The 49861-nt window shown below is 69.7% G+C and carries 54 protein-coding genes, 1 tRNA gene and 1 pseudogene (1 of these 56 running past the window's edge); 22 read left to right on the forward strand and 34 right to left on the reverse strand.

The genetic code is table 11. The features are described from left to right. Window positions 1–985, reverse strand: partial view of a BTAD domain-containing putative transcriptional regulator gene (locus F9C41_RS16820; RefSeq protein ID WP_155387744.1) — the start only. 2150 nt of this gene lie to the left of the window's left edge; the window shows 985 of its 3135 coding nt (coding positions 1–985); the start codon lies at window positions 983–985; its stop codon lies beyond the left edge, outside the window. A 237-nt stretch (window positions 986–1222) separates the two neighbouring features. On the opposite strand from F9C41_RS16820, the gene F9C41_RS16825 reads away from it, so the two are divergent. After that, a complete protein-coding gene (locus F9C41_RS16825; RefSeq protein ID WP_155387745.1) occupies window positions 1223–1627 on the forward strand; it encodes a hypothetical protein in 405 nt (134 codons plus the stop codon). Window positions 1628–1741: 114 nt separating this feature from the next. Here the strand turns inward: F9C41_RS16825 and F9C41_RS16830 are convergent, their stop codons facing one another. The 3 genes from F9C41_RS16830 to F9C41_RS16840 form a co-directional block, all read right to left on the reverse strand. Next, complete coding sequence (locus F9C41_RS16830; protein WP_155387746.1) at window positions 1742–2953, reverse strand: FAD-dependent oxidoreductase; 1212 nt, start codon at window positions 2951–2953, stop codon at window positions 1742–1744. Between the two features lie 34 nt (window positions 2954–2987). Then, the gene (locus tag F9C41_RS16835; protein ID WP_155387747.1) at window positions 2988–3812 is read right to left on the reverse strand and encodes an alpha/beta fold hydrolase; all 825 of its coding nucleotides are present in this window, start codon (window positions 3810–3812) and stop codon (window positions 2988–2990) included. A 315-nt stretch (window positions 3813–4127) separates the two neighbouring features. Then, window positions 4128–4907, reverse strand: coding sequence for an SDR family oxidoreductase (locus F9C41_RS16840; protein WP_155387748.1), 780 nt, complete (start codon window positions 4905–4907; stop codon window positions 4128–4130). Window positions 4908–4963: 56 nt separating this feature from the next. Here F9C41_RS16840 and F9C41_RS16845 point away from each other — a divergent pair, with 56 nt between their 5' ends. Further along, complete coding sequence (locus tag F9C41_RS16845) at window positions 4964–5548, forward strand: TetR/AcrR family transcriptional regulator (RefSeq protein WP_155387749.1); 585 nt, start codon at window positions 4964–4966, stop codon at window positions 5546–5548. A gap of 317 nt (window positions 5549–5865) precedes the next feature. On the opposite strand, the gene F9C41_RS41300 is transcribed toward F9C41_RS16845, so the two are convergent. The 8 genes and pseudogenes from F9C41_RS41300 to F9C41_RS16880 form a co-directional block, all read right to left on the reverse strand. Then, window positions 5866–6066 carry a hypothetical protein gene (locus F9C41_RS41300; RefSeq protein WP_230689712.1) on the reverse strand — a complete coding sequence of 67 codons (201 nt, stop codon included), beginning with the start codon at window positions 6064–6066 and terminating at the stop codon, window positions 5866–5868. A 2-nt stretch (window positions 6067–6068) separates the two neighbouring features. Continuing rightward, a pseudogene (locus F9C41_RS41305) lies at window positions 6069–6350 on the reverse strand (IS1096 element passenger TnpR family protein); the annotation flags it as partial. 201 nt (window positions 6351–6551) lie between these two features. Beyond that, window positions 6552–7130 carry a hypothetical protein gene (locus tag F9C41_RS16855; protein ID WP_155387750.1) on the reverse strand — a complete coding sequence of 193 codons (579 nt, stop codon included), beginning with the start codon at window positions 7128–7130 and terminating at the stop codon, window positions 6552–6554. A gap of 308 nt (window positions 7131–7438) precedes the next feature. Beyond that, complete coding sequence (locus F9C41_RS16860; RefSeq protein WP_230689710.1) at window positions 7439–8314, reverse strand: phosphotransferase enzyme family protein; 876 nt, start codon at window positions 8312–8314, stop codon at window positions 7439–7441. 301 nt (window positions 8315–8615) lie between these two features. Then, a complete protein-coding gene (locus F9C41_RS16865; RefSeq protein ID WP_155387752.1) occupies window positions 8616–9635 on the reverse strand; it encodes a HEAT repeat domain-containing protein in 1020 nt (339 codons plus the stop codon). Window positions 9636–9641: 6 nt separating this feature from the next. Next, window positions 9642–10310 (reverse strand): HEAT repeat domain-containing protein, encoded by a 669-nt coding sequence (locus F9C41_RS16870; RefSeq protein ID WP_155387753.1) that lies wholly within the window; start codon window positions 10308–10310, stop codon window positions 9642–9644. A 409-nt stretch (window positions 10311–10719) separates the two neighbouring features. Beyond that, the gene (locus F9C41_RS16875; RefSeq protein ID WP_155387754.1) at window positions 10720–11052 is read right to left on the reverse strand and encodes a YciI family protein; all 333 of its coding nucleotides are present in this window, start codon (window positions 11050–11052) and stop codon (window positions 10720–10722) included. Between the two features lie 183 nt (window positions 11053–11235). Next, window positions 11236–11589 carry a gamma-glutamylcyclotransferase family protein gene (locus tag F9C41_RS16880; protein WP_155387755.1) on the reverse strand — a complete coding sequence of 118 codons (354 nt, stop codon included), beginning with the start codon at window positions 11587–11589 and terminating at the stop codon, window positions 11236–11238. 172 nt (window positions 11590–11761) lie between these two features. Between F9C41_RS16880 and F9C41_RS41790 the strand changes: the two genes are divergently transcribed. Next, window positions 11762–11896: a hypothetical protein gene (locus F9C41_RS41790; RefSeq protein ID WP_269058925.1), complete on the forward strand. Its 135-nt coding sequence runs from the start codon at window positions 11762–11764 to the stop codon at window positions 11894–11896. A gap of 365 nt (window positions 11897–12261) precedes the next feature. Next, on the forward strand, window positions 12262–12483 hold the full coding sequence (locus F9C41_RS16885) for a hypothetical protein (RefSeq protein ID WP_144127914.1): 222 nt from the start codon (window positions 12262–12264) through the stop codon (window positions 12481–12483). Window positions 12484–12708: 225 nt separating this feature from the next. Here the strand turns inward: F9C41_RS16885 and F9C41_RS16890 are convergent, their stop codons facing one another. Both F9C41_RS16890 and F9C41_RS16895 read right to left on the reverse strand, forming a co-directional pair. Beyond that, window positions 12709–13293, reverse strand: a complete 585-nt coding sequence (locus F9C41_RS16890; RefSeq protein WP_155387756.1) for a hypothetical protein — start codon at window positions 13291–13293, stop codon at window positions 12709–12711. A 159-nt stretch (window positions 13294–13452) separates the two neighbouring features. Then, entirely contained in the window at window positions 13453–13593 is a 141-nt protein-coding gene (locus tag F9C41_RS16895; RefSeq protein WP_230689674.1) for a GyrI-like domain-containing protein, read from the reverse strand. Window positions 13594–13849: 256 nt separating this feature from the next. Here F9C41_RS16895 and F9C41_RS16900 point away from each other — a divergent pair, with 256 nt between their 5' ends. Further along, complete coding sequence (locus tag F9C41_RS16900) at window positions 13850–14539, forward strand: GGDEF domain-containing protein (protein WP_155387757.1); 690 nt, start codon at window positions 13850–13852, stop codon at window positions 14537–14539. A 61-nt stretch (window positions 14540–14600) separates the two neighbouring features. Here the strand turns inward: F9C41_RS16900 and F9C41_RS16905 are convergent, their stop codons facing one another. The 3 genes from F9C41_RS16905 to F9C41_RS16915 form a co-directional block, all read right to left on the reverse strand. Continuing rightward, the gene (locus F9C41_RS16905; protein WP_155387758.1) at window positions 14601–14984 is read right to left on the reverse strand and encodes a VOC family protein; all 384 of its coding nucleotides are present in this window, start codon (window positions 14982–14984) and stop codon (window positions 14601–14603) included. A 310-nt stretch (window positions 14985–15294) separates the two neighbouring features. After that, a complete protein-coding gene (locus F9C41_RS16910; RefSeq protein ID WP_155387759.1) occupies window positions 15295–16257 on the reverse strand; it encodes a hypothetical protein in 963 nt (320 codons plus the stop codon). A gap of 1 nt (window position 16258) precedes the next feature. Continuing rightward, entirely contained in the window at window positions 16259–16603 is a 345-nt protein-coding gene (locus F9C41_RS16915; protein ID WP_155387760.1) for a PadR family transcriptional regulator, read from the reverse strand. A gap of 264 nt (window positions 16604–16867) precedes the next feature. Here F9C41_RS16915 and F9C41_RS16920 point away from each other — a divergent pair, with 264 nt between their 5' ends. Next, window positions 16868–17740, forward strand: a complete 873-nt coding sequence (locus F9C41_RS16920) for an alpha/beta fold hydrolase (protein ID WP_155387761.1) — start codon at window positions 16868–16870, stop codon at window positions 17738–17740. 10 nt (window positions 17741–17750) lie between these two features. Here F9C41_RS16920 and F9C41_RS16925 read toward each other — a convergent pair whose 3' ends face one another. Further along, window positions 17751–18383, reverse strand: coding sequence for a pyridoxamine 5'-phosphate oxidase family protein (locus F9C41_RS16925; RefSeq protein ID WP_155387762.1), 633 nt, complete (start codon window positions 18381–18383; stop codon window positions 17751–17753). An 86-nt stretch (window positions 18384–18469) separates the two neighbouring features. Between F9C41_RS16925 and F9C41_RS16930 the strand changes: the two genes are divergently transcribed. Next, window positions 18470–18760, forward strand: a complete 291-nt coding sequence (locus tag F9C41_RS16930; protein ID WP_155387763.1) for a helix-turn-helix transcriptional regulator — start codon at window positions 18470–18472, stop codon at window positions 18758–18760. A gap of 56 nt (window positions 18761–18816) precedes the next feature. On the opposite strand, the gene F9C41_RS16935 is transcribed toward F9C41_RS16930, so the two are convergent. Then, window positions 18817–19698, reverse strand: coding sequence for a LysR family transcriptional regulator (locus F9C41_RS16935; RefSeq protein ID WP_155387764.1), 882 nt, complete (start codon window positions 19696–19698; stop codon window positions 18817–18819). A gap of 81 nt (window positions 19699–19779) precedes the next feature. On the opposite strand from F9C41_RS16935, the gene F9C41_RS16940 reads away from it, so the two are divergent. The 3 genes from F9C41_RS16940 to F9C41_RS16950 all read left to right on the forward strand — a co-directional run bounded on the left by F9C41_RS16940 (window position 19780) and on the right by F9C41_RS16950 (window position 22665). Further along, complete coding sequence (locus F9C41_RS16940; protein ID WP_155387765.1) at window positions 19780–20976, forward strand: MFS transporter; 1197 nt, start codon at window positions 19780–19782, stop codon at window positions 20974–20976. 131 nt (window positions 20977–21107) lie between these two features. Continuing rightward, window positions 21108–21503, forward strand: coding sequence for a nuclear transport factor 2 family protein (locus F9C41_RS16945; protein WP_155387766.1), 396 nt, complete (start codon window positions 21108–21110; stop codon window positions 21501–21503). Window positions 21504–21675: 172 nt separating this feature from the next. Beyond that, entirely contained in the window at window positions 21676–22665 is a 990-nt protein-coding gene (locus tag F9C41_RS16950; RefSeq protein ID WP_196279809.1) for an SLAC1 family transporter, read from the forward strand. 148 nt (window positions 22666–22813) lie between these two features. Here F9C41_RS16950 and F9C41_RS16955 read toward each other — a convergent pair whose 3' ends face one another. The 4 genes from F9C41_RS16955 to F9C41_RS16970 all read right to left on the reverse strand — a co-directional run bounded on the left by F9C41_RS16955 (window position 22814) and on the right by F9C41_RS16970 (window position 27235). Then, on the reverse strand, window positions 22814–23818 hold the full coding sequence (locus F9C41_RS16955; protein WP_155387768.1) for a DUF4331 family protein: 1005 nt from the start codon (window positions 23816–23818) through the stop codon (window positions 22814–22816). Between the two features lie 300 nt (window positions 23819–24118). After that, window positions 24119–24982, reverse strand: a complete 864-nt coding sequence (locus F9C41_RS16960) for a carbohydrate ABC transporter permease (protein WP_155387769.1) — start codon at window positions 24980–24982, stop codon at window positions 24119–24121. 4 nt (window positions 24983–24986) lie between these two features. Next, on the reverse strand, window positions 24987–25865 hold the full coding sequence (locus tag F9C41_RS16965) for a carbohydrate ABC transporter permease (protein ID WP_196279810.1): 879 nt from the start codon (window positions 25863–25865) through the stop codon (window positions 24987–24989). A 59-nt stretch (window positions 25866–25924) separates the two neighbouring features. After that, a complete protein-coding gene (locus F9C41_RS16970) occupies window positions 25925–27235 on the reverse strand; it encodes an ABC transporter substrate-binding protein (RefSeq protein ID WP_196279811.1) in 1311 nt (436 codons plus the stop codon). Between the two features lie 249 nt (window positions 27236–27484). Here F9C41_RS16970 and F9C41_RS16975 point away from each other — a divergent pair, with 249 nt between their 5' ends. After that, window positions 27485–28099 carry a TetR/AcrR family transcriptional regulator gene (locus tag F9C41_RS16975; RefSeq protein ID WP_155387772.1) on the forward strand — a complete coding sequence of 205 codons (615 nt, stop codon included), beginning with the start codon at window positions 27485–27487 and terminating at the stop codon, window positions 28097–28099. 12 nt (window positions 28100–28111) lie between these two features. Here the strand turns inward: F9C41_RS16975 and F9C41_RS16980 are convergent, their stop codons facing one another. Further along, on the reverse strand, window positions 28112–29140 hold the full coding sequence (locus F9C41_RS16980) for an aldo/keto reductase (RefSeq protein WP_155387773.1): 1029 nt from the start codon (window positions 29138–29140) through the stop codon (window positions 28112–28114). A gap of 116 nt (window positions 29141–29256) precedes the next feature. Between F9C41_RS16980 and F9C41_RS16985 the strand changes: the two genes are divergently transcribed. From F9C41_RS16985 to F9C41_RS16995, 3 genes are read left to right on the forward strand one after another with little or no spacing between them, the layout of a single operon-like run. Further along, a complete protein-coding gene (locus F9C41_RS16985) occupies window positions 29257–29895 on the forward strand; it encodes a TetR/AcrR family transcriptional regulator (RefSeq protein ID WP_155387774.1) in 639 nt (212 codons plus the stop codon). Window positions 29896–29937: 42 nt separating this feature from the next. Beyond that, entirely contained in the window at window positions 29938–30270 is a 333-nt protein-coding gene (locus tag F9C41_RS16990) for an ArsR/SmtB family transcription factor (RefSeq protein WP_155387775.1), read from the forward strand. Beyond that, the gene (locus F9C41_RS16995) at window positions 30267–30749 is read left to right on the forward strand and encodes an SRPBCC family protein (RefSeq protein WP_155387776.1); all 483 of its coding nucleotides are present in this window, start codon (window positions 30267–30269) and stop codon (window positions 30747–30749) included. The genes F9C41_RS16990 and F9C41_RS16995 overlap by 4 nt, the downstream gene beginning before the upstream one ends. Before the next feature lie 155 nt (window positions 30750–30904). On the opposite strand, the gene F9C41_RS17000 is transcribed toward F9C41_RS16995, so the two are convergent. After that, complete coding sequence (locus F9C41_RS17000; protein WP_155387777.1) at window positions 30905–31441, reverse strand: GNAT family N-acetyltransferase; 537 nt, start codon at window positions 31439–31441, stop codon at window positions 30905–30907. Window positions 31442–31525: 84 nt separating this feature from the next. Beyond that, a complete protein-coding gene (locus F9C41_RS17005) occupies window positions 31526–32983 on the reverse strand; it encodes an MDR family MFS transporter (RefSeq protein WP_230689675.1) in 1458 nt (485 codons plus the stop codon). 270 nt (window positions 32984–33253) lie between these two features. On the opposite strand from F9C41_RS17005, the gene F9C41_RS17010 reads away from it, so the two are divergent. The 3 genes from F9C41_RS17010 to F9C41_RS17020 all read left to right on the forward strand — a co-directional run bounded on the left by F9C41_RS17010 (window position 33254) and on the right by F9C41_RS17020 (window position 36048). Next, entirely contained in the window at window positions 33254–34081 is an 828-nt protein-coding gene (locus F9C41_RS17010; protein WP_155387778.1) for a spermidine synthase, read from the forward strand. Between the two features lie 218 nt (window positions 34082–34299). Beyond that, a complete protein-coding gene (locus F9C41_RS17015; RefSeq protein ID WP_155387779.1) occupies window positions 34300–35343 on the forward strand; it encodes a zinc-dependent alcohol dehydrogenase family protein in 1044 nt (347 codons plus the stop codon). A gap of 108 nt (window positions 35344–35451) precedes the next feature. Then, a complete protein-coding gene (locus tag F9C41_RS17020) occupies window positions 35452–36048 on the forward strand; it encodes a GNAT family N-acetyltransferase (protein ID WP_155387780.1) in 597 nt (198 codons plus the stop codon). A 37-nt stretch (window positions 36049–36085) separates the two neighbouring features. Here F9C41_RS17020 and F9C41_RS17025 read toward each other — a convergent pair whose 3' ends face one another. The 7 genes from F9C41_RS17025 to F9C41_RS17055 all read right to left on the reverse strand — a co-directional run bounded on the left by F9C41_RS17025 (window position 36086) and on the right by F9C41_RS17055 (window position 43853). After that, on the reverse strand, window positions 36086–36511 hold the full coding sequence (locus tag F9C41_RS17025) for a tautomerase family protein (protein WP_155387781.1): 426 nt from the start codon (window positions 36509–36511) through the stop codon (window positions 36086–36088). A gap of 128 nt (window positions 36512–36639) precedes the next feature. Further along, a complete protein-coding gene (locus F9C41_RS41795; protein ID WP_155387782.1) occupies window positions 36640–36900 on the reverse strand; it encodes a winged helix-turn-helix transcriptional regulator in 261 nt (86 codons plus the stop codon). Between the two features lie 52 nt (window positions 36901–36952). Then, complete coding sequence (locus tag F9C41_RS17035) at window positions 36953–38977, reverse strand: sensor domain-containing diguanylate cyclase (protein ID WP_155387783.1); 2025 nt, start codon at window positions 38975–38977, stop codon at window positions 36953–36955. Window positions 38978–39136: 159 nt separating this feature from the next. After that, entirely contained in the window at window positions 39137–40186 is a 1050-nt protein-coding gene (gene pstS, locus F9C41_RS17040) for a phosphate ABC transporter substrate-binding protein PstS (RefSeq protein ID WP_155387784.1), read from the reverse strand. 16 nt (window positions 40187–40202) lie between these two features. Further along, window positions 40203–41075 carry an enoyl-CoA hydratase/isomerase family protein gene (locus F9C41_RS17045; RefSeq protein ID WP_155387785.1) on the reverse strand — a complete coding sequence of 291 codons (873 nt, stop codon included), beginning with the start codon at window positions 41073–41075 and terminating at the stop codon, window positions 40203–40205. 181 nt (window positions 41076–41256) lie between these two features. Beyond that, window positions 41257–43110, reverse strand: a complete 1854-nt coding sequence (locus F9C41_RS17050) for a hypothetical protein (protein ID WP_155387786.1) — start codon at window positions 43108–43110, stop codon at window positions 41257–41259. Beyond that, complete coding sequence (locus F9C41_RS17055; protein ID WP_230689676.1) at window positions 43095–43853, reverse strand: ABC transporter ATP-binding protein; 759 nt, start codon at window positions 43851–43853, stop codon at window positions 43095–43097. Before F9C41_RS17055 ends, F9C41_RS17050 begins: the two co-directional genes overlap by 16 nt. 348 nt (window positions 43854–44201) lie before the next feature. Here F9C41_RS17055 and F9C41_RS17060 point away from each other — a divergent pair, with 348 nt between their 5' ends. Beyond that, complete coding sequence (locus tag F9C41_RS17060; protein WP_155387788.1) at window positions 44202–45065, forward strand: hypothetical protein; 864 nt, start codon at window positions 44202–44204, stop codon at window positions 45063–45065. Window positions 45066–45090: 25 nt separating this feature from the next. Here F9C41_RS17060 and F9C41_RS17065 read toward each other — a convergent pair whose 3' ends face one another. Continuing rightward, window positions 45091–45783: a DUF429 domain-containing protein gene (locus F9C41_RS17065; RefSeq protein ID WP_155387789.1), complete on the reverse strand. Its 693-nt coding sequence runs from the start codon at window positions 45781–45783 to the stop codon at window positions 45091–45093. Window positions 45784–45865: 82 nt separating this feature from the next. Here F9C41_RS17065 and F9C41_RS17070 point away from each other — a divergent pair. The 4 genes from F9C41_RS17070 to F9C41_RS17085 all read left to right on the forward strand — a co-directional run bounded on the left by F9C41_RS17070 (window position 45866) and on the right by F9C41_RS17085 (window position 49746). Further along, window positions 45866–45993, forward strand: a tRNA-OTHER gene (locus F9C41_RS17070). Between the two features lie 57 nt (window positions 45994–46050). Beyond that, window positions 46051–48210, forward strand: a complete 2160-nt coding sequence (locus tag F9C41_RS17075) for a TerD family protein (RefSeq protein WP_155387989.1) — start codon at window positions 46051–46053, stop codon at window positions 48208–48210. A 148-nt stretch (window positions 48211–48358) separates the two neighbouring features. Beyond that, a complete protein-coding gene (locus tag F9C41_RS17080) occupies window positions 48359–48814 on the forward strand; it encodes a hypothetical protein (RefSeq protein ID WP_155387790.1) in 456 nt (151 codons plus the stop codon). 77 nt (window positions 48815–48891) lie between these two features. Continuing rightward, window positions 48892–49746 (forward strand): oxidoreductase, encoded by an 855-nt coding sequence (locus F9C41_RS17085; RefSeq protein WP_155387791.1) that lies wholly within the window; start codon window positions 48892–48894, stop codon window positions 49744–49746. The last annotated feature ends 115 nt before the right edge of the window (window positions 49747–49861 follow it).

A 49861-nucleotide genomic window follows, 5' to 3' on the forward strand; every position in this document is an offset into this window, starting at 1 on the left:
CAAGCGTGGGCTGAGCCGCGTCGCGGCCGGCACCGACGGCGGCGAGCTCCACCAGCCAGACCCCATCGGGCAGGTCACCGAGCAGGTTACGCCCGGCCTCCGTGGCCAGCCTCGTCTTGCCCGACCCGCCCGGCCCGATCAGAGTGGTGAGCCGGTGCCCGGCGACGAGGCCGGCGACCGCAGCCACATCGGCGTCCTTACCGATGTAGCTGGTCAGTTCCGCGCGCAAGTTGGTGTTGCGATGCTGCTCCCGCGGCCGAGACTCCCCGCGCAGCAGCGCCACGTGCAGCGCGGACAGCTCTGGTGAGGGGTCGACGCCCAGCTCGTCGGCCAGCGCTTCTCTCGTGTGCTGGTACACCTGCAGGGCCTCGGTGTCGCGGCCGGCCGCGGTCAGGGCCCGCATGAGCGCGGCGGCGAGCCGCTCTCGCAGCGGGTGCGCGGCCACCAGGTCGGTCAGGTCCGTGGTCAGGTCCGCGCCGTGGCCGAGGCTGATCTCCGCGTCGAACCGGTCCTCCATCGCGGTCAGGCGCAGCCTCTCCAGCCGGGTGACCGCGGCGTCGAACGCACCGCTGTCGGGCAGGGCGACGTCTTGCATGGCCGCTCCGCGCCAGAGGGCCAGGGCCTCGCGCAACCGCCGTACCCGCTGCGGGCCGTCGTCGTCGCGCGCCCGGCCCAGCAGCCGTTCGAAGCGCACGGCGTCGACGGCGTCGGGATCGACTGCCAGCCGGTAGCCGTCCGTCAGCCCTTCGATCCATCCGTCCGGCAGCGCCTTGCGCAACCGGGAGACCAGCCGGTGCAGGGCGTTGGTCGCGTCGGCGGGCGGATGTTCACCCCAGATCCAGTCCAGCAGCGTCGCCTTCGGCACCACCCGACCCGGTTCGAGGGCCAGCGCGGTCAACAGCCCGCGCAGCCGCGCGCCCGGCACGTCAGCGACCACGCCGTCGTCCGTGCGGACCTCGAACGGTCCGAGCATACCGATCTGCACCCGACCGATCTTGCCACGGATGGTGATCAGCGATTAATCGACCGACGCCTGCGCCACCCGTACTCCCGCAACCTGCTTGAGCGCCGTGTCAGCTTTCGTGTCAGGGCCGTGGCAGGCCCGCGTCAGGCGTGGCGGGAACGGTAGGTGCAGCACAGAACGCGGCGGGTCGTCTGACCAGGCACCAGTGGCGCCGCGTTTGCTCAAGCAAGGTCCACACGAGCACAAGGAGCGCACACCATGTCCCTCACCCTTTCCGACCCGGACAAGACCACACTGCGGATCGCGGCGTACGGTGCCGTCACGCTGCTTTCGGCCGCAGGTGCCGCCAGCGGCTCGCCCCACAAGATCGCCACCAACGGCAGCATCGCGCTGGGCTCGGCCACCGGCTTGGTGGGGCACGTGCTCGCCAAATACCCCAAGCACAGGGACCTCAACGGCAAGTCCGTGGCCGAAATCGCCGATCGCGTGCTGCCGGCCCTGACAGAGGCCATGAGCCTGCTCAAGCAGCAGGCTCCGGAGGAGGCCGACAACTTCCGCAGCACCGTCATCACCGCGATCGAGTCCGCCACCCACCACGGCGAGCCGAGCCCGACCGTGACCGCCATGATCAACAAGATCACGAAGGCGCTCGACGCCGCCTGATCGATGCCGGCCCCGCCCACACCGATGCCACAAGGTCCCTTTCCGATCCCGTGGCACCGGTGTGGGGCGCCCCCGGCACTCATAACCCGCCGGCCGGAAACGGCGGCAGTCCCGTCATGCGTTGATCGACACGCTTCGCGTCATGCCGCGTCGCTGCAGGTGCTGGCGCGCGTGGATCAGCGCGGTGATCCCCTCGCCGACCGCAGCGCCGAGCTGTTTGGTCGACCCGGCCCGCACATCCCCGGCAGCGTAGACGCCGAGCATGCTCGTAGCGAGCGTGTCGTCGGTGGTGACGAACCCCCACTGGTCCAGCTGCAACGACTGCCGCAGGAAGCCGGTGTTGGGGTCCATGCCGATGTAGATGAACGCGGCATCCGGACGCCACGTCAGCAGTTCCCCGGTGGCACCGTCGCGGGCGCTCACCTCGTGCAGCTTCCCGGCTTTCGCGATCAACGCCGTGATCTCCGTGTTGGTGTGCACGGTGAACTCGGGATGTTCGGCGATCTTGTGCTGCACCAGCGGGGAACCCTTCAACGTCGGCGACTGCTCGACGATGCGGACCCGGTCGGCGAACTGCGAAAGGAACAGGGCCTCCTCCAGGCCGGAGTTGCCGCCACCGACGACCAGCAGCTCGCCGGCCCCGTGGTAGAACGGCCCGTCGCAGGTCGCGCAGTAGTGCACCCCGGCGCCGATCAGCTCCTCCTCACCGGGCAGCCCGAGCCGGCGGTAGGAGGAACCCGTGGCCACGATCGCCGCACCGGCACACAACTGCTGGCCGCTGCTCAAGGAGACCGTCACGTCCTGGCCGTCGAGCGCCAGCCGCCCCACTTCGACGGCCGACAGCAGCTCGACACCGTAGCGGCGGCCCTGCGCAACGAACCGGGCGGCAAGGTCCGCGCCGCCCACTCCCTCCGGGAAGCCGGGGTAGTTGTCGATCTGCTGGGTGGCTCCGGCCTGACCACCCAGGGCCCCTTTGTCGACTACGACGGCGTCGATGCCCTCGCGGGCGGCATAGATAGCCGCGGCCAGGCCCGCCGGCCCGCCGCCGATGATCGCCAGGTCGTAGACGTCGCGCTCGGCGTGGAGGTTCAAGCCCAGCTTTGCCGCAATCGTGCTGTTTGACGGATTCACCATCATCGCGCCGTCGTCGAACACGACCGTGGGGATGGTCTGTCCGCCGTTCTGCAGCCGCTGCACTTCGGCTCGGGCTTGGGTGTCCTGGTCGATGGCAACCCAGTCATAGCGGGCACGATGCTCGGTGAGGAACTTCTTGACGCGCCGGCAGTCCGGACACCAAGGAGCCCCGTACACCTTGATCTTGGCCACCGCACCCTCCACCAGAGCGTTTGCCGCGTTGCGGTCAGGATTTCAGGAAAGCCAGCAGGTCGGCGTTGATGGTGTCGGCGTGGGTGGTCGGCATGCCGTGCGGGAAGCCCGGATAGGTCTTCAAGGTGCCGTTGCGCAGGAGTTCGGCCGACAGCGGCGCGGAATCGGCGTAGGGGACGATCTGGTCGTCGTCGCCGTGCATCACCAGCACCGGAACCGTGATCTTCTTCAGGTCCTCGGTGAAGTCGGTCTGGGAGAACGCAACGATGCCGTCGTAGTGCGCTTTGGCGCCGCCCATCATGCCCTGACGCCACCAGTTATCGATGATCGCCTCGGAAGCCTGCACGCCGGGGCGGTTGAAGCCGTAGAACGGGCCCGACGGCAGAGCACGGTAGAACTCGGACCGGTTCGCCGCCAGCTGCGCCTGCAGGTCGTCGAACACGCTCTTGGGCAGTCCCCCGGGGTTGGCTTCGGTCTGCACCATCAGCGGCGGGACCGCGGACATGATCGCCGCCTTCTGCACACGGCTCACGCCATGCTTACCGAGGTAGCGCACGACCTCACCGCCACCGGTGGAGTGGCCCACGTGTACCGCGTTTCGCAGGTCAAGGTGGGCGGTCACCGCAGCCAGGTCGTCAGCGTAGTGATCCATGTCGTGGCCATCGCTGGTCTGCGTGGAACGCCCGTGCCCCCGGCGATCATGTGCGATGACACGGTAGCCGTGGTTGAGGAAGAACAGCATCTGGTTGTCCCAGTCGTCTGCCGACAGGGGCCAGCCGTGACTGAACACGATCGGCTGACCAGTGCCCCAGTCCTTGAAGAAGATCTCCGTGCCGTCGTTCGTCGTGACCGTTCCCACCCGATGCCCCCGCAACTAAAAGAACATGATTCGCTACTCAGCGTAGTCATCGGTGGGCTGCCATGTGCCGATTAGGTGCGCAGCGTGCACCAGTCGAGCAGCGCGGCCAGCACTGAGGCGCGCTTACCCACATCACGGCATGCATCGCGACATGCCTGACGATCATCGGCATCCGCCCCACATCGCCTGGACGCTGAGCACCGACGAGCCCAACCCAGGTCAGTCAGCTGCTCGACCTGACACCCGGCGGCGTGGGACAGCTCACGCGCCGCCGGGGTCCCTGTGGGCCGCACAAGAGGCTGACCGAACCGGGAACTAGACGACCGGCAGTTCACCGCCGTCGACTGTCAGGCTTACTCCGGTGACCCACTGAGCCCGGTCCGATGCGAGGTAGGCGACGGCCTCGGCGATGTCGCGCGGATCTCCGGGACGACCCAGAGGGACGCCCGCTGTGGTGGCGGCAAGCGGGACGTCCATCGCGTCGGCGAAGTTCTGGCGGATCGCGTCGGCGCCCAGGGTGAGCACGTTGCCGGGGATGATCGTGGTGACGCGGATTCCGGCAGGCGCGAGCTCGGAAGCGAGCGCTTTGCTGTAGGTGTTCAGGGCGGCCTTGGCGGCACCGTAGTGAGCCAATGGCGGCGCCGGCGTGAGGGCCGCTCCCGATGAGATGTTGACGATCACGGCGCCCGGCCCGGCTTCGCGTAGCGCCGGTAGCAGCGCGTTGTTGACCCTCACGGCGGACAGGTAGTTGAGGTTGAGTGCGTCGATCCATTCCTCATCGGGGATGGATGAGATGCCCCCGATGTGGGCGCGTGCCGCTGCCGCGTTATTGACCACGATGTCGACGCCGCCGAGTTCGTCGAGCGCTGCCTCAGTGAATGCCTGCACGCCTGCGAGCGTGCTGATGTCGCCCTGAATGAAGGTGGCGGCCTTGGGCGTCTCGTCGGTGGGGTTACGCGCCGTGGTGACGACGGTCGCGCCGCCGTCGAGCAGCCGCTGCACGATGGCCGCGCCGATCCCGCGAGAGCCTCCCGTGACGATCGCGCGCTTTCCTGCGAACTCAGTGGTGTCGGGTGAAGTGCTGGTTCTGAACATACGGCCAACCATAACAGGTTCTGGACCGATCGTTCAGAACTCCGTACCATGGAGGCATGGGGCGACCACGGAAGTTCAGCGAGCAAGACGTCCTGGCCACTGCGCGCCGGCAGTTCAATGAAACCGGCTACCACGGCACCTCGGTCGACGATCTCTCCCGCGCGACGGGGCTCAGCAAGGGAAGCCTCTACGCCGCGTTCGGCGACAAGGAGGCCCTGTTCCAGCGAGTGTTCGAGGAGTACTGCGCAAACTCCGAGGAGGGCGCCGCCGCCCTGCTCGAAGGGCCGGAGGACCAGGCGCTCGACCGCCTCCGCAGATGGCTCACGGTGCCGGACAACCACACCGGTCGGCATGGCTGTCTGCTGGCCAAGGCCACGGCCGAACTGGCGTCGGAGAACGATGCCATCGCGACCAGGTCACTCGCGGCGTACGAAACGCTGCTCGACAGCTGCCGCCAGCTTGTCGAGCAGGCACAGCGCGCCGGGCACCTGGATCCGGCCGCCGACGCCGAGGTGCTCGGCGGACTGATCCTCACCACGCATCGCGGGCTCGAAGCGCTCGCCAAGGCAGGGGTCGACGCGAAGACCAGGAACCGAATCGCCGACGCCGCGATCGACAGCATCGCACTGCGAGTTTCTTGACCCTGGAGCCGGCAGTTCCCGTCTGCGGCGCGGCAGACCTTGGTGCTCAGTCCTCTGCGGGAGCGGCCGGTGGCCACCGTGGTTCCCGCCGATTCCTTGCTGCTGTCACCTCGGCCGCCAAGGCCCGAATAGGCTGGCGGCTCGGCCCGGCTGGAGGCTTCTACGACTTCGTGCAGGAGGTGGCGGGATGGTGCCGGTCTGGAGTCCGCGCATCGTCCTGAGCCGGTGAGCTGGCTGTGGTCGGCCTCGATCGGGTTGTTCACATAGCGTTCGACGTGGTGCCACGCCTGCGGGACCAGTTCATCCAGCACAGCGGGTTACACCGCTGAGGCATCGGTCACGACCTCGGCCGGCGTGACCTTCAACGTCGACAGTCCCCGGCGGAAGAACCTGCGGGCCGCAGCGGCATCGCAGCGGGCGGACACGGGCAGGTCGCCCCAGCCCCAGTACGCGGTCGGCACGGCGGACTTGATCCCGACGGTGTCGAGCGGGTCGATCTCTGTTCGTCGACGGTGCACAGGTGCGCCCAGTCGTCGCCGAAGTCGAAGACGTAAGCGAACTGATCCCCCGGCGCGAGGCGGTTCAGCTTCGTGGCCGAGCTGTCGAGACTGCCGTCGGGGGCGTCGCCGTCCCACTGTTCCAGAGCGGTGACGGCGGTGCCGTCGGCCAGGGTGAACATGTGCATGTGGGCCAGGTCCCAGCGCGCGAACGCCGCGTCGATGGCGTGGGCCAGCTGGGCGAAGGTGTGCGACGGCGCGGCGGCGAAGCCCCGGCCAGTAGTCGTCGCCTCGGCCCGACACAACTATGGCCGAGTGCCGGCGACGGCGTTGCCGTACGTCGCTGCTGCACGGCAACGGCGGGATCAAACCCCCAGCGAGCACCGCGATGCTGGCGAAGTTCAGGGCGCGTTCCAACGCGGGACTTACGCCGGTCATCAGCGTACGCAATCGGTTGATGGTGCGGACCCGGTCCTCGCGCACCGGCCGCGGTTGATGACCTCCGGCTAGACGTAGTCGCCCCAGAACCGCACGGTGGCCGGGGTGTCGCGGAACTCCCTGCCGACGTACTCGGCCAGGTCTGGGCCGTAGACGATGATGTCGGTCAACCGGTGGATGGATAGCACCGGGTTCCCGCTCGACCCGTGTCCTGCGGGTAGGTATCGGTGGGCGTAGACCGGCACCATTCGGGGCACCTGGGCGAGGCGACCGCGGGCCTTGTCCAGGACAGCGGCCGGATCGGCGGGGCGCCTGCCCCAACCCTCGGGCCAGTGGCCGGCACCGATTTCTTCCAACGCGCTTTCGGTCGGCCAGGAGACCTGTTCGCGCAGCGTTTCGGACTGAAGTTCACGCCAGTTGGGCCAGCCCCAGGAAACGCGGTCCGGGTGATCGCAGTGGCCCCGCGCCCAGAGGGGCAGCCCTGCGGTGAGGAAGGCACGATGGTCGTCGGCGAACACGAACCCGAACTCGGCCTCGGCAGCGGCGAACTCGGCGTCGGAAAGTCCTGGACCGAACTCCACCGATCCCAGTTGGCGTAGGCGGCGTGCCGCCTCGCTTCCCAGTGCCGTGCCGGCTGCATCAACCATCCGAGCAGCGTAGATCGCTCCGCCGCGAGGGGCGAGGAGGTTTCGGCCGCTCAGCCCACGGCCTACCTCCACGCCACCAGGCGCGGCCCCAGCTCCATCAGCCCTCGTACAGTGAAAGCGGCCGCCGCGACGGCCGGGTCAGAAACCTAGGCCGTCCGTCGCACGACAGCTGGTATCGAAACGTCGCACATCTGGTGGCTAGGCACCGACGGCATGAGGGTGTGTGCTGTCCCGGTAGATGCTTGACAGTGATCGCGTTCAAGCAGGTAGTCGCGCTTCGCGGCATGTGCGGGCGTTGCGAGGGGGACTTACGCGGGGTCAAAGCCGAGCGCGGCAAGGCGCTGGCGGGCATCGTTGAGGCCCTTGTCGTTCTCGGCCGGGTCGATTCCGCCAGTGAGGTCGTTGGTGGCCAATCGCCCGGCGAAGTACGCGCCTTGAATGGCTTCCCGAAAGCGCCGGAAGGCATCCAGGTACCGCATCTCCTGGGCGGCGAGCGGTCCCCGTGACTGGTAGGTGGACAGGAACGCCGATGCATGGCCAGGTCCGCCCAGGTACATCACGGCAGACGCGACGTCGTAAAGCACTGGACCCCGCCGTGCCCCGGCCCAATCGATCAGCCCGGTCACGCCCGTCTTGTCATCGTGGATGAACGCTCCGGGCACGGGATCGGTGTGCAACACCGACCAGGTGACGGTCAGTGGGTCGGTCTCGTCTCGTACTGCCTTGATGGCAGCCACGAGCCAGGGATGAGCCTCGACTCCTGGCATCTGCGGAGAGAGCCGGTCCAGTGCGAACGTGGCGGTGCTCGGCCCCATGGCCGGGTTGCCAGCGGCGTGGACACCGGCCAGCGTGCTGGCAATCCACTCCTGCTCCTCGTCGGTTTCGCCGTCCAGTTCGCGGCCGGGCACATGCTTGAGGAGAGCCAGACCATGCTCGGCCAGGACGATCCGGCCATCACGAGTGGGGACAGGGGGGCCGGTGACGAACCCGGCCTCAGCGAGCGCGGTGGCGGCCTCGGCCCCCGCCACCAGATCCGCAACCGCCGTCGACGAAACCGACTTGGCAACGAAGGTGGATCCTTTGTGCTCGACCAACCACGTCTCTGAGTTGATGCCGCCGCCCAGCGGCCTCACTTGAGCCGCCTCCATGTCCCAATGCCTTGCCAGGATCTCCGTCGGGTCCATCACGAGTGGCAACCTCTCATGCGGCTGTCGGCCAGTCCAGTCATCGGCATGTGCGGACGGGTGGACCCTGTTCAGCGGAGGTCGGCTGGCAGAGCCCGCCGGGCAGGCCCGGCAAACCATGATCGCGAGTGTGCTGTCTCGGTAGATGCTTGACAGTGGCGTCCCCGTTGCTGCTTGACATGATCGTAGGGTCGGCTCAGGTGTCGATGCTCGGAGGTGACGGCTGGCTGAACCGGCGCAGCGGTCCGATTCGAAGGTTCCACCTCCGGTCAGTGCTGCCGCGGAACTGCCCCGCCTCGGATCAGCGTCCACCACTGTCACCAGCGTCGCGTAGCCGGATGATGTACGCCGCAGTCAGCGCAACGCCCCGATCCTCGTCCTGCGTCAGCTCCGCGAGGGTGCGGAAGGCGGTGCTGCCCGGGATGCCCGCGAGCGCCTGGGTCAGCCGTCGGCGCGCGGACGAGTCGGCGGCACCGGAGTCGAGGTGAGCGATGAGCCCGGTGGCGATTCGGTCGGCCAAGGCGGGGTCGCCGGCCAAGGCGCTCAGGGCGTCGGCCGCGTCGACGTCGTTGACCTCTGCGACGACCATGTCGATGAGTGTCGGGATGGTGTCTGTCACGCCGTGCGGGCCGAGCGCCAGGGCTGCGTACCTGCGGACCACGATGTCGGCGTTGGTGAGTGCGTCGTGCAGCAGTGTGTTCGCCGCATCGTTGCCGATCGCGGCGATGGCTTGCACGGCACGTTTGCGTACCTCGGCCTCTGGCGCTGCGAGGCCCTGCGCGAGCAGCGCCAGCCCGTCGTCGCCCGAACGTGCCAGTGCCCAGCGCAGGGCTCCGGCTACGTTCGGGTCGGTCTCGCTCAGCGCCGCTTCGACCAGTGCCTCGACCGGCGTGCGGTCCCCGGCTGCCGAGGCCAGTGCCGCGCGTTGGCGCTTGCCGGCGCTGTCCGACCCCAGCGCCTGCAGCAATGCGACGATCTGCAGTACGTCTTCCCAGCCGGTGGGCTCTGCGGCGCCGATCCGGCGCAGCCGGGTGAGCAGTTCCGTTTCGTCCGCGATGCGGTCAAGCGTCTGCTGGATGAGGTCGTCGACGAGGCTTGAGGGTGTGAAGTCGGGATCGTCGAGGGCGCGCCCGACTTCGCGCAGCGACAGTCCCAGTGACCGCAGGCTCTCGATGTGGAAGATCCGCCGGATGTCCTCACCGGAGTACTCCCGGTAGCCGGTGCCGCTGCGCCCCGTCGGCCGTACCAGGCCGAGGGAGTCGTAGTGGCGGAGCATGCGGGCGCTGACCCCGGACCGCCGGGCCACCTCACCGATCAACACGTCCGATCATCCTTCCTTACCCGCCGCGCCCAGGGCCGCGACACGTTTTGCCTGCTCGACAGCGAGCTGGAAGCCTGCCTCCGGGTCGAGCCACAACTGTTGCGTGGCGAGCGCGTGCCGGCGCACGCCAGGGTCACGGTCCGTGGTCGCGGCGTGCACGATCGGCATGATCACCTCACCGAGCGCGATCAGCGCACGGCTGAGGCTCAACTGCGTCTCGCGCCCGCCGCGCCCGAGTTGCGTCGCCAGGACTGCTGCCAACTCGGATTGTCCCCCTTCGGGCACCAGCACCACGGCCGCTCGCCAGGCGCTCTGCGCGACCGTGTCGTCGGTGTCGGTCAGCAGCGCCTGGGTGATCGCCGGCCACGCCTGCCGGTCCCCGATCTTCGACAGCGTGTGCAGGGCCTGGCTGCGCGCCTGCGCTTGCTCCGAGTGGAGCTCATCGATGACTTTGGGGACCGTGATCGACGGCGGCTGGCGGGTGAGTGCCCAGGTGAGCATCTCGCGTACGTAGAACTCGGGTTCGATGGCGCACCGCTCGATGAGCTTGGCGACCGATCCCGGGTCGGGCGTCGTGCCGACCGCCAGGGCCGCCCGCAGCCTGACCGACGGGTCGCGGTGCTCCAGGCCCCGGAGGGCTTGCATCATGTTCTTGTCCTGCTCCTGCGTGGTCATCGCCACCTCCTCCGCCACAGTGAAGACCTTGTCACTGTGTCAAGGTCAAGCCTGGCGCAGGCTGGCACAGCCCGGCCGGGTCCCGGCCTTCCGGCGGCGCACTGCGAGCCAGTACGCGGCGACGCGGCGTAATCCACTGTCACGCTGTCGCCCCGCCGGGCCTGACTGTGCGGCGCTTCGTCACCAGCCGGCGCGAGCTGCCGGCGCTGGCGGCCGAACGGACCCGCCGACGACCCTGGACTCGCCTCGGCCGGATCCTGCTCGAAGGCTGCGGTGGGCGACGCACCGAGTCCTGCGAACTCGTCGTGTACTCATGGCCAGGAGCACCACGCTCGACGCCGTCGCCAGGCCCGGTCCAAGGTACGGGGTCGCAGCTCGTGCGTTGTCGTCGGCGACGCCGTGGGGCGAGCTACGCCGACTCGTGCAGCGGCCACACCTCGACGACTCCGTGCGCGATCGCGCACGGAGTCGCGGACACGGCTTCGATCGCCTCGTCGAGCGAGGCCGCCTCGATGAGGGCGAACCCGGCAACCGGAAGCGCAGCCGACATGAACGGCCCCTTCTCGACGACCACCCCGGTGGCGTCATGATTTCTCACCTGTACGGGCGAGCCGGCGATTCCCGACTCGGCGCCGGCCTCTTGCAGCCGCGCATCATGGGCGTGCGCCTGATCGCGCAGCTCAGCGGCGGTGCGGTCGTATCCGGCCTGGTCGCCGTATCCGATCGTCAGGAATTTCGCCATGACGGGGTCCTTCCGCGGCAGGGGGTCACCGAGCCTGGCCCGGCCGGTGACGGTGACATCTACCGACTCACCGATCGGGCGGGCGATGAAACCTCCGAAGCATGCCTGCGGGTTCGGCGGGCCCCGCCGAGCTGCTGGCATCCTGCCCGGCCGAAGCGGCATCCTCGCTGGCGGGCTTTCGCGTCAGGCTTGCACTGCCTTCAACACGTAGATGCACGCCTCGACCGGGCCGTGCGGTGTGTGCACCTCGGCGACGACTCGCTCGTACTGCGGACCTTCGAATTCGTCGAGCCGCGGCCAGTGGGCGGGCAGGTCGCCGGATTCGAAGACTTCGACGCTTACGCCCTCGCCGCCGGGGTCGAGGGCCAGCCCGGGGAACCCGAGGGCGCTCCCCCAGCCTTCGTCGATGAGCCGGCCGTGCACGTGTCCGGGGAACCAGCGGCCGGCAAGATCGCTCAGGTGATGATGGTTCGGCTTGCCCGGCGCAAGACTGCCGTAGGTCGCCAGGCGGTGAGTCGGGCCGAGATCATCACGCACCGGACAAGATTAACGCTGTCGCTCCCGCAGGCGGCGGACGAGGCCGGTGACCCCCGACACGGACACCGGCTTGGAGGCGTGACCGCGCCGGTGACCTGCGCCCGCCGTGCGCGGGTGCATGAAAAGGGCACGTCATGGGTACTTCTGCCGTTGCCTGACCGAGGAGGCCGCGATGAGCCAGACACCTGAGGAGCCGGAAATCGTCCGTGAGGACGACGAAGACGAGATTCGCAAGCAGCGGGGACGCACCCCGCACCCCATCGAGCCCGCGGAAGGGCCCGACGATCCGGAGTACACCGGCGGCTGAACACGCCGGCGCCCCTACGCACGACATCCGACGCTACCGATGCGGCCTGACCAGGCGAAACGAAGCGATCACGGTCGATCATAAGCCCGGGTTGTCCAGTTTCCGACGAGCCCACGGCGGCGTACACGCGAAACAGCAGGTCGCCGGGCGGGCGTATCGCTGCGCCGCGATTCGGCAGACGCAACTGCGACAAGCGGATCACCTCCTTTGTCGACCGTCTGTGACAGAGAGTCGCGATGACGTCGCACCCTGCCGTGCCAACGAGTCCAGCGGGCCGGGGTCACCCAGATCGACCCATCTCGAAAGTGAAAGGATTCGGGCGCAAGTCCGGCGCCACGCCGGACCACGACCCCGAAGGAGTGGCCATGCCGGTTTCCGCTGACCTCGCCAAGCTGCTGGACAAGGACTACCAGGACAAGAGCCTTGAGGAGCTCGCCAACGCGCCCGTCGCCGCGCTCGCCGGTGTGAGCGAGCGTGCCGCCGAGCACCTCAAGGACGCCCTGGGCATCAAGACGATCGGCGAGCTGGGCCGCAGCCCGTACTTCCGCGCCGCGCGCGCCATCGCCGACCTGGCCGACGCCAAGTAGTTCGATTCGCGGGCCGGCTGCCGTAGCAGCCGGCCCGCTGCGGTCGCTGTAGCCCGGCCGCGCGGCCCGATCGGCGGGTCTGCGGCGCTCGACACCGTGGTCTGCACGCGGAAGGTGCGGTTCCTGCTGCGGTTGCGGACCATCGACAGGTCCTACCGCTCCAGCTCGAAGGCACATTCGCCTCCATGTTCCACTGTGCCGCGACGCCTTCACTCCAGAGCGATGCTAGGCGCCGCAGGCCGTGTCGAAGTCGGCCTCACTGGCGCGATGCAGTTCGAAGCGGACCGTTACGGTGTCCGACGTGGTCCTGCCCGTCCTGGTGTCGGTCGAGGTCGTCGAGCGGACCACGCCGTCCGGATCGACCCGGATCAGTGCGGTGGAGATGGTGAGGCCGTCGCCGCCGTCCCACTCGCCGTCAAGCTGGCCCAGGTAGAGGCCGGCCGCGTCGCCGGCACGTCTGGCGTGCAGCGAGTAGCGGGTGCCCCGATAGTTCAGCGTGTCGCCGTAGATCTCGTACGTCGCCACCTGCCCGGCGGCGCAGACCTTGGCGCTGCCGTCGATCTCCGGCCCTCCGTCACCGCTGCCGACCTGGTCGGTCAGCCGCAGGACCATCGTGCGGCCGTCGCCGGCACCGTAGGTGACCTCGCCCTGCCAGTAGCCGACCAGGCCGGGTCTGCCTGGCATGGCCCACGGACTCAACAGCCAATGCGACCCGTAGATGAGGCCGAACCCGGCCGTGATCACGCCGCAGACCAGAACGAGACGCCATCCGTTCTTCAGCAGCCGCTGCGAGCGCTGCCCGATAGCCATCGCCCCTCCTCCAAGTCGCCTCACGCTATCCGTACGCCGAAAGCGCGATGATGAACTTCCGGGCGGGATTGCGAGAAGTGACGGTGCAACTTCCGTGTTGATCTGGTGTGGACCGTTCACCGCCGGCAGCCTGACCAGCCGGATTGGGCGTTTGACCGCTCATCCGAGACGGCCGTAGGTGACGTCGATGTCGTCGTGCGGCCCATGGTGGACGGTTGTCGCGAGCTCTACCGCGGGCAGGTCGACGACCCCGATCCGGCCGGCCGTGCGCGGCTCGCGGACCGGGCGGAAGACGGTCACGGCGCCGGCGCCGTCGGTGAAGAACTCGTTGGCGTAGTGCCCACCGGGTGGACCGGTTCGCTCGCCCGGTCGGACCGGTTGTCCTGATTCACTCGTTCAGATACAGCCGCCGACAGCCGCCACGCAGTGCAGGCATCGACCGTTGTACGTGTGTGGCACCCCGGGTGGCCCCTCGCCACCACCACCGACCGGCCCGGACGCCGCGGCTTGCCGACCTGCCGCTGCCGACGCCGCCGAGAAGGAGGCGCACTCCTCGATGTCGAACACGCTGACCACGCTGACGTTGGTGACGCTGGCCGTAGGAACCGCGCTGATCATCTGTCGGCTCACCGGCTCACGCCTGCGACGGCGGTTGATGGCCCGACTGTGGCACGCGGTGCACGTCGACGCGCTCACCGGCCTGCCGAACCGGGCCGGTGCACTGGAGGAACTGGGCCGCTGGCATGCAGACCACCGGCCGCTGAGCTTGGGCTTCGCCGACCTCGACCAGTTCAAGGCACTCAACGACACCCACGGCCACGAGGTCGGCGACCGGGCGCTGCAGCACATCGCGCTCGTGCTGCGCACGCACCTGCCGGACACGTTCGCCGCCCGTATCCACGGCGACGAGTTCGTGTTCGCCTGGCACGCACTACTGACCGACGCCCTGGCCCACGCCTGGCATGTACGGCACCTGATCAGCGCACACCCGCTGCGCCTGCCCGACGGCGAGCTGATCGAACTGCGCATGTCCATCGGCGTCGCCGAGCGCAGCCTGACCAGCGACCTGCGGCTGCTGATGCATCACGCCGACCTGGCCATGCACGACGCGAAGACCAGCGGCAGCGGCTGCGCCCCCTACAACCCGCAACATCGCGCCACCGCGGTGACACCCCGGCCGGCGTTGCGCGCTCGCGAACGCCGCCACACCCCCGCCCCGGCCCCCGGCAGCTCGCCGAACCTGTAGGCAGGGCGGATACCTCTGCCGCAGAGGTATTCTGGTCCACACCGCATCCTCGTAGACGGCATCAGGCGACGCAGAACTCGTTACCCTCGGGATCCTGCATGACAACGTGTCCCAGGGCGTCGTCGTACCGCTCCTCGCGGATCACCATCGCGCCGGCGGCCACCAGCTCGGGCACCCTCTGCCGGATCAGTCGTGCGCGCTCAGCCATGTCCCAAGGACCTGAACCCGCCACCCGGACGTCGATATGCATCCGATTCTTGGCGGACTTGCCCTCGGGCACTTTCAGGAAACCAATGGCCGGTCCCCTGCCATCCGGGTCGACGATGGACGCGTTGTCGGGCTCGTCGAAACCGGGCTCCCTGACATATCCCAGGGCAAGCGCCCAGAAGGCAGCGAGCCGCTGGGGATCGTCGGCATCGCACCCCAAAGTCCACAAAGTCGCCATGACGCCAACGTACGCGGGCTAGAACGCGCTGTCAGGGGCTATATCCGGACCCGCTGGCACTCGTCGGTGACGAACCCGAGCGAGCGGTCACCGACAGTAACTGCCGCCTGCCGCGCGACCGGCATGGCCGGGGCCACCACTCGTTCCCGATCGGAGCCGTCAGTGATCGGCATGTGGGGCCGGGATCCCAGGTGGAGCCGTAACTCGCCCCCCTCGAAGCCAGCCGAGGTTCGCGCGACACGACGGTCGGCCAGGTCGGCCGTCTGTGCGTAAACCTGCGGTGTGCCGGCGGGCGGGTCATGGCGCAGGGTCATGCCTGCAGCAGGGGCGGTCGTATCGAAGCTGAGGTGCGGCGCAGGGTGACGACGAAGTCGATGATGACGAGCGGGACGACCAGCAGCAGGCCGAATTTGGCTGCCTCGTCGGCGGCGTCGGTGGTGAAGATTCGGCCGGTGAGCCACCAGGTCAGCAGCGCGAGCCACGCCAGGTCGAGGGCCAGGCTGATGATGCGGGTGCGCCTGTCCCAGCGTCCGGTGAGCAGCACGGCCGCGTGGACGGCGAAGCCGGCGGCCCACAGCGGCACCGCCCAGACTGCCCTGGCGTGAAGGAACCGGGGATCGATGGCGAATGCGTCCAGCAGCGGCTGTGGCAGGCCGGGGGCCCAGACGGCGAGCCAGGGCAACGCGATCATGATGGTGGCGCCGGCCGCGCCGAAGGCCAGCCCGGCCACGGTCGCCGGCCGGTTGACGTGGTCACGGTCCACGGTGCGGCGTGGCGTCCAGGGCTTTGCCTCGCCGTGGCAGCGGCCGAGCGCGGCGCTGATCAGGGTGAGGGTGATCAGGAACCCGGGCCACCAGAACGAGCCCAGCCCCCAGCTCAGCCACCAGGTGGTCAGTCGCCCCCACCAGCTGTCGGCGTAGATCCATCCGTCGGCTTGTGCCGGGCTGGTGAAGGCGGCGGGCAAGGTGATCGCCCACTGCAGGGCCAGGCCGCCCAGCGCGAGCCGGGCGAACCGTGGGGCGTCCGCGGGGCGGATGACGGTGAAGCCGGCCGGCCGGTAGCGGTCGGCGACCTCTTGCGGACGGCCGAAGGCGGTCAGCAGTTCCAGGGCCATGGCCGCGTCGGCGGGCCGGCCGCTGTCGGCGGCGCGCCCGTCGAGATCCTCGTTGAGCAGCGATCTGAGTTCGAAGCCGACATCGTGGCGTTGGCGGCGTGGCAGGCGGCTTATGACGTCGCTGACGTAGGTCTCGATGATGGCCCTGGGGTTGTCCATCTCAGCCTTCCTCATGTACTAGGCGGTCCATCACCGAGGTCAGCGACCGCCAGGCCCCGGTCAGTTCGCGGTAGGTCTGGGCGCCGTGAGCACTCAGCGTGTAGTAGCGGCGCGGCGGGCCGTCGTCGACCTGCCATTCGGAGGCGAGAAGCCCCTGGCTTTCCAGGCGCCGCAGTAGCGGGTAGAGAGTGCCCTCCTCGATCGGCATGCCGCGCTCGGCGAGTGCCTGGCGTAGCGAGTAGCCGTACTGCTGGGTTCTGAGCTGTGACAGCACCGCGAGGACCAGCACGCCTTTGCGCAGGTCCTGCTCCAGCTTCAGCGACTGCCCGACAGGGCTATCTACCATGCGGGCTACACTACATAGCGCCGCACAGTATGGCAATGACGCAGTGCAGGACCGCGCGCCGACCGCGTGCCGCTGTGGTCTTGCACCCGTTTCACCGGTCAGGGCCTGGAGCGACGTCGGGTACGCAGGCCGGCTCGTTGATACGCTGGTGTGGCGAATCTGCACTTTTCAGACATCGACAGAGGCGTTGCAGAGCTGGCCGGCGGCCAGGTGTCGTTAGCGGCCACGGGTTCGCCCACCTCGATGAGCCATCTGGAGGGAATCATGGTTCCCGTACGCCACCTGACCGCGACCATCGACGGTCAGCAGCTCTTCTACCGCGAGGCCGGCCCGGCCGACGCACCGACGCTGGTGCTCCTGCACGGATTCCCGACCAGCTCGCACATGTTCCGCAATCTGATTCCCGCACTCGCGGACCGCTACCACGTCATCGCACCCGACCACCTCGGCTACGGCCAGTCCGCACAGCCCTCGGTCACCGAGTTCGACTACACCTTCGACGCCCTCGGCAGCCTCACCGCCGGCCTGCTCGACCACATCGGCGTCGACACGTTCGCCATATACGTGCACGACTACGGCGCGCCCATCGGCTGGCGCCTGGCGATGCGCACACCCGACAAGGTGACCGCGATCATCACCCAGAGCGGCAACGCCTACATGGAAGGGTTCGTCGAGCCCTTCTGGAAAGACCTGTTCGCCTACGCCACGAAGCCCAGCGCCGAAACCGAGCCGGGCGCGCGCAAAGTGCTGACCCTGGACGCCACCCGCTGGCAATACCTCAACGGAGCAGCCGACCCCAGCCTCGTCAGCCCCGACAACTGGCTGCACGACCAGACGCTACTCGACCGCCCCGGCAACGACCTGATCCAGCTCAAGCTCTTCCACGACTACCCGACCAACATCGACGGATACCCGAAGCTGCAGGAATACTTCCGCACCAGCCAAGTGCCCCTGCTGGCCGTCTGGGGCGCGGGCGACGAGATCTTCGGCCCCGACGGAGCCCGCGCGTTCCAGCGCGACCTGCCCCACGCCGACATCCACCTGCTCGACGCCGGACACTTCGCACTCGAGACCCACCTCGACGCCATCACCGGCTACATCCGCGGCTTCCTCGGCACGCTGCCGGCCAAGGGCTGAGAACTCTTCGTCAGGCCGCTGCGCCGCCGCGGACCTGGGACCGCAGACGCTCCAGCTCCTCCTGCATCGGCGCCAGGACCTCCCGCAGTTCCTCAGCCGAGTACCGAGGAGTGATGTGCTGCTGGCAGTTCCAGTCGAACGCCACCACCGTGACTATCACCGCCCGTTCCACCTTCGCCCGGTAGCCGGCGACCGTCAGGGTTGGCGCCACCGACGGGTCCTCACGAACGTCGACGACGCTCGCGCGGCCGAACACCTTCAACCGCAGCTGCCGCGGATAGTCCATGAAGAACACGCTCACCCGATCGTCACCGGCGATGTTGCCTGCGCTGATGTACTGACGGTTGCCGCGGAAGTCCGCCCAACCGAAGGTGTGCTCGTCGAGGACCTTGACGAACCCCGGCGGCCCGCCCCGGAACTGCACATAGGGCCAGCCGGTGTCCGACGTGCTCGCCAGGTAGAAACCGTCGCGCAGCCCGATGAACTCCGCCTCGAAATCAGTGAGCGGATCCCGGGGCTCGGCACCACCGGGCAGCCCCGGTGCATCGGTGCCGAGCCGTTCGACAGCCGCCCGGCTGCCGTAGCGTTCCTGCGCGTCACGAACATGCCGCGTGAACGCGATCGAGGAGTAACTCTCGCTCATTCCTCACTGTGACATGCGATGGGCGGGCCGCTTGTCCAGATTCAGCCGAGCACCGTGGCCTGCTCGCCGCACTGCGGGCGTTTGGCGTGCGGACGAATACCTCCGCAAGATCCAGCTGGAGAGCATGGCCATCGCGTTCGCGGTGGTCCTCGTGGCACTGCAGCCGGCTACGCGAACTGCGAGCAGCCCGCCGGTGGAGCCAGGCCGACCTCGCCGACCGGTGCCAGGTCTCCCGACAGGCCATCAACGCCATCGAGACCGAGCGGTACGACCCCAGCCTGCCCCTGGCGTTCACCATCGCCGACATCTTCGACCTGACCATCGAAGAGATCTTCCTGCCCGACCGGGACACGACGAACGACCCGGGACGACCCTGAGTGGGCGGTGCGACAAATGGGGTCCGTTCGTCGAGGCCGCGCCGTCAAAGCCCTGCTCAGAGTCCGCGGTGCAGGGCCATCTGGAGAAAGCGTCGGGCGACGGGGCTGAGCGGCCGCTCGGCGGCGGCCAGTGCGATCTCGTAGGTCGGCTTGTTCCGCCGTACCGGAAGGAACCGCAGGTCGGCGGAGTCGTCGGCGAGTGAGTTCGGGACGAAGGCGACCCCGAGCCCGAGCCGGACGAGGTCCAGGATCGTGGACAGGTCGTTCATCTGCACGGTGATCCGTCGGCGCAGGCCCGCCGCCTTGAACGCGTGGTCCACGGCCCAGCGCATGCCCCAGCCGGGCGGGAAGTCGATGAAGGGCTCCTCGGTGAGTTCGGCCAGGTCGACGCCGTCCCGGTCGGCCAGGGCATGATCGGGGGTGCAGGCCAGCACCACCTCGTCGGTGGCCAGCACGTGGCGCTGGATCCCGGGCTCCGTATCGGCGATCACGACGGCCAGTTCCAGCGAGCCGTCGTGCAGCCGCGCGAGGTGGTCGAGGGAACCGCCCGTTCCTGGTGCGGTCAGCACGAGTTCGACCAGCGGATGCTCGGCGTGGAAGGCGGCCAGCGCCGCTCGCAGCGGGGCGGGCGTGAGGTCGCCGTACAGGATGCCCAGGCGCAGGCTGCCGCGCAGGCCCTGCTCGGCCTGGGTGACCACGGTCCGGGCTGATGCGACGGCCGCGAGGATGCGTGCCGCCTCGGGCAGCAGCGCGCGTCCGGACTCGGTCAGCTCGACCCGCTGGGTGGTCCGGTCCAGCAGCGTCGCGCCGAGGTCGCGTTCCAGGGCGCGGACGGCGGTGGAGACTCCGGACTGCGCCAGGCGCAGCCGCTCGGCGGCCCTCGTGAAGCTGCGCTCGGTGGCAACGGTCACGAAGACTTCGAGTTTGCGGAGGTCCATCCAGGCATTATCGCAAGATCTGATAACGCTATCCAAGTTTGATGTTGGACACGGATAAAGCGTGCGTACAGACTGCCCGTCATGCCCCGAACCACCCACCGGACCGGGTTCGCCCTGGTCGCGCTCGCGTACGCCGCCACCACCACAGCCGGTTCCGTGCCGACACCGCTCTACGTCCTGTTCCAACACCGAGATCATTTCGGTACGGCGATGGTCAGCGTCGTCTTCGCCGTCTACGTCATCGGCGTCATCGCCGGCCTGCTCGTCGCCGCAGCCCACGCCGACCGCCTCGGCCGCCGCCCGGCGCTCACCGCCGCGATAGCCGTCCAACTGCTGGCCTGCGCCGTCTTCGTGGCCTGGCCCGCGCTGCCCGGCCTGCTGCTCGGCCGGGTGCTGTCCGGCCTGTCGGTCGGGCTGATCTCCGGCCCGGCCACCACCTACCTGCTCGAACTGCACCGCCACGCCCGCCCCGACGCAGACCGCGGGCACGCCGAGGTCGTCAGCACCGCCGCCAACCTCGGCGGCATCGCACTCGGCCCGCTGCTGTCGGGCGTGCTCGCCGAGTGGGCCCCGGCACCACTGCGACTGCCGTTCCTGGCAACCGGAGCCGTGCTGGTGGCCGGCGTACTACTGCTCGGCCTCGCCCCGGAGACCGCGACCGCCACCGACCGACCGTCGCGGGCACCCGCCCCGGCACCCGAGCACCGGCGGACCTTCGCCGCCTCCTACCTCGGCGCCCTCGTCGCCTTCGCGATCTTCGGGCTGTTCGCCGCGCTCAGCCCGTCGTTCCTCGCCGACACGCTCGGATACCACTCGCACGCCCTCGCCGGCGTCGTCGCGTGCGTGGGGCTCGGCGCGGCAGCCGGCGGACAGCTCGGCCTACGGCGGCTCCCGCCACGTCGAGCGCTGGCGACCGCCGCCATCACGATGCCGTTCGGCCTCGCCCTCGTGGTCGCCGGCGTGTCGACGAGCAGCCTGGGCCTGTTCGTCCTCGGCGGCGCGCTGGCCGGAGCCGCCGCCGGCCTGCTGCTGCGCGCATCGCTGACCACAGTCGTCCAGCTCAGCCCCGTGAACCAGCGCGCCCGTACGCTGGCGGCCCTGTTCATCACCGGATACAGCGGCCTGGCCATCCCGGTCATCGGGCTGGGCGCCGCCACCCAGCTCGCCGGCCCAGACGGCGCCCTCACCGGCTTCGCGACCCTGATCGTGGCCGCTCTCGCGGCGATCACCGCCGTGCGCCTGCGCCACGACCCACGCCCGTACACCATGGCGATGTAGCCGGGCCGTACCCGAATGCGCAGGCCACCGCCACTGCCACGGCCTACGCTCATGATGACCGCCGTCCCGGGGCAGCGGTCGCGGCACTTCCGCCCTCGGGACACCGTGGTGTCGGTGGAGGGGACGATGCGATGGATACCGACGTTCGGATCAGGGGCGCCATCGAGGAACACTGGCGGGCCTCAGAGTCCGGTGAGGCCGAGCCGGAGCACGCCATCTACGCCGAAGACGCGATCCTCCACTATCCCCAGTCGGGAGAACGATTCCGAGGCCGTGCCACGATCCAGGCACAACGCGGCGGGCACCCCGCTGATCGGCACTTCACCGTTGTCCGGATAACCGGCAGCCGGAATCTATGGGTGAGCGAATGCGTCATCACCTACGACGGCTCGCCCACCTACTCGGTGAGCATCATGGAATTCGACGGCGAGCGCGTGGTGCGCGAAACACAGTATTTCGCAGATCCCTTCGCAGCTCCTGCTTGGCGCGCAGCGCTCGCAGAGCCGGAGCCGGAGCCGGGCCGGTGACGGTGCCGGCCACGCTCTGCCGCGAGCAACGCAAGCGACAGAACAGGCCGCCCGCTCAGGAGCACCACGGCAGATACACGACGCACCTGATGACTCCTGATCCTGCCGGCGACACGACACCGCCGTCATCACCGGGCCTGCATCACCATCGGCCCGGACGGGCGCGTACCGCGTGGGGCTGAACCGCACGCCACCGAGCTTCTTCGCCGCGCCCTTCGGCATCACCGGGCTGGCCCGCACCTGGCAGGCACTCACCGACACCGCCAACGCGCCACGGGCGGTGTCCGTCGTGCTGTACCTGATCGCGGCAGTACTGTGGACGGTGCTGATGGTCGGCTACCTGGCCCGCGCCATCACCACCCGCGGCCGACTGTCCGCCGACCTGCAAGACCCCGTACTCAACCCATTCGTCAGCCTCATCGCGATCGTCGCGATGCAACTCGGCGTCGGCCTGCACCCCCACGCCCCACAGACGGCGACGATAATCGTCGACATCGCACTCGCCGCGGTCATCGGACTCGGCTGCTGGCTCACCGGGCAATGGATGACGGGTCGCCTCGACCAGGACAAGTTCCACCCCGGCTACCTGCTTCCGACCGGCGCCGGCGGCCTGCTCGCCTCGACCGACGCGACCACGGTCGGCCAACCCGGCCTGGGCATGGTGTGCTTCGGCATCGGGCTCGTGTGCTCGCTCATGATCAGCACGCTGCTGCTGCAGCGGCTGTCCTTCCGCCCTCCGTTACCGGCCCCGCTCATCCCGACCCTGGCCATCCTGGTCGCACCCGGCCCGGTCGCCGGCCTGGCCTGGTTCGCACTCACCCCGACGCCCGACACCCTTGCCTACATCCTCGCCGGGTACGCCATCCTGATGACACTGGCGCAGATCCCCCTGCTCCGCTTCTACCTTCGCATCCCGTTCTCACCGACCTTCTGGTCGTTCACGTTCTCCGCCGCGGCAGTGGCCACCCTGTCGATACGCTGGCTGGCAAGCCAGGGGCCCTCCGCACAGCACGCACTGAGCTGGCTGATCACGCTCCTGGTGAGCGCGTTCATCGGCGCCATCGCCGTCAGGTCCATCATTTCGCTCTCGCGTGGCCAGTACTTCCCTCCGGCGTCCACAGCGACGCCAACACGAGATGGCCGTCGTCCGGGGTCGCGGTGAAACCAGACGCCCGGACGTGGCGATGACAACCCCTCCGGGCTACGCCGCGACCGACACGCATTCGAATAGCCCATCTCGGAGTTGGGTCCGAGCACCACGGCCCCCCAGTTTCCGGACCGCGCTGACCCTCGCATGGGAAATCGCCGCCTCAGACCGCAGGAGGCAACTCGGGGTCGGGCGGGCCGAGGTAGGGGAATTGCCACGTCAGGTCGTTGTGAGGATGGAGACCGGTCGGGGGGACCTTGCCGTAGGTCAACCATGCGAAGCGGTAGCTGTAGACGTCGTCGATGAGTTTGCGGCCGTTGGGGTAGGAGACCGGCTTGGTGCGGTCGTAGCGGAGGATGTCGGGCAGGCACTGCAGGGCGGCCCGTCTGGCCTCCTCGGGCGGGTAGCCTGCCTTTTCCAGCACCTGCGACCAGGGACCAAGGTAGTTGGCCACATCGTCGGCGGGCTGCCGAGAGTTGTAGGGGTTCTGCTCGGCGCTGGGATTGATGAATGCGTTGAGGGTCGGATGCCCGCCGCGGTCCAGCTGCTCGAGCACGCCGTTGCTGCGCCGGCTGACCGTGGCCCACACTCCGATCACCGGGCCGGGGCCGAGCAGGTCGCTGGGCACCTCCAGCACGATGGCGTCGACGTTGTTGTCGGCGAAGTCGTCGTGCCCGGTCCATTTCAACCCGTGCAGGGCGCCCTCGGCGTCGGAGAAGAACGGGTCGCTGCGCAGCCCGGCGAACAGGCGGATCTCCCCCGGCTCGGCGACCATGACTGGCTGGGTCGCGCTCCCGAAGCTGACCGGGATGGTCTCGGTGAGAAGCATGCCGACCGGTTCGGTCTGGCGGGCGTCGGCTCCGGTGGCGTAGCGGGCGGTGCCGGTCTGGCTGCCGTTCTCGTACTCGGAGAACGTGAACGCGAACGCGATGTCGGCGAGCGCGTCGCCGTCGGTGTCGACGTTGATCCGGTAGACCGCGCCGGGGTAGAACTCCGGGCCGGTGGTGGGGGCCGGTATCGGCGGCGGTGCGCAGGTCGGATTCGAGGTGATGATCAGCGTCGTCTTGCCGGGATCCTGCGGTGAGGGGAACACGTACAGGTCGGTGAGATCGAGGCGGCGGTCGTCGCCGGGGAAACCGAAGTTCTCGGCGCTGAAATGGTTCGACATAGTGGCTCCCTGAAGGTCCAACGCCATGGGCGCGCGTCGGCGGGCACCGCAGCGGTCACTCTCCACAAGGTCCTCCGCAGGCCAACGCTGGCACAATGTCATGGATGGTGCTGGGCCGAAGGGTGTGATCACCCGGTCGGACGGTTGCCGTCAAAAAGTCCACCAACAGGTCGACAGCGTGGTAGCCAGCCCGGAGGCGCACGCCTCAGGTGGGCCATGGGACGGCGGACGATGCACTTGCGGCGGCGCAGCGCACTGGCCCACGACGCGGAGGACGGCACGTCGGCAACGGTGCAGCCGTCAGCCCTTCACCGCGCCGAGGGTCTGGCCGCGGACCAGGTAGCGCTGGGCGAGCACGAACACGATGAGCACGGGCAGGGTCGTCACCAGGGTGGCCAGTGCCAGGTGCGGCGCGTACAGGCGTACGTCGAGCCCGGCCGCGTTCGTCGGGTCGAACAGCGGGCTGGAGGACACGAGCTGTTGCAGCCCTACCGAGACGGTCGTGCTGTTCGACAGGGGCAGCAGCACCAGCGGGAGGAAGTAGTTGGTCCAGTTCGCCACGAAGCTGAAGAAGCCGACCAGCGCCACGGCCTGCTTGGAGATCGGCAGTGCGATCTTGAAGAAGGTCTGGACGTCGGTCAGCCCGTCCAGGCGGGCGGACTCGACGATCTGGTTGGGCAGCGTCGTCTTGAAGTGGATGTAGGCGAGGTAGACCCCGAACGGGAAGAAGCCCATCAGCAGTCCGACGACCCACAGGTTGTTGACCGCGCCGACGGCGCTCACCTCGAGGTAGATCGGGATCACCAGCACGGTGTTCGGGATGACCATGGTGAGCAGGGTCAGGAAGCGCAGCAGGCGCCGGCCACGGAAACGCAGCCGGGCCAGGGCGTAGCCGGCGGGCAGGGCAGCGACCACCGCGATGAGAGACCCGGTTGACGCCACGATGATCGAGTTGGTGAGCCAGCTCAGGAAGACGCCGTCGTTGAAGGCGAGCACCGACTGCCAGTTGTCGGCGGCGTTGTCCAGTGTCGGCCCGGTCGAGGCGAGGCCGTCGTCGTGGCGGAAGGCGACGGCGAGGAACGCCAGCAGCGGGTACGCGAAGGCGGCGGCGACGAGCAGCAGGGTGGTGATCCGGCCGATCCGGCCGAGGCGGGGGCTCAACATGGCATCAACGCTCGTCCTGGAAGAGGCGGCTGCGGTGGACTACCAGCAGGCCGAGGCCAAGGGTGACCAGCAGCAGGATCACCGACATCGCGGCGGCGGCCGGGGTGTCGAGGATCTGGTATGCGTAGGTGAAGCTCAGCTGGTTGGGTGTCCACTGCGGGGAGATCAGGCCGTGGGTGACCTGTCCGAGCACCTGCGGTTCGAGGAACAGCTGGAAGCCGTAGGCGAGGTTGAGCAGGGTCATGTACCCGAGCCAGGGCCGGATCATCGGGAGTTTCACGCTCCACACGACGCCCCAGGCCGTGGCGCCGTCCATCTTCGCCGCTTCGAGCAGCTCGTCCGGGATGCCGTTGAGGCCGCCGCACAGCACGACGACCCAGGTCCCGGTGCCCTGGAAGAACAGCATCGCGGCGATGATGAACGGCAGGTTGCCCGGCTGCGCGACCTCGTTGAGGCTGGTGTAGCCGAAGCCGTGCCAGAGGAAGTCGACGGGGCTCTGGCCGGGGTTGAGCAGGAACAGCCAGAGCATGAAGTTGGCGATGCCGGCGAAGGCGCCGGGCAGGTAGTAGACGAAGCGCATCGAGGCGCCGAACCTGCGCGGGCTGGCGTCGACCAGCAGCGCCAACACCACCGCGGCGGTGAGCAGCAGGGGCATCCATACGCACAGGACCAGTGCGACGTTGGCGAACGTCTCGACGAATCGGAAGTCTCCGGCGACGCGCTGGTAGCTGCTCAGCCCGCCGAAGCCGGTCTCGGCTTCGTTCTGCAGGCTCTTGACGACCGCGTATCCGGTGGGGATGAGCCCTCCCACGAGCAGGAGCAGCACGTACGGCGCGACGAGCACCGCGGCGGCGTGCCCTTTGCGGGCACGGACGCGCCGCACCGCCGGCGCCGAGGACGCGCGCGTTCGGCTTCGATGCCGGACGAGGACCTGCTGCGTCATCACGACTCCACGGTGTAGCCGAAGGAACGCGCCTCGCGGGTCAGCCGGTCGCTGAACGTGCGCCAAGCGGTGCTGAAGGACTTGCCCGAGGTCAGCGCCGGGGTGATGGTGTGGGTCCAGACCGTGCCGGTGTTGTAGCGGGTGTAGTCGCGATCTGATCGCACGATCGTGGTCGCGTACACGAACGCCTCCGCGGCGTGTTCGAAGTCGGCCAGGTAGCGGGCTTCGCGCTGTTTGGCCAGCCACGGCTTCTGCAGCGGCTTGTAGCCCGGCAGCCCGACCGACAGGTCGACCTGCCACCGCGGGTCCGAGGCGACGAACCGCGCGAACGTCAGGGTGTTCTCCAGCTGGGTGCCTTTGATGTGCCTCGAGAAGCCCCACAGTCCGCCGCCTTCGGAGCTGGTCATGGGCGTCAGGTCCGAGGTCCAGCGCAGCGGCTTGGCGGCGGTGATCCGTCCCGCGGGGACCTTCCACGTGTCGCGGAACAGGAAGTTGCCCCACCACACCGCGCCCGGGCTCATCACCAGGCGGCGGCCGAGTTCGGCGGCGTCCGGGGAGAAGATCCCGGTCGAGGACAGCACGCCGGCCGCCAGCAGTCGGTCGAGCAGCTGCCGCACCCGTACGCACCGCTCGTCGGCGAGATTGATGCGGACCTGCTTCTCGCTGGACGTGTCGTTGGTGGGGCAGCCCGAGGCCCACAGGTAGCGGTCGGGGGCGTAGGCGTCCCCGACGAAACCGGTGATGTGACCGGGATGCTCGGCGGCGATGCGCAGGCTGAGGCTCTCGTACTGCTCCCAGGTCGTGGGCGGCTCGTATCCCCACTCGGCGAGCAGGACCTGGTCGTACCAGAACACGTCGGGTGCGGCGTCGTTGCGCAGGCAGCGGAACTGCCCCTCGATCTTGCACTGCTCGATGACACCTGCCGGGTAGCCGGCGAGGATGTCGCCCAGATCGGGGCTCAGATCGCGCGCGTAGTTGATCTTCGAGCTGGACGCCCAGGCGATGTCGTCGTTGGACGGGAAGAAGATCGCATCCGGCCAGCCCTTCTCCGCCTGGTTGAACAGCACGAACTTCTGCTGCAGCTCGGTGCTGCCGACGTTGCCGTTGATGGTGTTCACCTCGACCGGGATGTCGGGGTACGCCTTCTGGAACGCGTTGACCGCGGGCACGCGCGGCGGGTCGACCCACACCGTGATGCGTCCGCCGGAGTCCGTCGCGTCCTGCGCGGTGCCTGTGCCCTCGGCCGTCTTGCAGCTGCCAGCAACCAGGCAGATGGTCACCAGCGCGACTGCCATCCTGAACCGGCTCATGCCGCCCTTCCCGTGGAGCGTGCCTCGACTCATAGGATGTATTGCTGCGCGGTTACCGCTCGTCGCCTTGTGGGCGGGCTCCAGGAACCGTGCGTGGAATTAGACATCCGATGACTGGCCCTGTCAATCCACCTTGGACTCGGTATCGAAGCCCCGAACGAAGCGCGGCATGCCCGCACCGGTCGGTGCGATCGGTCGCTTCGGGCATCGATATCCGGCACTTCACCCACGGGCGCATCAAGCTGGCCGATGCGACCATCGCTGGCCGCCGCATCCGACGCGTTCTCCCTCGAAGGGCTCGACGCGTCGCTGGAGGCCATCGCCCGGCAGGCCGGGCTCGCCATCGGCACGCTCTACCGCCACTTCCCCACCCGGTTCGACCTGGTGCAGCAGGCGTACGGCGGGAAGTTGCAGGCCTGGCTCGACGCGGCCGAGGCCAGCGCGGCCGAACCAGACGCCTGGCAACTCTTCGGCGGCTACCTGGAGACCCTGTGTGAACTACAGGCCGACGACAGCGGCATGAACGACCTGGCCTCGATGCACCTGCCGCTGCCGGACTTCGTCGCCGGAAAACTGCGCCGCATCCGCGACCTCACCCAGGCCATCGTGGACAACGCCCACGAGCAGGGCACGCTGCGCACCGACGTCACCCGGCAGGATCTCGCCTTCGCGATCTGGGCGCACAGCCGGATCGCCGCGGCGACCCGCGACGTGGCGCCCGAGGCCTGGCGCCGCCACCTGCACCTCATGCTCGACGCCTTCCGGGCCGGGCACACCACCGCCCTGCCGGTGCCGGCGATGACCCAGGCCCAGGTCGACCAAGCGATGATCAACCTGGGCAGCGCGAACTCCGCCGGCGACTGACCCGGGCCGCCCTCAGGCGGGCTGACGTGCCCCGGCGAACATCTGCTGGATCCAGCCCGGATACAGCGCCGCCGGAGCCGACACCGCGTCCAGCTCGGCCAGATCCCGCTCGCTCAGCACCAGACCGCTGGCCGCGACGTTGTCGGCGAGCTGCTCGACCCGTCGCGCGCCCACGATGACACTGGTCACCGCCGGTTGCGCCAGCAGCCACGCCAGCGCCACCCGGGGCACGCTGACGCCGTGCCGGGCTGCCACTGCCCGCAGCACGTCCAGCACGTCGTGGCCGCGCTCGCGGTCCACCGGCGGGAAGTCCGGGTAGTCCGCCGTGGCACGCCTGCTGCCGGGCTCGGCCGTGCCGTCACGATGCAGCTTGCCGCTGAGGAAACCACCCGCCAGCGGGCTCCACACGGTAAGCCCCACCCCTTCGGCCTGGGCCATCGGCACCAGCTCGTGCTCGGCGTCGCGGCCGACCAGCGAGTAGTAGGCCTGCACCGCGGCGAACGCGGGCAGCCCGTGCCGGGCCGACACACCCAGCGCCCGGCTGACCTGCCAGGCCGTGAGGTTCGCGCACCCGATGTAGCGGACCTTGCCCTGGCGTACGGCGTCGCCGAGCGCCGCCAGCACCTCCTCGAACGGGGTCAGCGGGTCGAAGTTGTGCAGCTGGTAGAGGTCGATGTGGTCGGTGCCCAGGCGGCGCAGGCTGGCCTCCAGCGCCCGCATCACGTGCAGGCGCGACCAGCCCGCGTCGTTGGGGCCGGGCCCGGTCGGCGCGTGCACCTTCGTGGCCAGCACGACCTCGTCGCGCCGCGCGCCCAACACCTGCCCGAGCAGCTGCTCGCTCTCGCCGTCGGCGTAGACGTCGGCGGTGTCGATGAAGTTGATCCCCGCGTCGAGCGCGGTGCCCACGATCCGGTCGACCTCGGCCCGCCCCAGCCCGCCGAGCGGGCCGTAGACGGGGTGGTCCGCACCACCGAAGGTCATCGTGCCCAGAGAGATCTCCGAGACCCATACTCCGGTGCGGCCCAGCAGGCGGTATTTCACGGCGTTCCTTTCCTGATCGCGATGGGGTGCGATCGCGAGACACTTCGTCGGACACTCTGTCCGACAATCAGCGTAGCGCGGTCGGCGCCGCCCGCCACTGCGCCTAAGATCCAGCTATGCCGTCCATCACCAGGCGCCGCTCCGACGCGGCCGACCGCCGCGGCGGGGTCGAGACCCAGATCCTCGACACGGTCGCGCGCCTGCTCGCCGAGGGCGCCGGATTCACCGAGCTCGGCGTGCAGCGCATCGCCGCGGAGTCCGGGGTGGCGCGCTCGACGTTCTACCTCTACTTCGCCGACAAGACCCAGCTGCTGCTGCGGCTGGCCGCCTCGATGAGCCAGACCTCGTTCGGCATCACCGCCGCCTGGCGGCCCGAAGCCGGTGTCGAAGCCCTCACCGCGACGTTCGCCGAGGTCATCGCCACCTATCGGGCCAATGCCGCGCTGCTGACCGCGGTGCAGGAGACGTCGGCGTACGACCCGGCCGTGCGCGACTTCTGGAACGGCAGGCTCGAGGCGTTCCGGGACAACACCCGGCAGGTCATCGCCGCCGAGCAGCAGGCCGGTCGCACCCCGGCCGACATCGATCCGGCGGTCGCCACCCATCTCATGATCGACGGCGGCGACCGCTTCCTGCTGCGCCATGTCACCACCGACGACGGCAGCGGCGACGCCGCGGCCGCCCGGGAGCTGGCCGCCACCTGGTGGTACGGCATCTTCCGCCGCCCTGCCACGGACGAGCGCCGACGCCGGTGACCCGCTTGCGCCGCGACGTCGGTAAGTTTAGGCTTACCGTTCGTGGGATCTTACGGAGAGACCGGCCTCGGACTCCTCGGTGACCCGACCCGGCGCGCGATCTTCGAACTGCTGGCCCGCCAGCCCCGCTCAGTAGGCGAACTGGCCGACCTCCTGCCGATCAGCCGGCCTGCGGTGTCGCAACACCTGCGGGCACTCAAAGACGGCGGCCTCGTCGTCAGCCGCGCCGAAGGCACCCGACGCGTCTACCAACTCGACCCCGACGGCGTGACCGCGCTGCGCGCCTACCTCGACCGGGTCTGGGAAGACGCACTCACCGCCTTCCAGAAGGCCGCCGAAGCAGCCTCCGCCGAACCCGAACAGGAGACGCCATGACCACCGCTCCCCCCGTCCCGCCCCTGCACGCGAAGGTCACCGTCGCCCTGCCCGCCACGCGGGCGTTCGACTTCTTCACCACCTCGTTCAGCACCTGGTGGCCCACCGACTACCACATCGGCCAGGCCGACCTGGCCGAAGCCGTCGTCGAACCCCGCGAAGGCGGCCGCTGGTACGAACGCGGCGTCGACGGCAGCGAGTGCGACTGGGGCCGGGTCCTCGTCTGGGAGCCGCCGCACCGCCTCGTCGTCACCTGGCAGATCAACGGCAGCTGGCAGTACGACCCCGACCCGGCGCACGCCAGCGAGATCGAGGTCCGGTTCACCGAAGACGGACCCGACCAGACCACCGTCGAGATCGAACACCGCCACCTCGACCGTCTCGTCGCCGGCCAGGCACTGCGCGACGGACTCGTGGAAGGCGGCGACTGGCGTGCCGTCCTGGAACTGTTCGCCAAGGCCGCAACCAGCCAGCAGTGAGCGCACCGCCGACTCGAGCACCGACCGGCGGCTACCCGTCGCGGGCCGTCCACCGACGACCCGCGACGGCATCATCACACCGTGTGGGCTTGGCGCAGTAGCAAGGACGCTCGGTCCGCCTCAGCTGGAGCGGGTCATGATCCAGACCTGCTGCGTCAGAGCCGTATCGTGGTGAACAGGGTGGTCCCGTGGACCGCGTGCACTTCCTGCCGCTCGGTCTCGGTGAACCCGACCTTGGCCAATACACGGCGGGAAGCGGTGTTCCAATCCCAGACCGTGGCCCACAGGCGTTCGTACCCCGACGATCTCGCCCAGTCCAGCACGGCCCACGACGCCTCGGTCGCGTATCCCTGGCCCCAGACTCGGCGCAGCAGCTCGAACGCGAGTTCCGGCTCCCCCTCCGGCCCTCGTCCGCTGTCGACCAGCCCGCAGTAGCCGATGACGTCACCGGCGCCCCTGCGCTCGATCGCCAGCAGCCCGGTTGACCACAGCCGGTTGGTTCGGATCGAATCCTCGAGCTCCGCGACCGTGGGATGTCCGGCCGCGTCGATGCGCCGGTGCGGCGGCACTCGCGGATCACGTTCGGTCCACAGCTCGCGCTGGACGACGGCCTCGGCCACCCGCCAAGGTCTGAGCAGCAGACGATCCGTCTCGAGGACGACCTCGCGGCCCGGAGTCGTGGCAGCTGACATGACAGCCAGCCTCTCACGGGCGACAGCACTGGCGTGCTCCGGGCCGCGGGGTCGATCTTGTCGACTATCGCCGGACGAGCCGGTCTAGTGACCGTGTCCCACGCTCTGCGCGTTGCTGTCCGCCCTGGCCGGCAGGAGCAGAGCAGTGATGATCACGGCGACGGACAGGACCACCCCGACGATGAACGCCAGCCGCATGCCGTCGAGGCTGGCGGCCGTGGCGGCGACACCCTCCGCCTTCAACGCATCGGCTCGCGCGCCCATCACCGTGACCACGAGCGCGGTGCCGAAGGCCGCCGCCACCTGCTGCAGGGTGCCCAGGATGGAGCTGCCGTGGGCGTACAGCGGCGGCGGAACCGCGCCGAGCCCCAGCGTGAAGACCGGGGTGAAGGTCGCGGCCAGACCCACCATCAGCAGCGCGTGCAGGGCGAGCAGCTGCCAGTACGGCATGGTCATCGAGACCTGGGTGAAGCCGGCGAGCGCGACGGTGATCGCGATCGCGCCGGGGATGACCAGCACCCGGCCGCCGAACCTGTCGAACAGGCGGCCCACGGTCGGTCCGAGCAGACCCATGGCGACACTGCCGGGCATCACGAGCAGTCCGGCCTGCAGGGCGCTGAGCCCGCGGACGTTCTGCAGGTAGAGCGGCAGCAGGATCATCGAACCGAGCATCGCCATGAAGGCGACCGACATCAGGATCAGCGCGATCGTGTACGTGCGGTGCTTGAGCGTTCGCAGGTCCATGAGCGGCGAGCCGAGCTTCTGCAGCGACACCTGTCGGAACACGAACACGGCGATGGCGGCCAGCCCGGCCGCGACGATCGCCGCGGCGAGGCCGATGTTGGCGCCCTGGAACTGGCTGAGCCCGTAGACGAGACCGCCGAAGCCGAGAGCGGCCAGCACCACGCTGAACCAGTCGATGGTGCTGACCTCGGGCTCGCCGACGTTCTGGAGCTGCTTCATGCCGCCCCAGGTGATCAGGCCGGCGATGGGCAGCACCACCGCGAACAGCAGTCGCCAGGACCCGAAGTTGAGGATCACTCCGGACAGCGCCGGGCCCATCGCGGGCGCGACCGAGATGGCCAGGGAGACGTTGCCCATCACCCTGCCCCGGTCGTGTTCGGGCACCACATGCATCAGGGTGGTCATCAGCAGCGGCATCATCACGGCGGTGCCTGATGCCTGGATGATGCGGGCGCCCAGGAGCACTTCGAAGCTCGGCGAGACGATGGCCAGCGTGGTGCCGAGCAGGAACAGACCCATGGCCGTGGTGTACGCGCCGCGGGTGGACACCCGCTGCAGGAACCACCCGGTGATCGGGATCACCACCGCCATGGTCAGCATGAAGGCGGTCGAAAGCCATTGCGCGGTCTGTTCGGTGATCGTCAACGCGTCCATCAGGCTCGGGATCGCGTTGATCATGATTGTCTCGTTGAGGATGACGATGAACGTGGCCAGCACCAGCAGCCGGATCACGGGCGGTGTGCGACCTGGGATCGTGGTCGCGGACTTGGCGGGCGATTCGAGCAGTTGGCTGGGCACGGAACCTCGATCGGAATGTGTGGGGGCGGTCTTACCGGCAGTGGCTGTCACACCAACACTGACCGACGCCACCGACAAAACTCATCGGCGACGACCCAGCTTGCGCGAAGTTCCACCAGACATCACCCGGTTTTCACCGGCCGGTCCCGCGAACAGACCAGCCGAAAAGCAGCTGCAGCTCGGTCCCCCGGTGCGGTGTTTCCGCAGCTCATCAGCCCGGGTCCCGGCAACGCCGGACCGTCGGGCAGAACCACCGCTACCGTAAGGATCATGGCGCTGATCACCCGGCCGGGTGAACCGATCGTGGCGCAGGTCGACACGGGCACCGCAGCGCTGGTGCCCGATGCGGACCGCCGGGACGGGTGGACGCTGTTCGTCGACAACACCGCCCAGTCCTACGTCCACCTCGCCGATCCGACCCACTTGGAGTTCCGGTACGTGCGGCGCATCGCGGCGATCATCGACGCGGCCGCACCGGCCGGGGCACCACTGCGTGTCCTGCACCTGGGCGGCGGCGCGCTGACGCTGCCGCGCTACGTCGAGGCCACCCGGCCGGGCTCGACCCAACGGGTGATCGAGAACGACCGCAAGCTCTATGCCCTGGTCCGGCGGGTCCTCCCCCTACCGCCGGGCGACCTGCGGGTACGTATCGCCGACGCCTGCCACGCCGTGGCCGCGCTCAAGCCGGACACCTTCGACCTGATCATCACGGACGTCTACCAGGGCGACCGGATGCCACCCGGCGCGACCACCGCCGCCTTCTCCGTGCACGTGGCGCGCGCGTTGCGGCCCGGCGGGCTGTACGCGGCGAACCTGCTCGACACGCCCGCCTACACCTTCACCGACACGCAGACGCTGGCGGCGCGTGCCGAGTTCGCCGACGTCTGCCTGATCGCCGACGACGACTTCGACCGCCGTGCCGGGCAGCACAACGTCGTCCTCGCCGCCGTCACCGCCCCCGGGCCGCTGCCCATGGACGGTCTGGCACGCGGACTGAACGGGTCGCCCAAAAGCCGCCTCATGCACGGCGCTGACCTGGCAGGCCCCATCGGCAAAGCCCGCCCGCGAGCAGGCGCTCCCGGCAAGCCGCGCCGCTGATCGCCGCCAGGGCCGTGCAGGCCAGGGGCCCAGCGGCGTCGTCCACGTTGCCGCCGAGACTCGCCCAAGCCAGTCCGAAAAGCCACTAGAATTGCACAAATCACACCAACCGAAAGGACCGGAACTCGGGCGCCCACGAGAGTGCCGCCGTTCTCGTCAAACCCACGCCTGCATCGTCGGCCGTGCGACGAAAGGAATGGTCGGTCATGCCTCAAACCATGCGCGCGCTCGTGGCCGCAAAGGTCGGCGAGCCTTCCGACGTCCTTCGGCTGGAATCCCGGCCTGTGCCCACGCCAGAAGCCGGTCAGGCGCTGATCCGCGTGAAGGCGACGCCGATTCATGCCAGTGATCTACATGTGCTGCGTGGCCGCTACGGTTTCACCCCCGAGTTTCCCGCCGTAGGGGGAAACATGGAATGCGTGGGCCGGGTCGAGGCCCTGGGCCCGGACGCCGAGGGACTGCACATCGGCGAGCGCGTGGTGGTCGTAGCGGTCCCGGCAGTGCCCGGACCCCAGGTCGCCGGCACCTGGCAGGAATACCTCGTCGCCGACACCCGACGGCTCGTGCCGATCCCCGATGGCCTGAGCGACTCCAGCGCCTGCCAACTCGCGGTCAACCCGCTGACCGCGCTGCTGCTCGTGACGCGCGAACTCGACGTACAACCGGGTGAATGGCTGCTGCAGACGGCCGCGGGCTCCACCGTCGGCCGGCTGATCATTGCGCTGTCCAGGCATCTGGGTATCCGCACGATCAACGTCGTGCGGCGGCGCGACGCCGTCGACGAGATCAAAGCGCTCGGTGGTGACGAGGTCATCTGCACGCAGGACGAGGACCTGTCACAGCGCGTGGCCGAGATTGCCGGACCGGCCGGCGTACGCAAGGCCGTCGACTGTGTCGCAGGCGTCGTGGGCGCCCAGGTATCCCAGGCGCTGGCTCCGGGCGGAGAGGTCGCGGTCTACGGCGCGCTGTCCACCCATCGACAGACCGACCCGGCGGCGCTGACGATCCCGCTACAGGCACGATCGCTCATCTACGAGACCAAAGCAGTCCGCGGCTTCTGGCTGAACCGCTGGTTCGGCACCGCCTCACCTGAGGAAGTGCTACGCGCGCTGTCCGAGGTTCGCAGTCTCGTCGCCGACGACGTGCTGGTCATCCCCGAAGGCCAACCGTTCCCGCTCGAACGTTTCGCCGAAGCCATCGCGCTCGCCGAGGCACCCGCACACGGCACCAAACCACTCTTCGCCTTCGACGACGTCCGGTAGGTTCGCCACCGGTCTGCCGCCACGAGCAGGCCGGACTATCGTTGCGCGCGTCATCGCGCCGCACCGCGACCTGCTCGTACAGACCACGCACGGGGAAAGGCAGATCCTTTGCCGCACCGCATCATGATGATCCGTCCGAAGCTCGACGACCTGCATTCGTCCGCCCTGCCCGAGCCGTACACGGTCCGCTGGTACCGCGATGGCGATGCGCGACACTGGACGGCCGTCAAGTCCGCGGCCGATGAGCATCACCATGCCCCGCCGGACTACCACGCGCGCCTCTACCGCGCGCACCTCGACGAACTGCGGCGGCGGCAGGCGTTCGTCTGCGACGGCTCAGGCACGCCGGTGGGCACCGGCACGGCATGGTGGTTCGAGAATCTCAGCGACCCCAGCCTCGGCAAGATCAATTGGATGCTCATCGCGCCTGCCGCGCAAGGCCGCGGGTTGGCGAAGCCGCTGCTGGAGGCCTGCTGCGCCCGTCTGGCCGCCCTCGGACACACCCGGGCCGCGCTCTACACGCTTGCGCAGCGGCTACCGGCCATCAACCTGTACCGCAGCTTCGGCTTCGTGCCTCTGCTCAGGCACTCCGCGGACGCCCACGCCTGGGCTGCCACGAGTCCGCTGATGAAGCAGCCCTTCGCCGAAGCCGAGTACCTGCACGCCGCCGAACTCGGCCTCGACGGCGCCGCACTGTCGGGCTGACAACCGGCCGTCACCTGCGACAACAGGCGAGGACGGGTCAGTAGGAGGAGGTCGCGTTGTTCCGGGCCCAGAGCTTCTCGGCCTCGGAGCCGCCGGGAGGCGGCACGAGACCGTTGATCATCCAGAGGTCCTCGCTGGTCTCGTCGACGTGGAACTCCCAGTGCAGACCTGCGACGTGTTCGAGGTCGGGCTGGAGAATCCCCTTCACCCAGTGGGCGGTCCGGTGCCGGCTGTCCCGGTCGGGGTGGTGACGGGCGATGTGGTCGATGACGATGCGGACCGCGACCGACGCCGGGTCCCCGCCGACGAAGAAGTCCTCGGGCCGGATCTCACGGAACAGCGTCATCACGTAGAATCGAGGCAGGCCGATCTCTTCGTAGTGGTCGGTGATGCGAGCGGCGAGCTGGTGCTTGCGCTCGTCCGTGAACACTCCGAGCGTGTGTTGAACGATCCACAGCGGCATGGCGGATCAAGGCTCCTGAAGCGTCGGGATCCGGCGTCAGCGGTCTGACAAGGCTTGTCCGGGGCCGGTCATGGCCTGTGTCGCCACGAGCTCCGACAGGTCGCCCGCGATCGCCCCGCGTCATCAAACTACCGTTGACAGCGATCCGGTGTCCGGACTTCTCCAGCGAACTTCCCGCGCAGGCCCTGCCCAGCTCCAAGATCGGATGACCGCGGGTTCGGCGCGCCGCACCCATGGTGGTGCGCGTGCAGCGCGGGGCCGCGTTCGCCGGTGAGTTGCCGGTCGCCCCATTGCATCAGGGCCAGGAGGACCGGGGCGAGGTCGGCGCCCGCCGAGGTGAGCACGTACTCGTGCCGCGGCCTCGCCAACGCCACCGTGCTCGAAGCCATCGGCTGAATCCGCAGCCGCTGCGCCGGCACCGACGACCCCCGGGACGTCCGGTCAATCGACGACGTGGACCCGCACCCCGTCAGGATCACGCTTGGCCGTGTACATCGCGGTGTCCGCGTCGCGGAGCAGGTCGTCGAACCGGTCGACGGACCCGAGCGCCACCCCGATGCTCGCGCCGACCGACAGCTGGTGCTCCCCCACCGTCATCGGCTCCGACAGGGCCGCGTGGATGCGCTGTGCGGTGGCGACGGCGCCGTCCCTGGTGGTGTCGCTGAGCAGTACCACGAACTCGTCGCCGCCGACCCGTGCCGCGATGTCGACCGGTCGGACGCTGCGGCGCAGCCGTTGTGCGACGACGACGAGCAGCCCGTCGCCGGTCTGGTGGCCGAGCTGGTCGTTGACGGACTTGAAATCGTCTAGGTCGAGCATGAGCACGGCGTCGTGGCGCCCGGACGTGCCTGTTCCGTCCTGCATGGTCTGGATCCGCTCGTTGAGCAGGAACCGGTTGGGCAGCCCGGTGAGCTCGTCGTGCATGGCCTGCTCGCGAAGCCGTTCCTCGAGTCTGCGCGAGTCGGTGACGTCGTGGACGTTGACGATGACACCGCCGACCCCGGGATCGTCCATCCGGTTGGTGGCCAGTGCCTCCAGCCAGCGCGGGCCGGGGTCGGCGGCCACGCACAGTTGCGCGCGATGTGCCGATCGGGGCTGTGCCTGCACGTCGGCAAGAAGCTGCTCGATTGCCGCTGCGGCGTCGGGGGCGAGCGCAGTCAGGCGCCGGCCGACCGCTTGTGGTGGGTCGAGGCCCAGCAGGTCGTGCAGCGCGGGACTGGCATATCTGACGGTGCTGTCGGGGTCGAGCAGCAGGGTCAGGTCGGATGCGTTCTGCACCAGACTGCGAAAGCGCCGCTCCTGCTGGTGCAGGTCCCGGATGGCTGTCCTCAGACGCCGCAGCAGACGGCTGTTCTCACCAAAGGCAAGACTCTGGCGCACCATGGCCAGACCGGCGATGGCCACGACACCGACCACCATGCCCCAGCCCCGCACGGTGAGCCCCTCGTACACCAGCACGGTCACCAACATGGTCAGGCTGGCGGCTATCGCGAGGTAGGGCAACGGGCTGTTCACGGCGCGGCGACGCATGCTGAGCCCCGCGGGAACGACGCGCATCCGCGTCCACTGGACCCGAGCGCCCAGGGCGAACAGCAAAGCGGCGGCGAGCTGGCCGGCCTGCACCAATTTGATCTCGTTCGGGCCCAGGCTGACGAGGTTGGCCAGCGACCACGACCCCACCAGCACGCCCAGGCAGACGAACACCCCGGCCGGCGGTATCCACGGCGCGGAACCGCTCAACCGCAGTTTCACCCCGGCGGTGACTCCGAGCAGCGCCAGCAGACATGCGAGCAGGCTCAGCCCCTGCTGCACCGGGCTTCCGTCGGGGGAGCCGTCGGGCAGCCACAGCAACCACGCGAACATCGTCAGGGCGGTCATCACCGTGGCCACGTCCAGTAGCAGCCGCCGCCGGTCGTGGCGGGGCGCCTGCATCGGGTAGGTGACCACGGCCCAGCCCAAGGTGGCGACGGCCGCGGCGATGAGCGCCATGGCCGCCAGCCGGATCGGGTCTTCGGACGGGGTGCCGCGTGGACGGCCGAATGCGTACAGCAGGTGGGCCAGTGCGAACAGCAGGCCGGCGGCACCGATCATGCGCCAGTAGACGCGGACCGCCCGGGCGGCGTGCGGGGCGGTCGCGACGCGCCGGCACTGCCCGGCGAAGACGAGCCAGGCAGCGGTGCAGGCGACGTCGGCCACTCGGCCCGGCACGACATCGCCGAGCACCGCGATGACTGACAGCAGCCCTGTTCCGCCGAGCGCCGCGAGAAAGGGGTCCAGCCTGCGTCGTCGCTGCGCTTGCGCGGATGCGCTCATCGGCTCAGCGGCGGCCGGGAGTTCGGGAGCCGCTGTCCTGGGCGGGTCGGCGCCGACCTCGGAGGTCATCGCCGGGAACGCGCTCGTCCACGCACTCCAGGCTATGCCCGGGCGGTCGGCGAGGCCGCCGGGATCCGGCAAGGGCGTTGCCATACCCCGCCGTTTGCGCAGCCAGGGCGCAAAGCGCCCTTCCGGGACATCCGCACCCGCGAGGGTGGGCGCCGGGTCGATCCTGCCGTCGCGGGCGGTGAAGGCCAGTAGGCACCGTCGGCCCAGCTCGGCTGCGGCTGGGTCGGCGCGTACGGCGTGCGGTCAGCCCCTGATCTTGTCCAGTTGCGCCAGCGCCTGTTGCCGCAGGACTTCCGGCAGCGGAGCGAAGCTCACGTCATCGGCGATGGCCTGGCCGTCGGTGAGCAGATAGGTGAGGAACCGCTTGGCGAGGTCCGCCTTGGCGACGTCGCCGTAGCTCGTGCGGACCAGCAGGTAGCTCAGCGCCGTGATCGGGTACGCGCCGACGCCCGGGGCGTCGAGCACGTCGTAGGTCATGTCGCCATGGACCCGGGCCGCGGCCAGTGCCATCGTCGCGGCCTCGATCGTCGGCTCGACGAACCGGCCGTCCCTGTTCCGCACCGCGGCCGCGGCGAGCCCCGCCTGCATGGCGTCACGCAGGTCCAGGTAGCCGATGGACCCCGCATGGTGCTGGATCAGCCGGGCGACGCCGGTGTTGCGCTCGCCCGCCTGCGTGCCGGCCGGCCAGGCGATGCTGTCGCCGCTGCCCAGCCTCCACGACGGTGCCGCCGCGACAAGGTACCTGGTGAAGTTGTCGGTGGTGCCGGAGCCGTCGGCACGGCGCACGACCGTGATGTCCAGATCCGGTAGCGGCACCCCCGGATTGTCGGCCACGATCCTCGGATCGCGCCAATGTGTGATGTCGCGCTGGAAGATCCTGGCGATCGTGTCCGGCCTCAGCCGTAGTCCGTCCACGCCGGCCAGCATGTACGCGATCGTGACGGGTGCGGCGACCGTCGGCAGTCGCACGAACGTGCCCGGCGTGATCGCGTCGGCGTCCGTCACGGCGCTGTCCGTGCCGGCGAAGTCGGTCAGGCGCTGCGCGAACTCCTTCTTGCCGGCAGCCGAGCCGATGGCGTCGTAGCTGACGGTGACTTCGGGTGCGACCTGCTTGAATGCTGCGATCACCGCCTGGTAGTAGGCATCGGGCAGGCTCGCGCCTGAGCCCTCGAGCTGTCTGGACAGTGTGTACGCGTCGGCGACGGTGGGGCTGCCCGCGCGAACGCAGCCGGACAGCAGGGCCTGCGTCAGCAGGATCGCGGGCACCAGCAGCGATACCACCAGACGCGACATCAGACTCACCGCGGCGTCAGGACGGGTGCTCGTCGGGGCCGTCGGACAGGGCGCCGAGCAGGCGGGGAAGATCCATCTCACCGTCGGGGGTCTGGAATCCGCGTCGCATCGCGGCCCGCATCCGGCTGGAGCCTTCGGGGCTGCTCAGACCCTCGGCGAACAGGTCCGAGTCGCGGCGGAACGCCTCCGCGGGCGCCAGCGTGATCTCGTTGACCCGGTCCTTGAGCGTGGCGTGGGCCGCGGCCGGGAAACCCGCGATCCGATGCGCGAGCGCCGTGACGAAGCCCGGCAGTTCCGCGGCGGGCAGCGCCCGGTTGATCCAGCCGTACCGCTCGGCGAGGTCGGCGTCATAGTCCTGCGCGCTCAGCATGACCTCCAGCGCTCTGCCTCGCCCCAGCAGGCGGGTCAGGTGCTGGACACCACCCGCTCCCGGGATCGTGCCGAACGCCTGCTCGAGCTGGCAGAACAGCGCTGACTCCCGGGCGGCGAAGCGCATGTCGCAGGCCAGTACGAACTCGCTGCCCGCGCCGCGCACCCGGCCCTGGATCTGCGCGATGCTGACCAGACGGCTTTCGCTCAGGCGGCGGAACAGCAGCCCGATCGAGGGCTCGCCGACGAGTTCGGCGGCCTCGGCTCGATACTGCGCGACCTTGGTGACGTCGACATGCGAGATGAAGTAGTCGGGGTCGGCGCTGCTGAACACCAGCACCCGGGCACTGGCGTCAGCCTCGGCCGCCCGGATGAGCGTCACCAGGTCACGAACCAGCTCGGGTCCGAGAAGATTCATGGGCGGCGCACAAATCTCGGCGAAGACCACTGATCCATCGACGCGGACATCGAGCGTACGGGTCGCACTCTGGCCAGATGCACCGGCTGCTGCAGTCATCATGTGTCACGTCCGTCTCAGCAGACGCACTGGTCACGGATCGGGCAAGACGAACATCCTGCTCGCACCCTCAAACTACCGCAGCAGTGACGGCGACGACGGGCTCCCGGCGGGGACCGCCCGGTCGGCCGAACCGCCCCGCACCCGCGCCGACGCCGGACGCGTCGGCCGAATCTTGGGCACCTCACGTGGCTGCACCGCGCCGGCTGCGGGACAGGACCGTCCCCAGCCACAGCATGCCGACGCCGAGCAGTGCCATCGCCGCCGCGACGGGCACCCGGAACGGGTCTGCCAGGTGCAGCGCGAGGAACCACAGTCTGGTGTCACTGCCGCGCCAGATCAGATACAGCGGCACCAGCCCTTGCGGGAACAGCGGGATCCAGCACACGACGCACAGGAACATGACGACCGCCGCCCGGCGGGGCGGCAGCTTGACCCGCGCCGAAGCGGCGCGGCCGGGGCCGGGGGTGACGGTGCCGCCGCCGGACATGCGGGCGAGCAGTTCCGGGCCGCGCTCGCCCAGCCGCCGGTAGGCTGCGCGGCCCAGCCACCACGTGCACGCCCCGCCGGTCGCCAGCCCTACCGCTACCGCCGCCCAGCTCAGCAGCGGGCTGCCGGTGCGGTCGCCGAGCAGTGCGACACCTGCCGCGGGCAGCGCGGTCACCGGTACGACCACCAGCATCGCCAGGACCTGGCCGAAGATGTTGCCTGCGTCGAGCGGGTTGCCGCCGCGTCGGGCCGGCTCCGGGCCGGGCACGAGGAAGAACACCGAGGTGTATGCGATCAGCCCCGCTCCGCCGCCGACCAGCGCCGCGAGCAGCGCCAGCGCCCACGGCCAGGTCCATGCGCCGCCGCCGACCGCGGTCCCCGCCACGGTCAGCGCGACCGCGACCGGGGCGACCTGGATCAGCCACGCCACCTGCCTTCCGCGCACGTCGGCGCGGGTCCGCCCGGGGTCGACCAGGGTCAGCCACAGTGCGGTGCCGTCGAGTCCGTACAGGTTCGCCGACGTCGCCGCGGCCATCACCACGACGATGACCCCGGCCCACGGCAGCAGCCCGGCCCAGCCGATGGCCAGGGGCCACAGGGTGTAGACGAGCCCGAACCAGATCGCGAACCACCGCAGGTGCAGCCGCATCAGGTCACGCGACCAGGTGCGCAGCTCCTTGGCGGCGACGGTGCCGACCGGCCCGGCCCGGTCCAGCCGCTCCAGCAGCGGCGTGCGGACCCGACCCGGGCCGCGGTGCGCCGGCCGGGTCGTGGTGCGCCGCACCAGCAGCCGTGACCAGAGCAGTACCGCGGCGACCGGCAGCGCGACCAGCCCTGCCCCGGTTGCGGCCGCCAGCGGCCAGTCGCCGCGGGCGAGCGCGTCGAGGCAGACGACCGCCCAGCCCGAGGGCAGCACCCGCAGCAGGGTCGAGAACCCGACCGGCAGTCCCCGGTCGACGAGCCCGAACTGCACCGCGGCCCAGATCAGCACCCACGACTGGTTCAGCGTCGCGTTGACCCCGGCGTTGATCAGCGCGGACAGCACCGCACTGGGGCGGGAGCGGACCGCCAGGCCCATGACCGCCAGCATCAGCCGCGACAGTGCCACGACCAGGACGAGCTGCAGCGGCACGAGCACCAGGGCGGCGGTGAACGCGGCCAGGCCGAGACCGGCCGCGTACACGACCAGGGCGCTGAAGGCGACCAGGCTGATCAGCGGGCCGACGCCGATGAACGACACCGCCAGGAACCCGAACGCGACCCGCCGCGGCGGCAGCGGGATCAGCGCAAGCTGCTCGGGCCGGATCGACTCGTCGCCGCCGCCGGTGTAGACCGGGCCGAGCAGCCAGCCGAACATCCACACCGCCAGCGCGGCCGCGAACAGGTCGCCGCGCAAGGCCGGGCCTGGCAGGTCGGCGCCGGCGAGCATGATGGTGCCGACGGCGAGCGTGAGGCCCGCTGCCGCGCCGAGGAACAGGCCGCCGGCGCGGGCGCCGCTGGTCGAGTGCGCCAGCACCCGCAGCTTCATCAGGGTCAGGACGCCAACCACGACGGGCTCCGGGTGAGGTCGAGGTCGGCGCCGACCAGGCCGACGAACCGCTGCTCCAGCGTCGATCCGGCGCGGACCTGGTCGAGCGGGCCGGCGGCGGCGATCCGGCCGCGGTGTACGACGGCGACGTGGTCGCACAGCTGCTCGACGGTGGCCATGACGTGGCTGGACAGCACGACGGTGCCGCCGGCGGCGGTGAACTGGCGCAGCATCGCCCGGATGGTCAGCGCCGATACGGGGTCGACGGCTTCGAACGGCTCGTCGAGCACCAGTAGCGACGGCCCGTGCAGCAGCGCGGCGGCCAGGCCGATCTTCTTGCGCATGCCGGTCGAGTAGTCGATGACCAGGGTGCGTTCGGCGGCCGCGAGGTCGAGGATGTCGAGCAGCTCGTCGGCGCGGGCGGCGGCGACGGGTGGGGCGAGTCCGCGCAGCCGGCCGAGGAACACCAGCAGCTCGCGGCCGGTGAGTCGTTCGGGTAGGGCCAGGCCGTCGGGTAGGACGCCGAGGCGGGTTCGGGCCGGGATCGGGTCGGCCCAGACGTCGAGGCCTTCGACACGAACCGTGCCACTGTCGGGGCGCAGCAGGCCGACGGCCATGGACAGGGTGGTGGTCTTGCCCGCGCCGTTGGGCCCGACGAGGCCGAAGAACGCACCTGCGGGTACGCGCAGGCTGAGGTCGTCGACCGCCGTCCGGTCACCGAACCGCTTGCCCAAATTCGTGATCTCCAACGCGGGTGTCCGCACGAGTTCCCCTCCGCCACCGGTCCACGCGGACGGTATGGTCGGCCCTGCCGCCTTACCGTCTTGGTCATCTGGACCTACGCTCTGTCGTGCGCGGACGGTTGGTGCCCCGGCGGACTGTTCATCATCCATTCCGGCGGTGGGCCGGCAACGTCTACGCCGACGGGCGAGGTGCCGGTGGGCTGCGATGCGCTGCTGTTCGACGAACAGCCCCCGATGCCCGCTGTCAGCGTGGTAAGCCGAATCGGGACGACGTGACCGACCAGTCGCCCGGCGGCGGATCGGCGTCACGCGTTCGGCCGCGCAGGTCCACCTGCGCCTGACGGCGAAGGTGTCCACCGAAGGGCTCAGATGGCAGCGGACTGCACCTACGACTGGAATCCGCTGACGACGGCGCCGCTGAACTCGCAGCTGGCGGGCGTACTGGCGGGTCTGGTGTTCGCCGGGATGATCGTCCTGATCAGCGTGCAACCCGAGCCGTCTCGCCTGCCGAGCGGCGTCGAGCCGGGACGGCGCACCGAGGCGCTGGTCCTGCTGGTCGGCTCGTTCCTCGCACTCCTGATGGCCAGCTTCCTGTTCGGCGTCGCTTCCGGCGACACCGTCTGCATCCGGGGCCGGACCCTGCTCCTGTCCGCCGGCGGCCTGCTGGGGCTCGGTGTGCTGAGCATGTTCGGCGGGTTGTGCTGGCTCATCGACCAGTACGATCACGAATCGCGGCGCGCCACCCGGGTGACGTTGTTCGCGACGTACTTCGTCGGGTTCATCGTGATCTTCTACCTGTCGACCACGGTCGGTAGTTATGTCGACGACGTCGGCAGCGAACTCTCCGGGCAGCTACCGGGGTGGCTCCCGACGGTCATCAACTACTACTACCTGCCGATCCTGGAAGGCCTCACGGCTGTGCTGCTCCTGCGGTCGCTGGTACACCAGTACATCAGGCGCCCGCGCACGGAAACGTCGGAGATCACGGTCCTGGCGACCGCCTACATCTACGTTCTCGGCGTGATGGTCGCCGGCGTGATCGCCATCCAGACGACGAAGTTCGACGCCGACAAACCGATCACCCTCGGCTACTTCACCTTCGCGACGCTCACCTCGATCGGCGCTCCGGCTGTCGCCCTCGTGATGCAGCTGTTCGCCCTGCCGACGGGTCGCTCCGTGTCGGTCGCACAGCACCGGCCGGACGACGCCGCCGCCCTCCCCCACGCGGAGTGACGCCGGAACCGCCCGCTCCGCCCGCTCACACCCAGATCGCCGCCTCTACCCCACCGGCAAGCTGCTCAGGCACGGCCGGAATCGAGAACGCCGCACCGGCGAGGACCCGGCGCGCCGACCACGCCGCCGCGGCCGCGGCCAGCACGTCGTCGACCCTGGCCAGCCGACCCGCCTGCCCGAGGTCGCCCGACGGCAGCACGCCCGCGGCCGCCAGCAACTCGCGGCGGCGCTGCGCCCCCGCCCACGTCGTCTTACCCGCCGCGAGCGCGGCACCGTCCGCGAGCTGTGCGAACGACAGCTCCGGGTGCACCTCGACGGCACGGCGGCCGGTGTCGCGGATCCACGCGTCGACATCCAGGATCTTGTGGCGCAACCCGTATGCCTGCTGCGAGACGCCTTCGCCCGTACGCTCCCTGTTCAGCCGCACCGCCTCGGCGTGGTCGCCGGCGGCCAGCGCCGCACGCACCGGCGTCATGAACACCGACGCCCAGCGCGGCCCGGCCATGACGCGCGCCTGCACGTCGGCGCGGCGGCGGCCCTGGTCGGGCAGCCCGATCGGGATGTCGATCCCGACGACCGCCACCTCGCCGCCCGCATCGGCGGCCCCGACCAGCTCGGCGATCGTCGCGCCGAAATGCGCGTCCACGGTCGTGCCGTCCAGGACCACGCCGACCCAGCCGGCCTTGCACGCGTCCGCGCCGAGCACCCGCCCTGTCACCGGCCCAGCGTCTCACGCCCGTCGCCGCGCACGCCGAAACTCGATGGCCGGGTCGACTCGGCCGGTGCGATGATCTCCGCCTGGGTCGCTAGCTCAATTGGCAGAGCTTTCGACTGAGTAGCACGTCCGTTCCCCGCCTGTGCGGCCATGGACGCGCTTCCTTCTCCTTGTTGGATCGAAGGGTTCGGGGTTCGAGTCCCCGGCGACCCACTTGTGCTGCTGCTGCGGGCCGCGGCTGCCGTGGCCGACTGGAACGGGGAGGACCACGTGCTCGACAAGACGATCATTCAGAAGACGCTGCGCGTGCCGGCCAGCGCCGGCCCGGCCGGCGACGGCGGTTCGGTGGCCCGGCAATTGGATGCGGTGCTGCTCGATGTCGGATTCTCATTGTCGCGCGAGCTGCTGGAACACATCGGCGGCGTGGCCCCGGCGCCGGCGTTGGACCTCGCCGCCACGGTCGTGTCGGCGGTGCGCGAACTCGTCGGCGACCATGTGCAGCACAACGCCTATTTCATCGGCTTCCCGCACGACGTGCCCGACACCGTCGAGTTCTGGACGGACCGGCTACGGGCGGCCGTAGTCACCGGCGGTGGCACGGCGACCGACACGCAGCTGCGCTACGCCGTCGCCTCGGGCACGGTCAACCTGCTCGACCTGCCCGACTACGGGACCTACCAGCACACCTATGCCGAGCTGCTCGCCGCCCACGACGAGCTGATCGCCGCGGCCGGTGACCGGTTGACCCTGCTGCGCCTCGGCGATGCCACCGAGGTGGAGGCGGCACGGCTGTACCTGGCCATGGCAGGCAGCTCGACGCCGCACGGCGAGGCGGACCTCACGATCCTCAGCGAGCTCTCGGTCGCCTGCCTGGACGGCGTGCAGCCGGCCGAGATCCCGGTACGGGAGAACCGTGCCGTGCTCAACGGGATCCGGCTCGTCCTCGGCCGGCCGCTGGTCGGCGTGGACACGACGACCGACGTGCTGCGCGTTGCCTGCCAGGTGTCCGGCGGGGACGCCTCGCTCGCCACACCCACCCGATTTCGTGCTTTCCGGCGCCCGGAGCGGCGGATGCTGCTGGCAGCACTGGACCGGGTCGTCGGCGCGAACCCGGACAAGCTCGGTGACGTCGCGCGCTATGCGGAACGGTGGAAGCGGCTCGGGGAACGGCTGCACCCGCACGAGTACCCGCAGTGGCCGCACGCGCAGCAGGTCTTCACGGTCGCCCGCGGCGAGCTGCGGGTCAGCAACCTCGCCGGCCGCGCGGAGGCCGCGATCCGCGCCGGAGCCGTCGGTCCGGCCGCGACGGTGCTGTCGGCCGCGCCGGGTCTACTACTGCGCTCCGCGGACCGGCTGCTGCGGCAGGCCCCGGCGGCGCAGCGGACCGATGTGGTCGAAGCCGTCACCGGGGCGCTCGGCTCGGCGTCGGGGCGCGTGCTCCTGTCGCTGCGGGAGCACGTCGGCAACCGGCTGACGCCCGCGTCCGCCCGCATGTACGCGAACCGCTCGCGGCGCGCGTGGATCGGGCCCGACGCGCGTGCGCCGCTGCCCGCCGAGCTGGTGGCCGAGTTGTCGTCGCTGCTCGACGCCGAGATCGGCGCCCGGCTGCCGGAGTCGCGGCGACCGCTGCTGGTGGACCCGGAGGTGCTCGACGTCGCGCTGCCACTGTCGGGCAAGGCGTCCGAAGGCGGCTTCGCGGTGCTGCCGAGGGGCTCGCGGGCGTCGGTGTCCGGTGAGCAGCTGCGTTTCTTCATGTACTGGCGCCAGGCGCGTCAGCGCACCGACTACGACCTGTCGGTGCTGCTGCTCGATGACCAGTTCCACACCGCGGGTCAGGTGTCCTGGACGAACTATCACCACGACGGTGTGGTGCACTCCGGCGACATCACCGACGCGGCGAACGGTGCGACCGAGTTCATCGACGTGCCGCTGACGGTCGAGGGTCACTACGTGGTTCCGCAGGTCTACGTCTTTGCGGGCGAGTCGTTCGACGAGGTCGCCGAGTCGATGTTCGGGTACCAGACCCGGACGCGGGAGCAGCGGGGTGCGCCGTTCGACGCGCGGACCGTGCGGGCGCGTTCGCATCTGCGCGGCCAGGGCCGGATCGCGCTGCCGATGGTGTTCGCCAGGGGCGAGCGCGGCTGGCAGGCCGTGTGGCTGCACCTGTACCTGGGAGGCAGGCCGTCGTTCAACCGGGTGGAGGACAACACGTTCTCCACGGCCGCACGGGTGCGGGCGCTGGTGGAACGCCGTCACCTCACCGTGTCCTACCTGGTGGACCTGTGGCGGGCACGGGCCGAGGTGATGACGTGGAACGGCCGGTTGCCGGACGAGCCGGTCACGTTCATCGGTCTCAGCGCGCCCGAAGGCCTGCCGGAGGGTTCGGAGGCGTACACGCTGGATCGGCTCGCCGAGCTGATCCCCGAGTAGGCGTCAGCCGGGGCGCTTGCTGGTGTCGCTCCGCCGTGGACGGTCGGGTCGGCGCCCCGGGCGCAGGCCATTGGATCTTCAGCCATCCACTGTGGAACGATCATCGCGGGGCGCGGATCCGCGCGCCCCGCGATCCTGGGGAGGACAAATGCGTGTACTCGCGCGGCGGGCGGCGGTTGCGGTCGCTTCGGTGCTGCTGGTGCTGACTGCGGCCGGCACGCCCGCACAGGCGGCGGCGAACCCGTACACGGCGGCGTCGGCCTGCGCCACCGACTTCGGCGGCTCGTGGGCGTATGCCGCCGACGGCCACCGCACCATCTCCGCGGGCGGCACGAAGGTCGGCGACGTGTACCTGATGTACAACAGCGCGACGGGCTACAACTGCGTCGCCACGCTCAAGGCGGTGTCGGTCGGCTCGGCCAGCGGCGTGGCCGCGCTGGTGCGGGTCGAGGGTGGCGCATGGGCGCCGGATTCGGGCAACTACCGCTACTACGCGGCGGTGCAGCGGTACGCCGCCGACCGGTGCGTGATGTACAGCGGCGAGGCCCTGTACGGCACCAGCTGGTACAGCAACGGCCGGTCGAGCTGGGGCAACTGCGGCTGACACCGGGCTCGGCGGCGCGGCAGAGGCTGCGCCGCCGAGGCAGCCCGCCGCCGGGATCGCCTAAGATCAAGATCGTGATGAGTGACAGCTGGAAACTGGGCGGCGATCTCGACGTCGCCCGTGTCGGATACGGCGCGATGAAGCTGACCGGCTGGCCGCGGGGCGAGCGCCCCGAACGCGAGACTGCGCTGGCGATCCTGCGGCGGGCGGTGGAGCTCGGGGTGAACCACATCGACACCTCGAACTACTACGCCCGCGACGGAGTCGCCGCCAACGAATTGATCAAGACGGCGCTGTACCCGTACCCGGCCGGCCTGGTCCTCGTGACCAAGGTGGGCGCCCTGGTGGAGGGTCCGGACATCGCCCTGCCGCCGTCGGAGCACACGGGCCTGACCCCCGACGGGCTGCGCCGCGGCGTGGAGGCGAACCTGCGTTCGCTCGGCGTCGACCGGATGGACGTGGTGAACCTGCGCATGGGCGACCGCGGCCACGACCGCTCGGCCATCGCGGAGCCGCTGCAGGCGCTGATGGCGCTGCGCGACGAGGGACTGATCCGGCACATCGGCATCTCGAACATCGGCCTCGCCGAGTTCGAGCTGGCCCGCACGATCGCCCCGATCGTGTGCGTCCAGAACCAGTACAACATCGCCAACCGGGACGACGACCCGCTGGTGGACGCATGCGCGGCAGCCGGCGTGGCGTACGTGCCGTTCTTTCCGGTCGGCGGGTTCCAGCCGCTGACGGCCGAGCACCTGGCCACCGTCGCCGGGCGGCGCGGCGCTTCGGTCGCGCAGGTCGCGCTGGCCTGGCTGCTGGCCCGCTCCCCCAACATCCTGCTCATCCCGGGCACCGGCTCCCTGGCCCACCTGACGGAGAACGTCGCCGCGGCCGATCTCACCCTCACCGACGACGACCTGGCCCTGCTGGGCTGACAGCCCGGCGCCGGCAACGCGATGGGAATGTCGCGTCGTGCGAGTCGCCGCGGCCCCCGGGGGGGGGGGCGGGGGCCCCGGGGGGGGGGGGGCGGGGGCGGGGGCGGGGGGGGCC

Origin of the sequence: Catellatospora paridis (genome assembly GCF_009720365.1) — a bacterium.
GTDB classification, from domain to species: Bacteria; Actinomycetota; Actinomycetes; order Mycobacteriales; family Micromonosporaceae; genus Catellatospora; species Catellatospora paridis.

Coding starts and splice junctions, on each gene's coding strand:
- F9C41_RS41790 (WP_269058925.1), top strand. CDS start 11,762: ATGAGCCAGACACCTGAGGAGCCGGAAATCGTCCGTGAGGACGACGAA.
- F9C41_RS16845 (WP_155387749.1), top strand. CDS start 4,964: ATGGGGCGACCACGGAAGTTCAGCGAGCAAGACGTCCTGGCCACTGCG.
- F9C41_RS17045 (WP_155387785.1), bottom strand. CDS start 41,075: ATGATGACTGCAGCAGCCGGTGCATCTGGCCAGAGTGCGACCCGTACG.
- F9C41_RS16985 (WP_155387774.1), top strand. CDS start 29,257: ATGCCGTCCATCACCAGGCGCCGCTCCGACGCGGCCGACCGCCGCGGC.
- F9C41_RS16935 (WP_155387764.1), bottom strand. CDS start 19,698: ATGGACCTCCGCAAACTCGAAGTCTTCGTGACCGTTGCCACCGAGCGC.
- F9C41_RS16960 (WP_155387769.1), bottom strand. CDS start 24,982: ATGTTGAGCCCCCGCCTCGGCCGGATCGGCCGGATCACCACCCTGCTG.
- F9C41_RS16975 (WP_155387772.1), top strand. CDS start 27,485: ATGCGACCATCGCTGGCCGCCGCATCCGACGCGTTCTCCCTCGAAGGG.
- F9C41_RS17085 (WP_155387791.1), top strand. CDS start 48,892: ATGAGTGACAGCTGGAAACTGGGCGGCGATCTCGACGTCGCCCGTGTC.
- F9C41_RS17010 (WP_155387778.1), top strand. CDS start 33,254: ATGGCGCTGATCACCCGGCCGGGTGAACCGATCGTGGCGCAGGTCGAC.
- F9C41_RS16910 (WP_155387759.1), bottom strand. CDS start 16,257: ATGGACAACCCCAGGGCCATCATCGAGACCTACGTCAGCGACGTCATA.
- F9C41_RS16920 (WP_155387761.1), top strand. CDS start 16,868: ATGGTTCCCGTACGCCACCTGACCGCGACCATCGACGGTCAGCAGCTC.
- F9C41_RS17015 (WP_155387779.1), top strand. CDS start 34,300: ATGCGCGCGCTCGTGGCCGCAAAGGTCGGCGAGCCTTCCGACGTCCTT.
- F9C41_RS17060 (WP_155387788.1), top strand. CDS start 44,202: ATGGCAGCGGACTGCACCTACGACTGGAATCCGCTGACGACGGCGCCG.
- F9C41_RS16945 (WP_155387766.1), top strand. CDS start 21,108: ATGGATACCGACGTTCGGATCAGGGGCGCCATCGAGGAACACTGGCGG.
- F9C41_RS16875 (WP_155387754.1), bottom strand. CDS start 11,052: ATGGCGAAATTCCTGACGATCGGATACGGCGACCAGGCCGGATACGAC.
- F9C41_RS16825 (WP_155387745.1), top strand. CDS start 1,223: ATGTCCCTCACCCTTTCCGACCCGGACAAGACCACACTGCGGATCGCG.
- F9C41_RS17000 (WP_155387777.1), bottom strand. CDS start 31,441: ATGTCAGCTGCCACGACTCCGGGCCGCGAGGTCGTCCTCGAGACGGAT.
- F9C41_RS16955 (WP_155387768.1), bottom strand. CDS start 23,818: ATGTCGAACCATTTCAGCGCCGAGAACTTCGGTTTCCCCGGCGACGAC.
- F9C41_RS41795 (WP_155387782.1), bottom strand. CDS start 36,900: ATGGCTTCGAGCACGGTGGCGTTGGCGAGGCCGCGGCACGAGTACGTG.
- F9C41_RS16940 (WP_155387765.1), top strand. CDS start 19,780: ATGCCCCGAACCACCCACCGGACCGGGTTCGCCCTGGTCGCGCTCGCG.
- F9C41_RS16925 (WP_155387762.1), bottom strand. CDS start 18,383: ATGAGCGAGAGTTACTCCTCGATCGCGTTCACGCGGCATGTTCGTGAC.
- F9C41_RS16840 (WP_155387748.1), bottom strand. CDS start 4,907: ATGTTCAGAACCAGCACTTCACCCGACACCACTGAGTTCGCAGGAAAG.
- F9C41_RS16915 (WP_155387760.1), bottom strand. CDS start 16,603: ATGGTAGATAGCCCTGTCGGGCAGTCGCTGAAGCTGGAGCAGGACCTG.
- F9C41_RS16860 (WP_230689710.1), bottom strand. CDS start 8,314: ATGGACCCGACGGAGATCCTGGCAAGGCATTGGGACATGGAGGCGGCT.
- F9C41_RS17080 (WP_155387790.1), top strand. CDS start 48,359: ATGCGTGTACTCGCGCGGCGGGCGGCGGTTGCGGTCGCTTCGGTGCTG.
- F9C41_RS16890 (WP_155387756.1), bottom strand. CDS start 13,293: ATGGCTATCGGGCAGCGCTCGCAGCGGCTGCTGAAGAACGGATGGCGT.
- F9C41_RS16905 (WP_155387758.1), bottom strand. CDS start 14,984: ATGGCGACTTTGTGGACTTTGGGGTGCGATGCCGACGATCCCCAGCGG.
- F9C41_RS16900 (WP_155387757.1), top strand. CDS start 13,850: ATGTCGAACACGCTGACCACGCTGACGTTGGTGACGCTGGCCGTAGGA.
- F9C41_RS16995 (WP_155387776.1), top strand. CDS start 30,267: ATGACCACCGCTCCCCCCGTCCCGCCCCTGCACGCGAAGGTCACCGTC.
- F9C41_RS17035 (WP_155387783.1), bottom strand. CDS start 38,977: ATGGCAACGCCCTTGCCGGATCCCGGCGGCCTCGCCGACCGCCCGGGC.
- F9C41_RS16870 (WP_155387753.1), bottom strand. CDS start 10,310: ATGACCACGCAGGAGCAGGACAAGAACATGATGCAAGCCCTCCGGGGC.
- pstS (WP_155387784.1), bottom strand. CDS start 40,186: ATGTCGCGTCTGGTGGTATCGCTGCTGGTGCCCGCGATCCTGCTGACG.
- F9C41_RS16970 (WP_196279811.1), bottom strand. CDS start 27,235: ATGAGCCGGTTCAGGATGGCAGTCGCGCTGGTGACCATCTGCCTGGTT.
- F9C41_RS16855 (WP_155387750.1), bottom strand. CDS start 7,130: ATGGTTGATGCAGCCGGCACGGCACTGGGAAGCGAGGCGGCACGCCGC.
- F9C41_RS17025 (WP_155387781.1), bottom strand. CDS start 36,511: ATGCCGCTGTGGATCGTTCAACACACGCTCGGAGTGTTCACGGACGAG.
- F9C41_RS16885 (WP_144127914.1), top strand. CDS start 12,262: ATGCCGGTTTCCGCTGACCTCGCCAAGCTGCTGGACAAGGACTACCAG.